Raw genomic sequence first — 57,671 nt, 5'->3', positions numbered from 1 at the left:
CTTTTTCAAATCGGGTCGATCGGTTTATTAAAGTCGGTGGATAAATTCGATTTATCTTATGATGTCAAATTTTCTACGTATGCCGTCCCTATGATCATTGGTGAAATTCAACGTTTTATTCGCGATGATGGAACGGTGAAGGTCAGTCGTTCGTTAAAGGAATTAGGAAATAAAATTCGAAAGGCGAAAGACGAATTATCCAAGAAATTAGGTAGAATCCCGACTGTTAATGAACTGTCTGAGTATATGGAGATTTCTACGGAAGATATCATCATGGCGCAGGAAGCGAGCAGAACGCCTTCCTCTATTCATGAAACCGTATATGAGAATGATGGGGACCCTATCACTCTTCTTGATCAGATTGATGATGGAAATGAAGGGAAATGGTTTGATAAGATAGCCTTGAAAGAAGCCATCTTGGAACTTGATGAACGCGAAAGATTAATTGTCTATCTCAGATATTATAAAGATCAGACACAATCAGAAGTAGCGGCAAGACTAGGCATCTCACAAGTACAAGTATCTCGATTAGAAAAGAAAATATTGCAACAAATGAAAGACCGTATGGATATTTAAATCCATGCGGTCTATTTTTGTTGGAAAAATCAGGGTTGGTTCAATTCATGTGTATTTTGGATCAATTAAAACTTGTCTTGGTTCAATTCAGATCCCTTTTTGGTTCAATATTCCCTAACTTTGGTTCCGTTAATAAATTTTCACGAATTAAAGTATTCCAAATCCAACCCAGATATCCATTTATTGGGGTTCATGTTCATTCTTAAGTAAGAAATACTATGTTGTAAGAGGAAAATGCGATTGTGGGGTGTGAACATGTTGGAAAAAACGGTTTATATTCGTTTACGTCACCGCGTTTTTGTTCAACCAAACGATAAAATTCTAGTAAAAGATATTGCACAGATCATCGCAGAAGAATCTATATATAATCAGATAAAAGAAATCGTCCTTTATCAAGTAAAGCCTGAGGATCGTAATATTGTGATCATCGATATTATGCAGATTGTCGAAAAGATAAAAGAATTGGATCCAGCCATTGAAGTCCAGTTAATCGGGCAATCGCAAACTATTATTGAAGTCGTTTTTAAAAAAAGAAAGGTTTCACCGGTTCTTTTTCTATTAATTTGGTTTTTACTATTCTTTGGTTCGATGTTAACGATTATGAACTTTCATGAAGATGTCAGCATGCAGGATGCCCATCAAAGACTTTACAAAATTATAACGGGAGAAAATGTTGAAAAACCATTGTTGTTTCAAATTCCCTATTCACTTGGATTAGGTTTAGGAATGATTATCTTTTTTAACCATGTTTTTAAGAAAAGACTTAATGAGGAGCCAAGTCCACTCGAAGTAGAAATGTTTAACTATCAACAAGATCTCGATCGCTATGTGGTCATGCATGAAAATAAAGAAAGAATGTCAAAGAAAAAATGATGTTAAAATTTTTATTTGTCATTTTTATTGGTTTAGCAGGTGGTCTTTCAGTGGGGGCTGGGTATGTGGCCTTTTTAACTGTATTGGGGATTATCCCGAGATTAACACAACTATCTAAAACCATGAAAATGATTCAAGCCTATGAATGGGCAGTTGTCATGGGTGCGGTAGTTGGAACATTTGCTTTTTTACAAGAACCACATATGCATCTTCCACGTGTCATCTTGATTGGACTTGGCCTTGCAGGTGGCATCTTTGTTGGAATGATGGCTGCAGCATTAACAGAAGTATTAAATGTATGGCCCATCTTAGCCAAACGGATTGGAATCGAAGACAAAATTGTAATTCTCATGATGGCCTTAGTCATTGGAAAAATAGTGGGTTCACTATTTCAGTGGATGTTTTTTGTGGACCATTAATAAATTCCCGACTCAACTGTGTAGGGTCATAGGAAATTAGGGGACTTTGAGTGTAGTGTCTGAAGCGGAGATTAACAATCAAATGTATTAGAGTCAAATTATAATAAAGAAAGGAAAACGTATATGGATCGTAAAAGAAAAGTGATTCTTGTTACAGATGGAGATGACTATGCACGTAGATCACTCGAAATCGTTGCAAAGGAAATAGGAGGGCGATGTATCTCCATGTCACATGGAAATCCATCTGTTTTAAGCGGTCCAGAAATTGTTAAACACATAAAAAAGGCAAAAGGAGAGCCTGTTTTAGTGATGTTTGATGATAGTGGGATTATGGGGGAAGGAGCAGGTGAAACAGCCCTTAAATATGTCGCAAACCATGAGGAACTAGAAGTTCTTGGAGTCATTGCGGTAGCTTCGAAAACGAGGAAAGAAGAATGGACAAGGATTACAGTAAGTATTGATCGTGAGGGCAATTTGACAGAGAAAGGGGTTGATAAATTTGGGATTCAGGAAATGGAAGATGGGAGATTGTATGGGGATACGGTTTATTGTGTAGACCAATTAACAGTACCAATCGTTGTAGGAATTGGCGATATTGGAAAAATGGCTGGAAAAGACCATTATGAAATCGGATCTCCGATTACCAAACAAGCTGTACAACTTATTTTAGAAAGGAGTGGTTTTTATGACGAACGAAGTGAAGGAGAAAACACCGATTCCTAAATCTCCTAATGAAGTAGAAAAGTTTATGAAAGAAAAAATAGGATTAGGGAAAAGCTTTGATACTGGAGTTAGAAAACTAAAAATTATAAATAAAGATGTTCATTTTTATTATATCAATGGACTCTGTGATGCTGCATTTATAATTGAATTAACTGAGGAATTAGTACAAATAAACGACCACGAAGAGGATTCTAATCGCTTATTTGATATTGTTCATAATCGCCTAGTTCATCAGTCTGTAAAACCCATCAAATCACTAGATGAAATGGTAGATGAGGTTCTTTCTGGTTTAATAGTTGTGGTGGTAGAAGGCGAGCCCCAAGGCTTGGTTGTCGATGTTAGAAGCTACCCAGGTAGAACCCCAATGGAACCTGACACGGAAAAAGTCATTCGTGGTTCAAGAGATGGGTTTGTTGAGAATATTATTATAAATACCGCCGTAACAAGAAGAAGAATTCGGGATGAGAACTTACGCTTTGAGATTATGCGTGTGAGTGAAAGGGGTAAGACGGATATTGCGATCGGATATATTGAGGGGGTCGCCAATCCTGATTTAATTGAAATAGTAAAAAAGGAATTGAATAATATTGCAATTGATGGGATTCCATTAGCAGATAAAACGGTAGAAGAGTTTTTACTAAAACAAGGCTATAATCCATATCCATTAGTCCGCTATACCGAAAGAGCCGATATTGCGGCTAGCCATTTATTAGAGGGTCATGTCCTTATTTATGTCGATACCTCTCCAAGTGTTATTATTACACCAACGACGATTTTTCACCATATGCAGCATGTGGAAGAGTATCGGCAATCACCAGGAGTTGGAACGTTTGTAAGATGGGTCCGTTTTCTTGGAATTTTTGCTTCTCTTTTTTTATTGCCATTATGGTTTTTATTTGTATTAGAACCTCATCACTTACCTGAAAGAATTGCATTTGTTGGTCCAAATGAATTAACCCATATCCCAGTTGTTGTCCAAATATTTTTAGCCGATATAGGAATTGAATTTCTGCGAATGGCTGCCATCCATACCCCCACTGCTTTATCCAATGCGATGGGTCTAGTGGCAGCGGTATTGATCGGGCAAATTGCAATAGATGTCGGTTTATTTGTTCCAGAAGTCATTTTATATAGTTCAATTGCGGCAATAGGGAATTTTGTTACTCCAAGCTATGAACTGGGCATTGCGAATAAACTGGCTCGACTAGGCTTATTAATCATCGTGGCGATTTTCCATACACCGGGATTAATTGTAGGGATTACGATTTACATTATTTTATTAGCAAGAATTCATTCATTTAATACCCCTTATTTATGGCCATTAATCCCATTTCAACCGAAGGCATTAATACAAATCCTAATCCGTAGAGCCGTACCTGGGTCGCAAATTAGACCAAGTATTGTACACACAACGAATCGAATCAGGCAACCGAAACAGTAGATAGCCAAAAGAGCTTGCGAAGTTGATGATGGCAGGCTCTTTTGGAATGTTTTCATATTGCGATATGCATTTTGATGTGATAAAGTAAATTTTAAACAAGTAGTCAGGTGCATGCCGTAAAAAGCCATTTAAAAACAGGCTGTATGAATAGGTAAATATTAATTTTGAACTACTGTTGATGGTAGTGGAAGGCACGAAAACTTCGGAGGTCACCTGTGGTTCGCGAAGTGCTTGAAACGATAATCAACCACTCAATTTTACAGAGCCCATATATAATGGTATTTTGACGGGCAAATTTTTATTTAAGGAACGAGGGAAGATATGTATTATTATGGAACAACCACAGTAAATGATAAGGGTCATTTAGAAGTTGGCGGAGTAGATACGGTAGAATTAGTGAAGGAATATGGAACTCCCCTTTATGTGTATGACGTTGCTTTAATTAGGCAAAGAGCCCAAAGTTTTATCGAAGCATTTAGTAAAAATGGTGTAAAAGCCCAAGTTTCTTTTGCTAGTAAGGCTTTTTCATCTATTGCCATGTTGCAATTAGCAGAAGAGGAAGGACTATCACTTGATGTTGTTTCAGGTGGAGAATTATATACAGCAGTTGCCGCTGACTTTCCAATGGAAAAAGTTCATTTCCATGGCAATAATAAAAGCAGAGAAGAGTTATCCATGGCTTTAGATTATAAAATAGGCTATGTGGTTGTTGATAATTTTTATGAAATAGATTTATTAGAAGAGTTATGTGCTCAGAGAGAACAAAAAATGTCTGTTGTTATTCGTGTTACCCCTGGAATAGAGGCACATACACATGATTATATTATGACAGGGCAAGAAGACTCTAAATTTGGATTTGGTTTAACGAATGGTCAAGCAGAGGAAGCATTGTCAAAAATTATAGAGTCGTCTTGGTTGGTTCCATCTGGATTACACTGTCATATTGGATCGCAAATTTTTGAAACAACAGGCTTTATTTTAGCGGTTCAAAAGATTTTTCAAAAATTATCAGATTGGAAAGCGAAATTTTCATATGAACCAGAGATTCTTAATCTTGGTGGTGGCTTTGGAATTCGTTATACAGATGAAGATGATCCGAAACCAGCTGATCAATATGTGGATGATATTATTAAAGAAGTAAAGAAACAAGCACAAGAACATTCCATGAAAGTCCCTGAATTAGGAATTGAGCCTGGTCGTTCTTTAGTGGGAGATGCAGGGATTACGCTATATAAAATCGGTTCAAGTAAAGAAGTTCCTGATGTACGCAAATACATTGCGATTGATGGGGGAATGACCGATAATATAAGACCAGCACTTTATGGCGCGAAATATGAGGCTGTACTTGCGAATAAACCTTTAGAAAAACCAACAGAAGTTGTTTCCATTGCAGGTAAATGCTGTGAATCAGGAGATATGTTAATCTGGGATTTACCTTTACCAGAACCAGGTCAGGAGGATATTTTAGCTGTATTTTGTACCGGAGCTTACGGTTATTCTATGGCGAATAACTATAACCGAATCCCACGTCCGCCTGTTGTCTTTGTTGAAAATGGGAAAACAACATTGGTCATAAAAAGAGAAACATATGAAGATCTTATTCGACTTGATTTATCGATCAATCAAAAAGCTAAGCATTTATAATGCTTAGCTTTTGTGCGCTTGGCAGCGCATTGGACTAACGGGTGAAAGTCCCGAACACGCCGTGGTGGCGGAAGTGTATAGCTGACAGGTAGTGCATTGCCGTGAGGAAATGTGCGGAGGACTTGAAGGCAAAACCTGGAACAGGCGACAATTTAACCATGTTGGCTGGCGGAGTCGGATAACCCTGCAAAAGAAGGGAATGTCCAAAGCCACAAGAGGGCTCTGTTAGTTAGGAGGACTGGATTCAGGGGAAAGTCCGATGGCGTGACCCAAGGAGGTCTCATCGCCTCCATACATACTATGGTAAACCTTAAACAAGTCAGTGATTGACAAGTAAAGGCTATGGGTGGTGAGAAGTCAGAGCAGGGGATAGTAGTGAATAAACTTACTGGAAAGGTCGCAAAGGTAAGTGACTCAATACCTAGTTATTGAGAGGAGCCATAACCCAAAAGGTATGTACTCTATGCGAAGCCCGTCTGTCCATGGAAGAGAAACTGAGTTATCTTATAATACGTCATGTCCATACAGAAACCGAGAGGATAAATCCATAGAATCGGGGTCGAACAGAAGGGTAGACCGTATGGGGCGTAGTACTTTATGAATCTGTTGATATTGCCGAGGTTGGGCTAGTCAATCATCAGACTGAAAGGAAAGAAACGGAACATGAACGAAAAAGAAGACAAACAAGGTTTTCGTGAGGGAGTAAAGACCCCACAAAAGAGGAAATGGTATAGTCTCATAGATAAAATATGGGCAATGCCTAACATGGAGGAAGCCTTTAAAGAGGTAAAAAGGAATCGTGGAGCTGCAGGGATAGATGGAGTAACAATTAAGGCTTTTGAATTTGGTGTGGAGGATAATGTACAAATCCTTCAACGTGAATTACAAGAAAAGACATACAAGCCGAGACCTGTGAAACGTGTATATATTCCAAAGGCTGATGGTTCAAAAAGGCCTCTAGGTATCCCAACCGTGAGAGACCGAGTAGTGCAGGCTTCTGTGCGTAGAATAATAGAACCAATATTTGAAGCTAAATTTCTTGATTGCAGTTTTGGCTTTCGACCGAACCGAAGTGCACATATGGCGTTGGAGAAAATTCGAAAGGATTTAATGGATGGTTATGTGTATGTAATTGATGCAGACTTAAAATCATACTTTGATACAATTCCACACAACAAACTTATGTCTTTGGTTAGAGAAGAAGTAGTGGATGGAAGTGTCATTCGACTACTTGAAAGTTTTCTCCAAGCAGGAATTATGGAAGGTGGCAGTTTCCATTTAAATGAAAAAGGCACCCCACAGGGTGGAGTCATTAGTCCATTGCTTGCGAACATTTACTTGCATCCGTTGGATGAGCTTATGACAGAGAGAGGACATCGCATTACAAGATATGCGGATGACTTTGTTATTTGTTGTAAGTCACAAAAAGGTGCTGAAAGAGTACTTAAATCAGTTACTCGAATCCTTGAACAAAAACTTGGATTAATCGTACATCCTGAGAAGACTAAGATTGTTAATAATATGAATGAATCATTTGTTTTTCTGGGTTATGAATTTAAACAAGCTTATTGGATTAAACCTTCTGAGAAATCTATAAAGAAGTTTAAAAGTAAGGTCAAGGAAATAACAAAGCGAAATCAAACGGTAAACATTGAAAATCTGATTAAAGAAGGATGGGGAAATTATTTTGGATATTGGCACACGAAGTCACTAATGTCTATGTTTGATAAATGGATTAGGAGAAGATTACGGTCTGTCCAATTAAGAAGTTGGAGGAAAATAAGGAAACTACATAGGGAGTTACGCAGAAGAAAATGGAAAGGGGAACTTCCTCAGCTTCGGATGTATGCATGGAGAAGTTCAAAGTGTAAACCCGTAAATGTAGCCCTCCCAAATAAATGGTTTTATAAAAAGAAAGGTCTTGTTTCTCTTGTGGACATTTACAATGAACATCATCCCCAACGGGGATAATCATGGAGGAGCCGTATGCGATGACCCGCACGTACGGATCTGTGAGAGGCGCATGAATAATTCATGCGCCTACTCTATTTGTCGTATTGCCTAGCCCTAGCGCCTATCCTCTCAATGTCATAAGGTTTTATTAGTCCTCTTTAGACCTAAAGAATTGTTCAATCTCGCTCTGCGTGACAAGCTTGTCTAGCGTTGTCATGCGGACAGTCGCCTATACATTTCTTCCAAGCCGTCAAGATGATTATAGAAATCTTCTTGACGACTCGTCTTGTGCAGACTTTAGGGTGAACAGGAGATTGCGCTTTTCTTCTAGGAGAACATAGCCTTAATGGCGTCGATTAAACTAATGAAAAATTGTTTTAATTTCTCTAAAAAGCCTTGTCCTTCTTCACTTTCAAGGAAATTCGTTATTTTATCTTTGGCAATATTAATTTGCTCTCCTACTTGATTCCAATCTATATTTAAATCCTTTAATTTATTAAAAAGATCAATTAAACTTTGAATTTGTTCTTCTGTTAACGTAATTCCTAATTCCTTTGCAGCTTGCTCAATAAGAGCTCTAATATCAGCCTCTGTTTTCGGTGGATTCTTTGCGATTTCTTCTTTTACTTTTGCAATCAAAGCGGAAGCATTGTCTGCTCCAATGGAATCTCCAAGCTCAGCTGTTTTTACTAATTCTTCATTAGCTGCTTGTTTCACATCCTCTGGAATGGTTTTTTCAGCGGAAACCTCATAGGCCTTGATCAAACCTGTTAAAGCACCTGTTCCAGAAACTTCAAATGGTGCAGTGACATAAATTTCGGCATCTTTTACACCAGCGGTAATGAGGGCATTTAAGTACATCTCATCTGTAACCCAATTGATATTTTTCGTTTCAACTTCAAGTCCTGAATTTTTTTCACTTATGGTAATCGCTGAAGAAGAAATGGCTCTTGTTCCAATAAGTGATTTTGCAATATAATTCCCTAAATATTTATGCTCCTCTTCGTTTGAAACGGTGATAATTTGTGCATCTTGGGGTGCATTCATTTCTGCAAGGACGGCACTCTTTTGTTCCTTAGTTAAGTCTTCTCCTAAAGTAATAATCATGTCACCTACAGCAACATCAGCATAACTATGTATAGGGAGTATAAGCAGCATACAAAGTAATAAGATCACATTTTTTAAGAATTTCATTTAGTCACCTCAAACTATTCTAAAGAATCTTTTCTAACCATATTTCACACTTACAAAAATATCATTATATGGTTATAATATCCGTAAAAGCTACACAAATTCATCATACTAAATTTTTTCTAGAAAGAGAAGTCCATATTATTTCTACCTCCTGAAATATATTTGAGATTGAAAGATGTTCATGAATTATGTATCATGAAAAGTATGATGCTAACGAATGAATAGGTCATAATGTTTAACTTCATTCAGCGGAAGTCCTTTACAACGGTGCAATTGGGTATATACAAAAGGAAAACTGAAAGAGTAGGGTTTAAAACCCTGCTGAATAAAGTTAAGCCTCCGGCAGATGCCTCGGATTTTAAAAAGAAATTAATTAAGCGACGACGATGGACAGGATGTCCTAGTCAGGCGAGTCATGCGGCTGTGGTGTTATGAAGTGTGATAAAATCTGGGTGCAATGTCAGCAGGCGAATTTGATAATATTTTTTAAAAAAGCTAAAACTAGTTTTTTTGGTTTTTAAAAAAGAGGGATTAATGATGCTTATTCGTTATAAAAAAAGTTTTGAAAAAATCGCTATGGGTTTATTATCTTATATGCCAAGTGAAAAAGATTTGAAAAAATTGCAACAAACCATTAAGCAGTATGAGTCTGAAAAGGATTGGCAATTATTTCTATGGAAAGTAGGCGAAGATATTATTGGTCTACTTGGTGGTGTATGGAAGAATGAAGAAACATTTGAGATCTATCATATTTCACTAAATCCATCCCACCGTGGTCAAGGTATTGGTTCAAGTATGGTAAAAGCATTAAAGGATTTGTACCCCGAAAAGCAAATCCTGCCTACTGAGGTAACTAGTGCATTTATTAATAAATGTATACAAGAAGGTAGAGAGTAGTCCTCACTGCCTTCTATTTCTTTTGTTCTTTAGTGCTTGTTGTCTTTCTTCTATAACCGGAGAGCGATCTCTTCTCATATGTCGATGGACGACGTCATGATCTTCCATATTACTGTTACTACCCCAAGCTAGTCCTAGTTCTTTAGAACGTCGGGCACACAGTGAAACTAATTCATGAGAAAGTGGTAATGAATAACTGTTGTAGGGCTTGAGGCTATCGATACGAGCAAGATGATCATCGATTTCTTGAAGTAGTATTGTTGCTTCAATACCAAGTTCTTCAAGTTTTTCTTTATTCTTAGAAAGAATGTAGGCTGATTTTTCTAGTGTTCTTTTAGCGCCAGCAAAATTTCCGCGCCTATGATGATAGTTGGACACCGCTAGTTGAATCAGACCAACCCATATGGACTCTTTATTGCCGCTATCTACCTTTTTCCAATAATCTTCTAATATCTCATGACATTCAAAATAGTCGCGATCCCCATGGAAATGGACTAAAAAATGGATATATTCCTGTGGAAAATTCATTCTTCAAAACTCCTTTTTTCATCTCTTTTAACCTTACTAGGTATTTTATAAAAATATGCTTCTCATTTTTCTGCGTAAAAAAATCCATACTTCTGTACTTCGAAGTTTTCATAAATATTTTATTGGATAAATTGAATCAATCTACTATACTAATTATAGCTTATTTTCAAAAGAAGTAGATATTCAACATAAGACTGAACAACAATTAATGGAAAAGTATTGGTGGAAAAGATGCAATATAAAGTAAAGATTGATGCTTTTGAAGGTCCACTTGATTTGCTCCTTCATTTGATCAATCATTTAGAAATCGATATATATGATATTCCCGTTGCTGAAATAACTGAACAATATATGACATTCATTCATACAATGAAAGAATTGCAGCTTGACGTGGCAAGTGAATATCTTGTTATGGCTGCGACATTATTAGAGATTAAGAGTAAAATGCTTCTGCCTAACCATAATAATCATGGTGATGATGAACTGATGATTGAGATTGAAGAAGACCCCCGTGAAGAATTAGTGGAAAAGTTACTTGAATATCGCAAGTATAAAGAGATTGCTGGTGATTTACGCTCACTTGAGGAGGAAAGAGGGTTAATGTTTACGAAACCTCCTAGTGATTTAACAGAATATGCTGCACAAGTACAGATAGAGAAACAACCAGTCGGAAATGTTTCTCTCTACGACATGCTTGGTGCCCTACAAAAACTACTAAGAAGAAAAAAACTGCAAAGGCCATTATTAACGAAAATTACTCGGCAAGAAATTTCAATTGAAAAAAGGATGCAAGAAATTCTACATGATTTAAAAGGAATAAAAGGACGCACTCATTTCTTTGATCTATTTCCTGCACATGATAAAGAGCATATCGTCGTGACCTTTTTAGCGGTACTGGAACTTATGAAACAAAATGAAATAATGATTGAACAAGAAAAAAACTTTGCTGACATATATGTTTTTGCTATGGAAGGAGCAAGGTAGATGGAGATTATCCACTGGAAAGGAATTGTTGAAAGCTTATTATTTGCTGCTGGTGATGAAGGTCTAACGCAGAAACAAATTTGTGAGGTACTTGAATTGGACGAGACCATCGCCATGCAGGTCATCCAAGAGTTGCAGGCAGAGTATAATGAGAATGCCAATCGAGGGATTACCCTTGTACAATTGGCTGGTGTTTTTCAACTTGTAACGAAGAAGGAATACTCTCCTTATTTAAAAAAATTAGTTGAATCACCCAATACATCTACCCTATCACAAGCTGCACTTGAAACGCTTGCGATTATTGCTTATAAACAGCCGATCACAAGAATTGAAATTGAAGAGATTAGGGGCGTCAAAGTTGAAAGAGCTCTTCACAATTTAACGGCAAAAGCGCTGATTAAAGAGGTTGGTAGAGCGGAAGGACCAGGTAGAGCGTATTTATATGGTACGACTAAGGAATTTCTTGATTATTTTGGATTAAAAAATATTGAAGAGCTCCCTCCGTTACCAGTTAGTGTTGATGAGGAGTATGTGCAAGAAGAAGCAGATCTCTTTTTTGATCGGTTTGAAGAAGAGTAGTCTAATGATGAGTCTCAAATAAAAGGTATTTTTATGGTTTCTATGTTAAAATAAAAAAAGATAGACACAATTCAAACTATTATAAAAATGAAAGTTAGGGTGAAGCGTAATTTTAACTTCCTTCAGCAAATGCTTTTGTACCGAAAGCTTACGACAGGTACAGAAGTCTTTAGTGATTATAAGTGACGAGAAAGCTTTTATCAATTCAGTGGGGGGCAAGCCCAGGCTGAATGGAGTTAAATCCCCCGGCGGATGTCTCGGATTTTTTTAAGGAAATTTCTTGAGCGAGCTCAAGAGAAGTATCCGCACGTAAATGCGACGGGCGAATTTGATTAGGGGTGAAATCATGGGAAATACACTTGTGCAAACTCAAATGAACGAAGTGAAAACTTTTTTAGAGACAACTGTAAATGAATTCGAAACGTTTTTAAACACTACCACTTTAAATGATTTGTTGCAAGAACAAGAAGCTGATCCAGCCTATTATAAAAGCATTCTTTCTAATCTTCGCAGACTGCTTGTCTTTTGTGAGGAAGGATTGGACGCGTGTAATATCATCCTGAAAAATGAACCTTTTTCCAAACAAGCTGCAGAAAAGAGTCTATATCGAATCTACCATCAATGCATTGATGAGTTCTTTTCTCCAAAAAGTGACACATGGTTTGAGGACAGTCGTTCGGCATACACCGGTCATCATTCCATTAAATTTAGGGCTGATATACCCGAAAAGATCAAGAGAGTGTTCCGAGATTTAGAAAGTTCTTTCCAAAAAATTCGTGAAGAACTTGAATATTACGAAACAAACTATAGAACAAAAATGCTTCAAACCAAATAAGAATTCCTACAAAAAAGTGATCGAATTTTCGGTGGCTTTTTTTGTTCCGCCTTTCTTCAGTAGTCAAGCAATTATCGCGTTTTTCATCCATATGATAGTAATGGATGAAAATTTGACAACGGGGGCCTAAACGATGACTGCCAATCAGAAATATCTTAATCATGTAGTGAAATGGAATGAAGAGGTGATTGACTTTTTAAAAGCTGAAAAAGTAGAGGAAGATGAGAATATTTATTTGCGAGTACACGATTTTTCGGAGCAATTATTAAAGGTAACAGATGAAGATGTGACGACTGCGGAGTTATCAGTCATCGAAAAGGAAGCGGTGGAGCTTCATCACGAAATTCAGGAATATTTTAAAAATCGCCAAAGCAATGGAACTATTTTTCTGAATGAAACCTATATTGGAGCTGGAAAACATCAGTTACCCCCATTACCTTATGAATACAACGCTCTAGAGCCTTATATTTCAGAGGAAATTATGAAATTACATCATCAAAAACATCACCAGTCCTATGTTGATGGTTTAAATAAAGCGGAAACCAACCTTGAAATGGCAAGAAAAGCCGGTGATTTTTCCCTAGTAAAACATTGGTCAAGAGAACTGGCTTTCCATGGTTCAGGGCATTATTTGCATACCATTTTTTGGAATAATATGAGACCAAATGGCGGAGGGCAACCGAGTCGGATTTTATTAAGAGAAATGGATAAGTATTTTGGCAGCTTTGAAGCTTTTAAGAAACATTTTTCTGAGGCTGCGAAAGCGGTTGAAGGTGTTGGGTGGGCAATCCTTGTATGGTCCCCACGTTCCCGTCACTTAGAAATTCTTCAATCTGAAAGGCATATGCTTCTAACCCAATGGGACACCATTCCTTTGCTCGCCCTGGATGTTTGGGAACACGCTTACTATTTGCAATACAAAAATAATAGAGCTCAATACGTAGATAATTGGTGGAATCTTGTAAATTGGAAAGATGTAGAGGAGCGCTTTTTAAAGGCTAGACAAATAAAATGGAAACCATTTTAATCCATGGATCGAACTGGATTTCACAAGAAAAAGAACTCAATGTATCTAAAAAGATGATTGAGTTCTTTTTGTCATAATGGGACAAGTGTGGCATAAACTTGTACAAACCGATAAAGGAGAAGAGGGATAATCGAATGAAGCTTTTCAGGTACTTATTGATTTTCTCATTAATCACTTCATCCGTCTTACTGTATGCTCCCTTTAAAGCATTAGGCTCTGCCTCGGTTAGTGCAAGCAGTGCTATTTTAATGGAACAACAGTCAGGCAGGATTTTATACGAAAAAGATGCTCATCAGAAAAAGAGAATCGCAAGCATCACGAAAATTATGACGGCCATTTTGGCAATTGAGTCAGGAAAATTAGATGAAACGGTAAAAGTAAGTAACAATGCGGTCGGCACAGAAGGTTCATCCATATATTTAAAACCTGGTGAGAAGATTAAGCTAGAGGATCTTGTGTATGGTCTCATGCTTCGCTCTGGAAATGATGCTGCTGTGGCGATTGCAGAACATGTCGGTGGAAGTTTGGATGGATTTGTTTTTTTAATGAATCAAAAGGCGGAAGAAATCGGAATGGAAAATACTCATTTTGCAAACCCTCATGGATTAGATGATCATGAAAATCATTACTCAACAGCGTATGATATGGCATTACTTACCCAATATGCGATGGGAAATGATACATATAAGAAAATATCAGGAACTAAAGTTCATCGAGCGCCTGACCCATCTGGGGATTGGGATCGTGTCTGGAAAAATAAAAACCGATTATTAACAGGTTTGTATGAGTATACAACAGGTGGTAAAACAGGATACACAAAACGAGCAAAAAGAACGCTTGTTACAACGGCTTCAAAAGAAAATCTTGATTTAATTGCCGTGACCTTAAATGGTCCTGATGATTGGAATGATCATATTAATATGTATGAGCATGGTTTTAATCACTATACATTAGTAACCATCATGAAAGAAGGAACGCTCAAAAAAATCGATGATCCTTTTTACAAAAACAAAGTATATGTAGATCATGATATTGTTTATCCTGTCACAGATAAAGAACGTGAATTATTTCAAATTAAAATCACCTTACAAAAGCCAAAAGAAGAATGGCGGGATAAAGACAATGAACCAGATCTAGTTGGAAAAGCGGCGATTTATTTGGATGATAAACCGTTAAGAGAAGTTCCTCTCTATTATAAACAGTCTGTACAACAGGAAGAAGAATCGTTTTTCGAGAATGTTAAAAATATGCTATCTCTACATTTAGGTGTTCAAGAATGATTAACATTATTTGGGTATTATTAAGCGTAATTGGAATCGTATTTGCGATGTTTAATGGAACGATGGAGGAAGTAAATGAAGCCGTTTTTAAAGGTGCACAAGAGGCGGTAACCCTTTGTATCGGGCTCATTAGTGTATTAGTTTTTTGGCTTGGAATGATGAAAATCGCTGAACACGCTGGATTACTGGACAAACTTTCTAAGCTTTTCCGTCCACTAGTCAAACGTCTTTTTCCTGAAGTCCCGAATCAACATCCAGCAATGGGCTATATCTTATCGAATATGATGGCAAATTTATTTGGGCTTGGAAATGCAGCTACACCACTTGGAATAAAAGCAATGGAACAACTGAAGGAATTAAATGGTGGCAAAAATGAAGCAAGCCGTTCAATGATTACATTCCTCGTGATTAATACAGCCAGTGTGACTCTCATTCCGACAACTGTTATTGCGATACGAATGAATTATAATGCCACGTCCCCTACAGATATTGTAGGTCCGACATTAATAGCTACCTGTTTATCCGCCTTTGTAGCGGTCGTCATTGATCGCTTATTCTATTATCGAAGATCCCGAAAACGTAAAGGGTGATAGGATTGGGAATTGTTTCGATTATTTCTTTATGGTTTATTCCTGTTCTAATTGGGTTTATCTTACTATATGGAACATTTAAAAGAGTACCGACGTATGAAAGTTTTGTTGAGGGAGGGAAAGAAGGAATCAAAATAGCCATCTCTATTATTCCTTTTCTGATTGGGATGTTAGTGGCTATTTCCATCTTTCGCGCGTCAGGAGCACTTGACTTTTTTATGAATTTAATAAGGCCATTAATGGAAGCCGTCGGAATTCCAACAGAAATTATTCCGCTTTCAATTATTCGCCCCTTATCAGGAACAGCAGCACTCGGGATGACCAGTGATTTAATTGCGACACATGGACCGGATTCTTATATTGGTCGTATAGCTGCTGTATTACAAGGAAGTACAGATACGACTTTTTATATCTTGACTGTCTATTTTGGTGCAGTTGGCATCAAAAAAATGGGGGATGCATTAAAAGTAGGATTACTAGCCGATTTTTTTGGTATTATTATTGCGATTGTGATTGTTTCACTTGTATGGTAAAAAACACGGGAACAAGTACTCTGATTTTTTGAATCGAGCATAGTTCCCGTGTTTTTTTTATTTTGAAAAACGACTAGAATATGGCATAATTCAAGTTGATACAAATAAGGAAGCTAAATTAGAGGTGGCTAAATAGATGGAAAGACTTCAAAAGGTGATTGCGCATGCAGGTATTGCTTCAAGAAGGAAAGCAGAAGCATTGATTCTTGAAGGAAAAGTGAAGGTAAATGGGAAAGTGGTAAAAGAGTTAGGGGTTAAAGTTTCAAACACAGATAGGGTAGAGGTTGAAGGAGTTCCACTTGAAAAAGAACAGCCCGTTTATTTTCTTTTTTATAAACCACGGGGAGTGATCTCCAGTGTAAGTGATGAAAAAGGACGTAAAACCGTAATGGATTTTTTTCCACAGATAAAGGAACGAATTTATCCAGTCGGTCGTCTTGATTATGATACATCAGGTTTACTTTTATTAACGAATGATGGGGAATTTGCCAATTTATTGATGCATCCACGGAATGAAATCGAAAAAGAATATATTGCCAAAGTGAAAGGTATTCCGCTTAGAGAAAATTTAAGATCCCTTGAAAAAGGAATGATGCTTGAAGATGGAAAAACGGCTCCTGCTCGAACAAAAGTGATATCAGTCGATAAAAAGAAAGGCACCGCAATTGTCCAATTAACCATTCATGAAGGTAAAAATCGTCAAGTTAGGAGAATGTTTGAGGCCATTGGACATCCAGTATTAAAACTTCGTAGAGAAAGATATGCCTTTTTAACATTACGAGGATTAAAAGCAGGGGAGACGCGTGAACTTACAGGTCATGAAGTGAAACAACTTCGATTTTTAGCAGAGAGCAATTAGAAATTTTATGATTATTTTAGCAAAAAACTAATACAGAGATGTTAATAATGATATAATATTGGAATAGTAAATATTTTCTAAAAAGTCGTGTGATAGATCATCATGAAATCCTAATGGTGATCTAACATTCGAGTATAAGGTACACGGGGGGAGAGGCCATGATGAAGAAGCGACGATTATGGATTAGAACGATAATTTTAAGTGTGTTGGTTTTAGCCGTTGGTTATTCATTGTACGCTAATTTCACAAAAGATAAAGTACAAAAAGTGGCGATTGGTGAAATGGCACCTGACTTTGTATTAGTCGATTTAAATGGTCAAAAACATCAACTATCAGATTATGAAGGGCAAGGGGTATTTTTAAACTTTTGGGGGACTTTTTGTAAGCCTTGTGAAGAAGAATTTCCTTATATAGACAATCAATACCAGCATTTTAAGGATAAAGGGGTACAAGTATTGGCTGTGGATGTAGGAGAAACAGAATTTGCTGTACGACAATTTGTAGAACGGCATAAGTTAACTTTTCCAGTTGTAATTGATCAAGGAGATGTACAGGCTGCTTATGGAATTAATCCGTTGCCGATTACCTTTTTAATCGATAAAAACGGTACGGTCATTAAGTCGCATACGGGTCAGTTAACAGAGGCAATGGTCCATGATTTTATGAAGCAAATTCAACCATAGCTTAAGGGGAGTTATCAATGAATGAAGTGAAATGCGAATGTGGCCATGTAAACCCACATGGAACGATTCTTTGTGAAGCATGCGGAAATATATTAAATGAGAATGATAAAGATCAAAAATTAGTAGACATGAGATACGAAGGTAGTGCCCGACGTTCTCAAACGTATAACAAGACGCTTGTCGACAAAATTTGGAATTTTTTCTCTTCTGTAAAAATTGGCGTTATTTTGATTGTTATTACATTAATTACATCCGCTTTAGGTACGATTTTGCCGCAAGAAATGTATATTCCGCCGCTAATCCCACCATCAGAATTTTATCGAGAACAATATGGGTGGTTCGGTCAATTATATTATGAACTCGGATTTCATAATTTATACAGTTCATGGTGGTATTTATTAATGATTGCATCAATTGGGGTATCCCTAGTCATTTGTAGCTTGGATCGTGTTATTCCATTACACAGAGCATTGAAAAAACAAAAAGTTACAAGAAATGAAGGTTTTTTGAAAAGACAACGTTATTTTAGTGAGACAAAAGTAGAACTTACTGATGAAAAATATCATAGTTTGAAAGAAAAATTAAAAACAAAGCGGTACCGTATTCGGGAGGAAAATGGAAATATTCTCGCTGAAAAGGGTCGTTTTTCAAGATGGGGTCCCTATGTCAATCATATTGGATTAATCATCTTTTTAATCGGGGCTATGCTTCGATTTGTGCCTGGAATGTATGTTGATAAAGTACTATGGGTTCGTGAAGGAGAAACAAAACTGATCCCAGAAACAAATGGAGAATATTATTTAGAAAATAAACAGTTTATTCTTGAAACTTATGATAGTGAAAAAGATGGAGAGGTTTTTGCAGAAGCCATTGATCGAGCAGGAGCAGTCGCCAAAAATTATCAGTCCAATGTTACGCTTTATAAGAAGGAAGGAAACACCCTTCCAGGTGAGGAGCCGGAGTTAGAAAAGGTAAAGGATGGCGAAATTAAAGTAAACGAACCATTAAAGTTTGAAGACTATGCTCTTTACCAAACGGAATTTAAATTGAATGAACTAAGTAAGATGACGTTTGCTTTAAGTCATAAGGAAAGTGCTGAAGAGTATGGGACTTTAACAATTGATTTAAATAACCCTAAAACAGAATATCGTTTATCAGATGGTTATGAAGTTGAGATGCTAAGTTATTTTCCCGATTTTGAGTTTAATGAGGATGGGGAGCCTTCTACTAAATCAAAGATTCCGAATAATCCGGGTTTTATCTTTAAAATGTTTACGCCAGATAAACCAGAAGGCGAAATTAGTTTTGTTGCAATCAGGCAAACGATTGAACCAAGTGGTGATAATCAATACAAAATGACCTTTAAGGGTGTTGAAACGAAAAATGTTTCAGGTCTTACTGTTCGTAAAGATTTAACTCTATGGATTTTAGCGCTTGGTGGAGCTATTTTTATGATTGGAGTCTGTCAAGGGTCATTCTGGTATCACAGACGTATATGGATTTATCGCAAGAACGATGAAGTATGGATCGCAGCGCATACCAATAAAAATTGGTACGGATTAAATCAGGAAATATCTTTTGTGTTAGAAGGTACGGGAATAAACGAACCAGTCGATCAATTAGATACAGCCAGACAAGGATAGGGGGAGTTAGGTTGGCGAGCCTAAGTAGTAATTTATTATTTACAGCATTTATACTCTATTTAGTTGCTACTCTCTTTTTTGGAGGAGCCATTAAAGATAAAAGATCTACACAAGAATCGAAGAAAATGAATAAATGGTCTAAATTGGCCATCAGTATTACGATTATTGGATTTCTTGCCCAATTAGGTTATTTTATAACGCGCTGGATCGCTGCAGGACATGCACCTGTCAGTAATCTATTTGAGTTTACGACCTTTTTTGGAATGTGTTTAGTTGGGGTCTTTATTGCCATCTTTTTTGTGTACAAAACCTCACTATTAGGTCTGTTTACACTACCGGTTGCCATTTTAATTATTGCTTATGCTAGCATGTTTCCAAGAGACATTTCTCCACTTATTCCAGCATTACAAAGTCATTGGCTGCAGATTCATGTAATCACAGCGGCTTTAGGGGAAGCGATTTTAGCGATTAGTTTCGCAGCAGGACTGATTTACCTAATTAAGTCCATCGATCAGTCGAAAAAAAGCAAAAAAACATTTTGGTTGGAAACGATTATGTTTGGATTAATTTGTGTTGTTGGTTTTATCGTAGCTACTAGCACCTTTTCAGGATTAAATTATGGGACAAGCTTCAACTGGATTGATAAAAATGGAGTAGAATCAGAGTTTGAATATACAATGCCAGCCCTGATTGGTCCGCATGAAGGGGAACAACTAACAACCGACAAACTCTCACCTTTTATTGATGTGCCTGCGATCATCAATGCAAAAAAACTAAACACAGTTATTTGGTCTATGTTCATGGGTACCATTCTCTATTTACTCGTCCGCATACTGGCAAGAAAGAGATTAGGGGAGCTTCTGCAGCCGCTTGTTAAAAATATAAATTTAAATTTAGTAGATGAAATTAGTTATCGAGCTGTGTTAATTGGATTTCCAGTCTTTACTTTAGGGGCCTTAATATTTGCGATGATTTGGGCTCAGATTGCATGGACAAGGTTTTGGGGTTGGGATCCAAAAGAAGTCTGGGCTTTAATTACATGGTTGTTTTATGCAGCCTTCTTACATTTAAGACTATCGAAAGGATGGCATGGAGAAAAATCGGCATGGCTAGCCGTTATTGGCTTTGTGATTATTATGTTTAATTTAGTAGCCGTTAACTTGGTCATTGCTGGGCTTCATTCATATGCTTAATACGTTTTTGCGCAACGATTGCTGGCCTTCCTATCATTGTGAAGGCCTTTTTATGGTAAAATAGTTGGAAAGGGATAGCAAAAATCCGGTCCTTTTTGTACAATAGATGTGCTAGGAGGGTATCTTTTGGATAAAAATATTAAAATATTAGTTGTAGATGATGAAGAAAGAATTCGACGTTTATTAAAAATGTATTTAGAAAGAGAAGAGTATGAAATTGAAGAAGCAGAAGATGGGAACGAAGCACTTACAAAAGCGCTTGCAAATGATTATGATGTCATCTTGCTTGACTTAATGATGCCTGGTAAGGATGGAATTGAAGTATGTAGGGAATTAAGAGAGAAAAAATCGACACCAGTCATCATGTTAACGGCCAAGGGTGAAGAAGTAAATCGAGTCCAAGGCTTTGAAGTGGGTACAGATGATTACATTGTCAAGCCATTTAGTCCGAGAGAAGTTGTATTACGTGTCAAAGCATTGCTTAGACGATCGTCACAAACCACAACATTTGTTCAAGCTGAACCACAATCAAAGGATGTTATTGTGTTCCCTCATTTAACGATTGATAATGATGCGCACCGTGTGTTAGCAGATGGTCAGGAAGTCAGCTTAACTCCAAAAGAATATGAGTTATTATTCTTCTTAGCTAAATCACCTGATAAGGTATATGATCGTGAACAGTTATTAAAAGAAGTATGGCACTATGAATTCTTTGGAGACTTGAGAACAGTCGATACACATGTTAAGCGCTTGCGTGAAAAGTTAAATAAAGTATCAGAACAAGCAGCCAAAATGATTATTACCGTCTGGGGTGTTGGTTACAAATTTGAGGTAATAAATGAATGAAATTTTGGCGTAGTGTAGTTGTTAAGCTTTGGGCAACGATCCTTTTACTTGTTTCGTTTGTACTGTTTTTTGTATCGATTATGACGATGCAGTTTTTACAAAACTATACAGCCTCAGAAAATGAAAAGAACTTAAAAGCACAAGCGGAAAAAATTGCGGAAATCTTTGAAACTCATGAATTAGATAGTGCACTAGAAATCTCTTGGGAATTAATCAATCAGGTCACAGGTCTGACCATTGTACTAAGTCCTACTGAATCTTACACAGCTCCCTATGAGGGGAAAACCCTTAAAATTCCTTTATCTTACTTTTTAGAGGATAAAAGCCTATCGCAAGTTTTGGAAAAGCAAGAACCTACAAGAGTGGTTACTTCATTTTCAGAGCAACATACAGGGGAGAGCCCCTTACAATATATTATTATTGGGGTACCTTTGACTGGAAAAGATGGTCAAAATGGGGCTGTCTATATTTATCAATCGGTTGAAGTAGTAGAGGAAATGGCCCGTGAAACAACAGAATATATTTTGTTAGCTGCGGGTATTGCGATTATTCTTACGACTTTCTTTGCTTTCTTCTTATCTACTCGAATTAATGCTCCGCTTCGAAAAATGAAACAAGCGGCTTTTGAAGTGGCTAGAGGAAAGTTCGATACAAAGGTTCCGATTGTAACAAATGATGAAATCGGTGAACTAGCGACAGCCTTTAATCAAATGGGGCGGCAATTGAAGTTTAATTTGAATGCATTAAGTCAAGAAAAAGAGTTATTGTCTAGTATTTTAAGTGGTATGGCAGATGGTGTTATTACATTTAACCGTGATGGGACGATTTTGATGACCAATCCACCAGCTGAATTATTTTTACAAAATTGGTATTCTGAAAAGAGAAACCAGCAAAATCCTGCTGCAGAGGTTCCAACAAAAGTCATGGAATTATTTCAACAAGCTGTAAATACGGAAAAAGAGCAAATGGGAGAAATCTCTCTAGGGGGACATTACTGGGGCATTATTGTCAGCCCATTGTATAGTCATCAAAGCATCCGTGGAGCGGTTGCAGTTGTCAGAGATATGACTGAGGAACGCAAACTAGATAAAATGAGATCTGACTTTATTGCCAATGTATCACATGAATTACGTACACCTATTGCGATGATGCAGGGGTACAGTGAAGCAATTGTAGATGACATTGCTCAAACAGATGAAGAGAAAAAAGATATGGCAAAAGTAATCTATGATGAATCATTAAGAATGGGTCGGTTAGTTAATGAGTTACTTGATTTAGCAAAAATGGAATCTGGTCATTTTAATTTGACGATCGATGAGGTTGAGCTCGAACCATTTTTAAGTCGAATTCATCGGAAGTTCCAAGGGTTAGCAAAGGAAAAAAATATATCGTTACAGTTTAAACGTGAGAGTAATGAACAGTTCTTTTCATTTGATTCTGATCGAATCGAGCAAGTATTAACGAATTTAGTTGATAATGCAATCCGACATACAGGAGATGGTGGAACTGTATCCATACATGAGCGAAGGGATGATAGAGGTATCTTAATTGAGGTAGAGGATAATGGGGCCGGAATTCCTGATGAGGATCTGCCATTCGTTTTTGAACGGTTTTATAAAGCGGATAAGGCGAGAACACGTGGGAAATCAGGCACAGGTCTTGGACTGGCTATCGCAAAGAATATTATAGAAGCTCATAATGGCTTTATTACTGTTCACAGCAAGCAAGGACAAGGTACGACATTTTCCTTCTTGTTACCAAGAAATATGCAGTAACTTGCCGACATATCTTGATTCACAAGAAACAATGACTTTTAAAAAAAGGAGGGTGAATATCCTTCTTTTTTTTATGAATCAGATTTGTTTTTTACTTTGTTCTAATTTGGGACAGGCATTCATAGTGTGAAATGGGAGATTAAATAAGGAGGATTTGATGGAAGTGAGAGATTACATAAGAAGGTTTTTAATTGCTGGGGCAATGGGCTTTTGTGTAAGTTTATTATTTTTAGGCATTTAACTTCATTTAGCAGGAAGTTGTGGGACTTCTCCTAAATAATAGTTAAGCCCTGATTCTTATTTTTAAAGGTAATTTATCGAGCAGGACCAAAGGACTGATAAGATGTCCGAGTTACCCGAAAGCAACAGGTCATCGGCTTTGAAGCGTGATAATAATCCGCGCGTAAAATCGATAAGCGAGTATGATACTTTTGACATATCTTTGGACAAACTGTTACGAAATTGGTACAGATATTTTATTACTAAATCATTTCGAGTTTTTCTTCTTCACAGAAATAGGACCTTTATGTATAATAGAGATATAAAAACAAATACGATCTATCTTCGGGGCAGGGTGAAATTCCCGACCGACGGTGTTGAAACTTAGGTTTCTAAGCCCGTGAGCCTTTTATAAGGCAGGATTTGGTGAGATTCCAAAGCCGACAGTACAGTCTGGATGGGAGAAGATGGAGGTTTGGCAACATTCAAAAAATAAACATGTTTGAATGTTTATTAAATCTGCCTTCTAACATTCTCCCTCAAGTTAAGATCTTGAGGGTTTTTTATTTAGGATGTTTAAAAGGTTGCCTAGCTAAACCTTCTTTCTACGGAACCGATGGATCCTAGTAAAGGAGAAGAGAAACATGAAAAGAAACAAAATTAGAGTAATGGTGTCGATTGCAATGTTAAGTAGTATTGCGTATGTATTAATGCTTTTAAATTTTCCAATACCACCATTTCCGAGCTTTTTGAAAATTGATTTTAGTGATCTACCTGCTTTAATTGGAGCATTAGTTTTTGGTCCGATGGCGGGGATCATTATCGAGTTATTAAAGAATATTCTTGATTACTTTATGACAGGAAGCGAAACAGGTATTCCAGTAGGACATTTTGCTAACTTTGTATCAGGAATCATCTTTATTTTACCAACTTACTATATTTATAATAAAATTAAAACCAAAAAAGGCATGACCTTTGGCTTAATTATCGGATCATTCCTAATGGCTGTGATCATGAGTGTCCTTAATTATTTTGTCTTGCTTCCAGCCTATACATTTTTCCTTAATATGCCAGCAATGAGTGGTCCGGAAATTCGTTCCTATATTGTTGCAGGGGTATTGCCTTTTAACATAATCAAAGGTATTGTGATGTCACTTGTGTTCCTGTTACTTTTCTCAAAAATGGGAACTTGGATTCAAAAGCAACAATCTTCGTACAAAATGAGTCATTAATATAAAATAAAAAGCACCTGTTAGGTGCTTTTTATTTTATATACTGTATTAAAGGTTTGTTTTTTTTAGATTATTGTTGATTCAAGTGTGAAGTACGATGACTTCTTGGGGAGAAGCGATACAAGCGAAACACCTCAAACGTGAAATGTCAGGGCGGTCAGCCGTAGCTGAGGGGAAATGAAGTGCCTGAAACGGTAAATACCTAAGTGTTACAGAGCCACTAAGATAATATTTTAATTAAAAAGTCAGGCACAATTGTGCCTGACTTTTTAATTTTAAAGTTTCCTAGAAGAAGGACTATTCAAATTTTAAAGCGTCGCCGTCAAATGGTTCTTCAGCGATTTTAATTGAATCTGTAGGACAGCCTTCAAATGCATCCATCATGTCGTCAATTAAAACATCTGGAATTTCAACTGTTCCTTGGTTTTCGTCTAATGTTACGAAAGCGATGCCATCATCATCGTAATCATAAATATCTGGTGCTGCTGCTCCACAAGCACCACAAGCGATGCAAGTTTCTTTGTCTACAATTGTATATTTTGCCATTGAAAAAAACCTCCTGAGTATATATGCTTTATTTTTATCGTTTTTACGATGTTTGAACGATAAACTCATTTCTTAATCTCTATTTTAAAACGGTATCGATAACTTTTCAATAGAAAAAATATTTTGATAAACAATTTTAAGTATTTATAAGCAAAAAAAATAATAAAACAGTTATGAAAACCCTTTCATTTTGGCGTTTCATGATATGATAGAAACAGGTTTTGCTTATTAGAGTTCATTTTTAAAATAGTATTCAAAATGGAATGGTGATAAAGTGGAATTCACATTTTTACAAATGCTCGTTTTATATTGTTTACAAAAATTAAAGGGCGAACGCACCATTTTCTCCATTTTCCATTTATTACATGGAAAACAATCTTCGCAAACAATTCAAGATGCCTATTTGTTTCATCTTACAGCTTTTTTTAATACGTTCCCCGCCCTTAGTAGAAACGATTTAGAAAAGATCATCACGCTTTTTACAGCAAATGGATGGGTGCAAATGATTTCGGACGATTCATATATTCTAACTGAAGAAGGGAATAAGTTTTTGATAGAAAAGGTGAATGAAATGCCTATTCCCAAACATCTGGATGGAATGAATATTCAAAAACAAAGTATTCTTTTTTGGGAAAGGTTAACACTTTTGGTCCAAGTGGTCTCGTATCTTCAAAAACATGATTCTCGATATATACCGATTCAAAAAAGTCCAGAAACCATTTTCTCGATAAAAACTTTTTTAAAACAAAATACATTAGACAGAGATACTTTAAGTGTTAGCTTATATAATGAATTCATCTCCTGTTTAGATGAGGAACCGTCCATTAATCCTGATTTGTTGGTCGTCCGTTTAAGCGGGTATCATTCAGTTGGTTTAACGGTTGAGCAAGCAGCTCAAACCTTTCGTTTAGAAGTTACACATTATTATTACGAATTTATCAATATTCTTCACTATATGGTGAATCGAATTGAACATGACCGTGAACGCTATCCGATTTTGAGCTGTTTGATTGAGCCATCTCAAAGTATAAATCTTACTCAATCCACAGAAAAAACATTAGATTTATTAAGTAAAGGGTATTCGGTTTCAGCAATAATGGAGATTCGGCATTTGAAAAAAGGTACGATTGAAGACCATATCGTTGAATTGGCTTTAAAAAATAAAAACTTTTCTATTGACCCCTTTGTTACGCAAGAAAAACAAAATCAAATTATACAAGTGGCTAATGGGTTGAATACAAAGCAACTCAAAATGATTCGAAATCGAATTGAAGGAGCCACTTATTTTGAAATTAGACTAGTATTAGCAAAATATGGAGATCAATTATGTTAGAAAATGAGTTAAAGCGGTATTTTAACTATGATTCTTTTCGTCCAGGACAAAAAGAAGTTATTTCGTCAGTTCTAGAAGGTCAACATACCATTGCGATGTTACCTACAGGAACAGGTAAATCTCTTTGTTATCAACTTTCAGGATATTTATTAAATGGACCAGTTCTCGTTGTTTCGCCATTGTTATCTTTAATGCAAGATCAAGTCGAACAAATGAGGATGAACGGTGAAAAAAGGGTAGTGGCTATTAATTCTTTCTTATCTGGGGATGAAAGGAAAAGAACTCTTGCTAATTTAAAGCATTATAAATTTATATTTATCTCACCAGAAACATTAACAAATACAAGACTGATGGAGCAGATCCAACGATTAAAGATATCCCTTTTTGTTATAGACGAGGCCCACTGTATTTCTCAATGGGGCTATGATTTTCGTCCAGACTATATGAAACTCGGTGAAGTAAGAAAGAATTTAGGTGATCCCCTAACGTTAGCTTTAACAGCTACAGCAACTAAAGAGGTCCTGCGTGATATCATTCAATCGCTACGTTTAGAACAGTATCAGCAAATTATTTTCTCTGTAGATCGACCAAATATTGCTATATCTGTTACTCATATTGAGAGTTATCGAGAAAAATGGGACTGTTTGTACAGATATGTTCAAACTTTAAAGGGTGCAGGGATTATCTATTTTTCAAGTAAAAAGGTTGCGGAGCAGGCTGCAAAGCTCTTGCAAGAGAAAGGAATAGGGAGAGTAGCTGCTTATCATGGTGGGATGGATCAAGAATCCCGCATTTTGATTCAACAGCAGTTTCTCATGAATCAGCTTGATATTATTTGTGCTACAAGCGCTTTTGGGATGGGAGTGAATAAGGAGAATATAAGATATGTCATTCATTTTCACATGCCCGGGCAAATGGAATCTTATTTACAAGAAATTGGACGTGCTGGTAGGGATGGGAAATCGAGCGTGGCTATTTTATTATATTCACCAGGGGACGAACAACTAGCCTATCAATTATCAGAAGCAGAAATTCCCTCGGAACAGCAATTCGATTGGTTGGCTAAAATGGTTAATGATCGTAGTGAAGGTTGGACGAACGAACCAGAAACACTTCAACAAATGGGAGGATTTACGGACACAAGCTGGAGAATGATAGCTGAAATTCTCTTCAAATCAAGTCTCAATAAATCAATGATTTTAGCGAATCTATTAGAATATAAACAACATTGTGAGTCAAGGCGCAAAGTGAAGCAGGAGAAAATAGCCTTTATGACTCGCTGGGTATTTTCGAAAACATGTAGAAGAAAGCAAATTTTACAATACTTTCAAGAAAAATGGGAACGAGAGGATTCTGATTCTTGTTGTGATCAATGTGGATTTGATCCGTTGACACTACATTATGTTGAAGAAAAAGAAGAGGGAAAAAAAGTCGAAATTAGTTGGAAACAGAGACTCGCTGATATATTATTAAACTAATAGAGTGTTCTTAATCCTTAGAAAAATGGATTATTCATTCGGAACAAGCCGAGAAGAAACTCTAGCGCTATGAAAATAGTTGATTCTTCACTTCGCATTAAAGAATAAATTAGTGAGTGTAAAAATGAGAAAAAATGATCGTGAATTATTAAAAACAATATCTGACAAGGAATTACTTCACTCCTTATATCTAACCCAGTTATTAATTGTCATCATCTCTATCATTCTTGGAATTTTTTTATTTAACGATTTTGATGATTTTGTTGAACTGTTTGTATGGGATTTTAAACAAATCCTGTTATGGGGTGGCATTGCAGGAGTGACTGTATTTCTATTTGATCTAACTTTAATGAAGGTTCTTCCGCCAAATTATTATGATGATGGCGGTTTGAATGAACGAATTTTTCAAGGTCGTTCTATTTTTCAAATTGCATGGATTGCAGCGCTTGTATCGATAGCGGAGGAAATCTTATTCCGAGGAGTTATCCAAACCCATGTTGGACTGGTGATTTCGAGCATGATCTTTGCGGTAGTCCACTTTCGCTATCTATTTAATTGGTATTTATTTTTAAATGTAATAGGACTTAGCTTTCTAATTGGCTTTATTTATGGGCAGACCGAAAATCTCCTCGTGACGATTTTTATGCACTTTTTAATTGATTTTCTACTTGGCTGTGCCATTACATTTAATTTTCCAAAAAAAGAACAAAAGAAGGGATTATAAATGAATAAAGAACGCCCTTACAGAGATCAAGCAGAAAGGCTTAGACAAAAATTAGATAAAAGCAGCTTTGAAAAGGGGCAAATTGTTGAAAGAGAAGAATTACCCCCTAGAAGTCGTGTGCACCAAAAAAATAGGAAAAAAAATAAGTGGAAACTTAAATATCCAATCATTCGATTACTCGTTTTATTTTTTATTTTATTACCTATTACGATTTTTAGTATTTATTCCTCTCTTTTGAAAGAGCCTGTTGGTAACGTTAAAGAAACATTTGGAGAAACCTCAAGTGGTTTTGAAGTGATTGATATTGAATCATCCGAACCCCAAGAAGATATAAGACAGGAAGAACAGGACCCGAATAGAGGAAATCAAGATGATACTTCAGAGATTGAAATAGAGGAGGGTCAAAGTCAATCCAATGACTCTGATCGTTCTTCTATTACAATTGATTCGATTGTGAATGAAACAAAGTCTGAAACGAATGATATTATTCATCATAAAGTCAAACCGGGTGAAACCATCTATCGAATTTCGCTGAAATACTATCATTCTAAAGCTGGGATTGAAACAATTAAAAGGGCAAATCAATTAATGGACAATAGAATCATTTCAGGTCAGGTATTAATTATCCCATTAACAAAGTAAACTCGGCGAATTGCTGAGTTTTTTTATTAGATTGGTTTCTAGCTCCTAGTGGACTTTACGATTATGTCAACATCGATTCGCTCTATCGACTAAAAATTGTAACATACTATGGCGAACGTCGATGTCAGTGCGTCCTGTGCAAGGCAGTCCATACGGAATTAAGCAAGACGCTTGCGCTTTCTTTTTCGTCATACTTTTGAGGACAAGTTCATAAATTGGAGGTAAGGGAGGGATGCGAATGGAGTCTCCGATTATGATGCTTGATGAAAAAACCGACCAAGCTACAAGGAAGATGTTACAAAAGGTTGTAGAGAGAAAACGAAAATTTGACAAATTAACCTTTTGGCATTTAATCATCATGTGGAGTGCGATTTTGGTTTCCTTTGGATATTTTCTATATTTATACTATAATATCTTTCAACCTTATTCCTATTCATTTGCAACGGTTTTTTCAGTATATATTCAGGATTCTAAACATCTGTATATGCTAATGGTGGTCATAGGTTTATTTGGATTAATGAATGTGTATCGGCAAAAACGGGATAAAGCAGAAAAGGAATTTCATTTATTACGATGTGAAATCATTGATAAAAGTAAAGATTTATGGAGTAAAGAGGATGAGTGGAAAAATCGCCATATTGTTTTTGAAATGATGAAAAAAAACTATGATATCAATTTATATCATGAAAACAAATAATAGCTCCCTTACTCTTATTTGTTCTCACATGGTATAATGAAACGAAACTTCCATCAGAGGGAAAAGAATATCCCCTACTGATGGAAGTTTCGCTTTATTATCACGACATAACAAGTAATAGACCCCTACCTCAAGATTAACAGCAAGAATCATTCAGGATACTTAAAACGCCTACAGCAGTGTCTGTGTAACCAGTCGCATGCTTCCTGTTGGTCTAAACTAACCATCAGTGATAAAAAAACACCGATAGAAGTTTCACTTAATCGTTGGAGGAATAAGAATGGAAATAATGATCATATTTTTTACAGTTTGTATTGTGTCTGCTATTGGTTTGCTTTTCTATATGTATAAGTTGGCATTTGAAGATCGGGTCGTCTACCATACACTTGAATTTCCATCCTTTTCACCAAGTTTTGGAACGATCCATCTATTCTTTATTTCAGATATCCATCGTCGAAGGATCTCTGATTCGATTATTGAAGAGGTGAAGGGAAAGGTTGATGTCGTCATCATTGGCGGCGATCTACTTGAAAAAGGAGTACCGCTAGATAGAGTGGAGGAGAATATTCTTAAATTAAAAACGTTAGGGCCTGTGTTGTTTGTGTGGGGAAATAATGACTACGAAATGGACGCACAAGTATTAGATGCCATGCTCCATAATCTTGACGTAAAAGTATTAGCGAATCGATCGATTCTTTTTCAATCAGATGCCGGAGACCCGCTTTACGTAATTGGATTGGATGAATTAAGTTTAGAAAGGGATCATCTTGAAACAGCAATGGAAGGAATCGAACCCAATAGTTTTAAAATATTAGTTTGCCATAATCCAGAAATCAGCAGGAAAATCGAACCTCAGTATGGAATTAATTTATTGCTGTCAGGGCATACACATGGAGGACAAATCCGATTCTTTGGTTTTGGTCCATATGAAAAAGGTCGGATAAAGCGAGAGAAAGAATTAACCATCTTAATAAGTAATGGATATGGTACTACAGGGGTCCCACTTCGATTAGGTGCAAAGTCTGAAATTCACTATATTTCGATCAAGCACCGCTCTAGATGATCGTTTTTGTTACATATACTAGGGTTTTTATGATTCACCAATCTAGCTTTTTTTCATAAACTAAATAAAGAGTTTGTTCACAGTAGGGGGCATCATTATGCGCTTAGAACGATTGAATTATAATAAAATTAAAATATTCCTTACTCTGGATGATTTGTTTGACAGAGGGTTGACGAAAGAGGATATCGAGAAAGATTCATTAAAGTGGCATCAACTTTTTCATGATATGCTTGAAGAAGCGAGTGAAACGTTTAAAGTAGACATAAATGGCTCGGTGGCAGTGGAGATTTTCTCCATGCAAGCACAAGGAATGGTTATGATTGTTACGATGGAAGAACAAGAAGACGATCTGTTTAATGATCAATTTATTGATATGTCGATCACAGTGGAAGGAAATGTGGAGATTTTATTTGAAATTGAGGATTTTGAAGATGTTATTCAACTCTCGAAACGACTTGCTTCTATTGGTTTTTCGGGAGGAACGATTTACGCCATGAATCATGCTTATTATTTTTTGATTGATAATGTCTGTCATGATATCCAAAATCAAATTGCGGCAATCATGGCTGAGTATGGTAATCCATCCTTTATCAGTATCCATGTTTTAGAAGAATATGGAACCACAGTCACAAAGGATAAAGCCGTAAGTGAATTGATGACTTATTTTTGGTAATCCCATCACCTATATTGAAACTTTATTCAAAAACTTCTATCATAAAAGGATAGGAGTTTTTTGCTGTGTTAACTGGTTTGTTGATTTCTGTTTCAGGCACTTAGCTTTCCGCTCAGCTATGCCTGAGTCACCAAGACATTTCGTGTATACGGTGTCATGCCTGTTTTGCTTCTTCTGTCTTGTGACATCCAATACAATCAGCTGTAGTTCCAAAATGAACATGAACACTAAACACGTCTATCTTTTTATTTAAAAATTAAGATATGTCGAATCAACAACAAAGTTTATAAAAAGTATTATTAATCAGGGGGAAATACATATGAAACAAGAAGAAGTCATTATTGTCGGCGGTGGTCCATGCGGACTTGCAGCTGCAATTGCATTACAAGAGGTTGGAATTAATCCACTTGTCATTGAAAAGGGAAATATAGTAAATGCTATCTATCATTATCCAACACATCAAACTTTTTTTAGTTCAAGTGATAAGCTTGAAATTGGCGATGTTGCATTTATAACAGAAACACGAAAAGCCAATCGTAGTCAAGCACTCGCATATTACCGAGAAGTAGTCGTCAGAAAAAATATACGCGTAAATGCATTTGAAAAGGTTCTTGGAGTTCAAAAAGAAGGATCCCAGTTTTTGATTAAAACAGATAAAGAAGAATATATAGCGGGCGATATTGTCCTAGCTACCGGTTATTATGATCAACCAAATTTAATGGATGTTCCAGGAGAAGACTTACCAAAAGTCTTTCATTACTTTAAAGAGGCACATCCTTATTTCGATAAAGATGTAGTCGTAGTCGGCTTAAAGAATTCTGGTGTAGATACAACATTGGAATTGGTTAAAGCAGGAGCTCGTGTAACCGTCTTATATCGCGGCTATGAGTACTCTCCAAAAATAAAACCATGGATCTTGCCTGAATTTGAAGGGCATGTTCGTAATGAGCGCATTAAGATGGAATGGGGAGCTGTCGTTAAGGAAATCACGGAAGACTCTGTTGTTTATGTGAAAGAAGGAGAAGAATTTAAAATTGATAATGATTTTGTTTTTGCGATGACTGGATACCATCCTGATAAAGGATTTTTGGAAAAAATAGGTATAAATATTGATGAATTAACAGGTAGACCTGTTTATGATGAGGAAACAATGGAAACAAATGTGGAAGGAATCTATATTGCAGGCGTATTAGCAGCTGGTAATGAGGCAAATGAGATATTTATTGAAAATGGACGATTTCATGGCGGAAAAATTGCAACATCAATCTCTAATAAGAAATTAAAGGGTGGAACAATTTGAGAAAAAAAGTTGCTCTTATTACGACGGGCGGAACCATCGCAAGTAAAGAAATTTCAAAAGGATTGTTAAATTCAGGGGCCTTGACAGGAAGTGAATTGGCGGATTTATGTCAATTACCTGATGATATAGAAGTAAAAGTTGTAGATGTGATGCAAAAGCCAAGTATGCATATTGATTTTGATTCTATGCTTGAAATACGTGAAGCGATTCTAACGCAATTAAAAGATCCTTCCATCTGTGGTATTGTGTTAACACATGGAACCGATACATTAGAAGAAACAGCTTATTTTTTAGATTTAACGATCAATGACAAAAGACCGATTGTTGTTACTGGTTCACAACGTTCCCCGCAAGACGTAGGAACGGATGTCTACTCAAATATGCGTAACTCAATCTATGTAGCGGTAAATAACATCGTAAATGATATAGGTGTTGTGGTGGTATTTAATGAAAGAATTTATTCGGCGAAGTACGTAAAAAAAGTACATGCTTCTAATGTACAAGGATTCGAATCCTTTGGATATGGTTATTTAGGTATCATTGATAATGATCATGTTAGTATTTATCAAAAGCCCGTTTCTAAGGATTTCTACAATATTAAAAACCAAATTCCACGTGTAGATATTGTGAAGTGTTATAGTAGTGCAGATGGGGTTTTTATTGATGCTGCTGTTAGCGCTGGAGCAAAAGGCATTGTATTAGAAGGTGTAGGTCGGGGACAAGTTTCCCCTTATATGATGGATTCGATCAAAAAAGCCATAGAAAAAGAGATTGTTTTGGTGGTCACGACAAGTGCAGAAGAAGGAAAGGTCTATCCATCTTATGGTTATTATGGCAGCACCTTTGATCTGCAACAAAATGGTGTGCTTTTAGGTGAAGACTATGATAGCAAAAAAGCAAGAATCAAATTGGCAGTATTATTAGCATCTAGTCATGAAGTAAAACAAACTGATTTTTGACAAGGATCAACAGTAACGAAATAGAAAAATTATCCATTTTCATTACATACATAACATGGTAGGATTAAAGTAAATTGTTTGAAAAGAGGACGGCGAATGCTGGGAATTCTGTCAGCCGGAATAGCACCTGGTTTGGCGTTGCTATGTTATTTTTATCTAAAAGATCAATTTGGAGTAGAACCGATCGCTTTAGTGATTAGAACTTTTTTCTTTGGTGCTTTAATTGTGTTTCCAATCATGTTTATTCAATATGTATTAGAAACAGAAAATATCTTTAATTCAAATATGGCAGATGCTTTTTTATCGACTAGTTTACTGGAAGAATTTTTTAAATGGTTTCTAGTTTATTACATAGCATATCTGCATTTTCACTTTGATGAGCCGTATGATGGAATTGTCTATGGAGCTTCTGTTTCTCTTGGATTTGCGACTACAGAAAATATTTTGTATTTGATTGGAAACGGGCTGGAATTTGCTATAGGGCGAGCGCTATTGCCTGTATCAAGCCATGCTATGTTCGGTGTGATTATGGGCTATTATTTAGGAAAGGCTAAATTTTCTTCCACTGTTAAAGGGAAATGGCTTTTTCTCTCTTTATTTATTCCATTTTTATTACATGGAATTTATGATTATATTCTTTATATGCAAACCACTTGGATCTATATCATGCTACCATTTATGATTTTCCTATGGTGGTTGGGCTTACGCAAAGTAAAAAAAGCACATACGTTAAGTGCGCAACACTTAGAAGAAATTAAGACCCTACACTCTTAGAGTGGGGGGTTTTTGTTGTTTCAAACTTATAAATTAAATTTATTTTGCATAATTGAACCAGTTGTGACAAAAAATACGGTTAATGTGAAAATGATTTACAACTGGGGGTAGTAAACCATGAAAGGAAAAATTTTTTTCTCGGCACTAATCATCATTTTCTCTATTTCTTTATGTTTCATTCCAGAAAGAGATCAAGTAGATGCCTTTTCAAATCAAGTCATCCAACAAGGTGCAGTTGGTGAAGATGTGATTGAACTTCAATCTCGTCTTCAATATCTAGGATTTTATAATGGAAATATTGACGGGGTGTTTGGTTGGAGGACGTATTGGGCGTTACGGAATTTTCAGTATGAATTTGGTATGAAAGTAGATGGCTTAGCGGGATCTAAAACAAAAGAAAAACTCGTTAAGGCTTCAAAATACAATGAACAACATGTAAAAGAAAATATTAATAAGGGGAATAAGTTCACCCATTACGGTGGAACAGATTTAGATAAGCAGTCTGCTCCAAAAAAACAAACACCAGCAAAACAACAAACACCAGCAAAACAACCAGCAAAACAACAAACACCTACGGAACAACAAAAGCAGCCACAAGCCTCACCACAGCCAAAGGCAGGAGCGGGGCAAAAACAGGGAAATCAACAAGGGCAGAAAGCACAACAAGGGAATCAGGCTAACCAAACTCAACAAGCACCACAACAAGCGCCTAAAGGTCCGACTGCTACAAATGTTCCAAATGGTTTTTCGCAAAATGATATTCAACTAATGGCTAATGCGGTATATGGTGAAGCAAGAGGTGAACCATATATTGGTCAAGTAGCGGTTGCAGCAGTTATCTTGAATCGCGTTGAAAGTGCTACATTCCCAAATACAGTTTCAGGAGTTATCTTTGAGCCAAGAGCCTTCACAGCTGTTGCTGACGGACAAATTTGGCTGACACCAAATGAAACGGCGAAAAAAGCAGTATTAGATGCCATTAATGGCTGGGATCCAACGGGCGAAGCGGTATATTATTTTAATCCTGATACAGCAACAAGTGGTTGGATTTGGGGTAGACCACAAATTAAACAAATTGGGAAACATATATTCTGTAAATAAAAGAGGTGAGGTACATTGTTTAGAGGAATTTTAATTGGCGTTTTATCATTAGCGGTTGCGGGAACAGCTCTATGGGGCTATCAAGAACATCGAGAAAAAAATGCTGTATTGATTAACGCAGAAAATAACTATCAAAGGGCTTTCCATGAATTAACCTATCAAATTGATTTATTACATGACAAGATCGGTACAACTCTCGCAATGAATTCTCGTCAATCTCTTTCACCAACTTTAGCAGAGGTCTGGAGAATTACCTCTGCTGCACATAATGATGTAGGACAATTGCCATTAACGCTTTTACCATTTAATAAAACCGAAGAGTTTCTTGCTCAAGTTGGGGATTTCAGTTATCGGACGGCTGTACGTGATTTAGACAAAGATCCATTAACCGATAAAGAGTACGCAACGTTAAAAAAATTATATGGACAATCAAAGGAAATCCAAGATGAACTAAGAAATGTGCAACATGTAGCAATGAAAAATAACTTAAGATGGATGGATGTAGAACTGGCCCTGGCTACAGGCAAGGAACAAGCAGACAATACCATTATTGACGGTTTCAAAACTGTGGAAAAAACAGTTGAAGGGTATGCTGCCGACACCGATCTTGGTCCTGCATTTGTAAATATGAAAGTGAACGATAATAGTTATAATCATTTAAAAGGCAAGGAAATTACTAAGGAAGAGGCCATACAAAAAGCTAAAAAGTACATCGGATTAGGAAATGAGGCAAAAGTACAAGTTACCGAGAATGGAAAAGGTTCAGATTTTGGGTTTTATAGCATCTCTTTTGAAGATAAAAAGACGAATCAAATCGCCAATATGGATATGACCAAAAAAGGTGGGCATCCGCTTTGGTATATGGTTTCAAGAGATGTTAAGGATCAAAAAATCAGCCTCAATGATGCTGCAAATAAAGCGGTAAAGTTTTTAACAGAAAATGGATTTAAAGAGCTTGAGGTATTTGAAAGTGCACAATATGATAATTTGGGAGTCTTCACAATTATTAAATCAATGGATGGAGTAAGAATTTATCCTAAATCTATAACAGTTAAAGTAGCGTTAGATAATGGTCAAATTGTTGGTTTCACAAATGAGGATTATTTAAAATCGGTTACATCAGAAACCGAAATTCAAAAACCGTCGATTACAATTGAAGAAGCTAGAAAGAAAATTAATCCGCAAGTGAAAGTGATGGAAGAACGTCAAGCGGTCATTATCAATGATTTAAATGATGCTGTATTATGCTATGAATTCATGGGAATACTTGACAATGATACGTATCGAATTTTTATCAATGCAGAAACAGGTCATGAAGAAAAAGTAGAAAAAATGAAAAATGCAGAGCCTATTTATCAAGATTTAGTGTAAAGAGTAGGCTGTGTTAAAGGTTGAAGGTAGACTCTTGCTTGAGAAAGCAAAACAGGTAAGCCCCGTCATGGTGGTCCAGTCGTAGCCCAACGGAAGGTCAAACAAGCGTTTAACAGATCCAAGAACTAAAATGTCTGTGTGAGTTTAAATCACACAGACATTTTTATTATTTAAAATTAATCCTATTGCTCATTTTATCATTTAGTTGCATAATTTAATTAGTTATCACAAAAGGAAATTAAAGGAATGTGTCATATGTTAACTATTGGAGAAACCTTAATTTTGGAACCAAGAGATAATGAGCAATCGGAAAAGTATAGATGTCGGCTTGTTGAAAAAAGTGAAAATGTTATTTTTATTGATTACCCAATAAACCTGAAAACAAATCGAACGACATTTCTTGTAGATGGAACGCAGTTAAAGGTATCTTTTGTTTCAGGTAATTCGGCATATCTATTTAATACAGAGGTTTTGGGCAGAGTGTTACAGGGAATCCCGATGATCAAGTTAAGCTTTCCTGGAAATCAATATGTCATGAAAGTTCAACGACGTCAATTTGTTCGGATTTCAACTGCTGTTGATGTTGCAATACACTCGCTTCAAAATGAATTTCCTCCTTTTACTACGGTTACAGAAGATATAAGTGCAGGAGGTTCTTTGTTATTTTTGAATCAAGATAATATTAATATGAAACCCGGAATGATTGTGATGGCTTTATTTGTGCTGCCAATGCAGGATGGGGAATATCATTATTTAAAGTTAAAAAGTAAAGTTATTAGAAAGCTTAAGCATGAAGAAATGGGAAAGACATTGTTTTCTTTACAATTTATGAATGTTTCAGCAATTGATAGACAAACGCTCCTTAGATTCACTTTTGATAGAGAATTAGCCCTGAAGAAAAAGGAATTAATTGAATAAATTTCTTTTTACTACCTCATAATAGGAATAAATGATAAATAATGGGGTATTGGAATGAAATTGATTGAAAGAGTGTTAATGAAAATCATATTGATTCAGCTTGTTTTATTACTCATGACACAGCTATTCTTTCATGAGTGGAACTCTTTCCCAGAATTACAACAAATTACACAATATGAAGGTGTATCGGAAAATAGTATAACAGAGATTATTGAAACGTTTAATCGTAAATAAGGCAGAGATTCCTCTGCCTTATTTGTTTTTTGTTGTGTTAGGGGGATATGTTGATTGTTAAATGTATTGGAAGACAAAAAGACTTATTAGGGAGGAACGAAAAGGATAAAACACCGTAGACTTAAAGTGCCTGAAACGGAGATCAACCTCCGTCCTACCAAGCCTATTTTTAAAGGCTGAATCATTTTTTCATCGATCAATAAGTTTAAAAGAAAGGGAATAATAATCTTATTCCTTGAAAGATTGATAAGGGCTTATCCATCTATCTTATGTTAAAATAGAAGTTAGCCTTAAACTATTTAGAATTTTTACCGCACATACAGGAGGAATTATGGAAAAAAAGATATCAATAGCGATTGATGGTCCTGCAGCAGCTGGAAAAAGCACTGTAGCGAAGATAGTAGCTGAAAAACTTTCTTATATTTATATCGACACAGGAGCCATGTATCGAGCATTAACGTATAAAGCTCTCAAGCGAGATATCGACCTCGATCATGAGTCTAGTTTATATATGCTTTTATCGGAAACAAAAATCGAGTTAGTGCCTGAAAATGGGAAACAGTTTGTTTATTTAGACGGTAAAGACGTGACAAATGACATTCGGTCGACAGAAGTTACCAACTCAGTATCCATTGTTTCTCGTCATCCATTAGTGAGAGAGGAAATGGTAAAACGTCAACAACTATTAGCCCAAGGAGGCGGGGTTGTGATGGATGGTCGTGATATTGGTACGTTTGTATTACCAAATGCAGAAGTAAAAGTTTTTTTAATTGCTTCTGTGGAGGAGCGCGCAAATAGAAGGCATGTAGAAAACCTTCAAAAAGGATTTTCATCAGACTTGCAACAGCTCCAAGAAGAAATTGCCAAGCGTGACAAGCTAGATTCAGAGAGAGCAGTTGCTCCATTAAAGAAAGCTAAAGATGCCATCGAAATTGATACCACTTCATTATCCATTAATGAAGTAGCAGAGCGGATATTGGATTTAGCGAGAGAAAGGATTTGATTGCAGTTGAATTTATATCCTTTAGGTAAAGCTCTTTGTGCAGGACTTTTATATCCCTTCTATCAATATCAAGTGATTGGGAAAGAGAACTTCCCAAAGGATGGGGGAGTTCTGCTTTGTTCAAATCATATTAGTAATTTAGATCCCCCAACAGTGGGAGTGGCTGCGCCAAGACAGGTTCATTTTATGGCAAAAGAGGAATTGTTCTCAGCCCCTGTTTTAGGGAAAATCCTTCCTCATATTAATGCATTTCCCGTTAAACGAGGAATGAGTGATCGGGAAGCGTTAAGAAAGGGTCTAAGTATCTTAAAAGAAGAAAAGGTATTAGGACTTTTTCCAGAAGGAACAAGAAGTAAAACAGGTGAATTAGGTAAAGGTCTAGCAGGTGCAGGTTTTTTTGCTTTGCGATCAAAGGCTCATGTGGTTCCGTGTGCAATTATCGGCTCCTATAAGCCTTTTAGAAGAATAAAAGTTGTGTTTGGTCGTCCGATTCCATTCGATGAATATCGTAAAAATAAAATTTCAGCGGAAGAGGCAACCGACATTATTATGAATGAAATAGGCCAATTAATCCGATCTTATAAATAGAACATCTCACTTGACAAAACGAGTCATTTATAAGAAGTTAATAAAAAGGGGTTTCTTTTTTTAAAAAGTATTTTTAATGATTTTTGGTTTCATTTGTGATGAAAATCTCGTTATTTAAAAACTTCATTCAGCAAATACCTTTGTACCGAAAGCTTGTGACAGGTACAGGATTCTCTCGCTTCTAAGGTAGGGGATGAATACCAAAAGCTTTTCTAATTCATGGGTTTTAAACCCAGGCTGAATGTAGTTTTGCTTCCGGCGAGCCTTGTGATTTTTCACGGTTTTTTATCGAGCTCGATAAAAGTCCGGGCGCAAATTCGACGGAGCGAATTTGATTGTAGTAAGCTTGTGGAATTAAGGAGGAGTACATATGTCAGAGGAAATGGACCAAGTAGAGGTTAAAAATTTCGAGGTAGGAGATCATGTTTTAGGTGTCGTATCTAAAGTTGAAGAAAAACAAGTGGTCGTTGAAATTGCAGAAAGTAAGCTTGATGGAATTATCCCAATCAGTGAATTATCAAGTCTTCATATTGAAAAAGCAAGCGATGTAGTAGCTGCTGGTGATGAATTACAACTACAAGTCATAAAAGTTGAAGAAGATGCTTTAGTTCTTTCTAAGCGTAAAGTAGACGCTGAAAAGGCTTGGGATCAACTTGTTGTTAAATTCGAAAACAATGAAACTTTCGAAGCTGAAATTAAAGATGTAGTTAAAGGCGGACTTGTAGTAGATTTAGGAGTTCGTGGATTCGTTCCGGCATCATTAGTTGAGTCTCATTTTGTTGAAGATTTTAGTGATTATAAAGGAAAAACCTTAACGTTTAAAATCGTTGAGCTTGATAAAGAGAAGAACCGTATTATTCTCTCTCATAAGGCTGTTCAAGAAGAAGAGAAGGTAAAACAGAAGCAACAACTATTATCTTCTTTACAACCAGGGCAAGTCATTGAGGGAACTGTACAAAGACTAACCGATTTTGGTGCATTTGTTGATATTGGTGGCATGGATGGACTTGTTCATATTTCACAATTATCACACCAACATATTGAAAAAGCCTCTGACGTAGTAGAAGAAGGACAAAAAGTTCAGGTTAAAGTGCTAAGTGTTGATCTTGATAATGAGAGAATTTCACTTTCCATTAAAGAAACATTACCTGGACCATGGGCAAATATTGCTGAAAAAGCACCAAAGGGTTCTGTTCTAGATGGAACTGTTAAACGAATCGTTTCGTATGGGGCTTTTGTAGAAGTATTTCCTGGTGTTGAAGGGCTTGTTCATATTTCACAAATCTCGCATAAACATATCGGCACACCGCATGAAGTCTTAAGCGAAGGTGACCATATTAAAGTAAAAGTTCTTGATGTAAATGAAGCAGAACAACGTCTATCATTAAGCATTAAAGAATTAGAAGAAAATGTTCCTGAGGATACTGAATATGAATTACCAGAAGAAACAAAAGGTTTCTCGCTTGGGGATGTTATTGGTGAACAACTAAAGAATTTGAAAAAATAATGGTGATATAATTTGTCTAGATCAAAAAGAAAATGGGATCATATCCAATATGCACTTTCGACAGGTCAGGATCGTACAACTGGTTTAGACGATATTATGTTCGTACACCAAAGTTTACCAAATATTGGAGTAAAAGACATTTCATTAGATACAAAGATTGGCGGACTTTCTTTAAGTTCGCCAATTTTTATCAATGCGATGACTGGCGGCGGTGGAGAAAGAACAAAAAGAATAAATCAGGAACTGGCTATTGTAGCTAAGGAATTCGGTATGGCTATGGCTGTTGGTTCACAAATGTCTGCTATCCGAGATTCTGCGGAAGAGGAAACATATCGAATTGTTAGAAGAGAAAACCCTAATGGGATCATCATTGGCAATCTTGGAAGTGAAGCAAGCCTTGAAGATGCCAAAAGAGCGATTGACATGGTGGAGGCAGATTTCCTGCAAATTCATTTAAATGTGATTCAAGAGTTAACCATGCCAGAAGGGGATCGTGATTTTACAGATGCCTTAAAACGGATTGAAACCATTTTAAATGGCATTCAAATCCCAGTCATTGTGAAAGAAGTTGGCTTCGGCATGAATGGAGAAACTGTTAAAAAACTTTCTTCCATTGGTATTAGCATCGTGGATGTCGGTGGTTTTGGTGGGACCAATTTTGCGAAAATTGAAAACAATAGGCGTGAAGGATTACTGGATTTCTTTAACCAATGGGGAATTCCAACTGCAGCGTCGATTGTTGAAGCCAAGAATAGCGGCAACACCGTAGAAATTATGGCCTCAGGTGGAATTCAAAGCAGTTTAGATGTGGCAAAGTCCATAGCTTTAGGGGCTAATGTATCTGGAATATCTGGTTCCTTCTTAAAGGTCCTCGTCAAAGAGGGAATCGAGGGCTTGATGAGGGAGGTAAGCTTCATGCATGAGGAGTTGATCTTTATCATGACCGCACTTGGTGCAGGAACCATCTCAAGCTTACAGCAATCTCCCCTTGTAATCAGTGGCAGCACCCATCATTGGCTAAAAGAACGAAAAATTGACACAATGAAATATAGCTTAAGAAAAGACTCCTAGTTACTGGGAGTCTTTTTTTTCTTCCAAATACTGTAAGGTGCCTGGCACCTGTCACTATTTTCCATCGTTAAGTTTTCTTGCCTCTTCTGGACTTTGTAGCTTGGTTGCTCCAGGGTAGTGTAGAGCTTGGTCTCTGTCGGATTCTACTCGGTTACTTTTCTTTAATTTTCTTTCTTGGCGATCGTTTCCCAATCTTATCACCTCCACTTTTTTAACATGCAACATAGCCAATAGATTATTCATTCTTCAAAAACGATGTATTTGATTTCATGACGATTAATTTACATAAATTATAGCCATACTGGAAAAGATAGGAGGTGAAGACGGAGTGGAAGGACTTACTTTTTATTGGATCTTTTGGATGGGATGGATAATCACAACCTTTTTTTATCCAAGATTTCATCCCGATCGACTCTATGTTTCAGCATGGATTTTGATTTCTATCATGCTATCAACCACTTTTATTCCATTAGGATTAGTTGAAATAAGCGGAACAGGTTTTTTTATGCTGCTGTCAGCGTATTGGTTTATTTCTCGGCTCCATATAAAACAGTTATTATATATCCTATTATCTACCTTTATCTTAATGTTAGTGACGGCCTGCTTTCTTGTATACGAATTATACGACCCTGTTTGGGTTGTGATGAAAAGAGAATGGATGATCGCTATTATTGTCACTTGTATAACGTTACTCCTATTAAAAAATCAAAAGCAACGAATTGTGGCTATGTTTTTAGGAACTATTCAGGGAGAAATATTATATAGTTTGATTTTAACGAAATATTCATTTTCCTATCCTGTTGCCACATTATTTTCACTCGATTCCTATGCTTTGTCTTTATCTTTAGTAGTTGGGTGGAACTTTTTAGAATTGATTGCCGCTTATTTTGATAAACAGTTCCAAATAACAGTAAAGGAGAAACAAAAATTATTATGAATGAATATACTTTACCGGTTACTTTTGGGGTAGCGGTAGGAACTTTGGCTAGAGTGTATATGTTAAAAACTGATTATCGCCAATATCCTACGTATTTACATGGAAAAATTATTCATATTGCTTTAGGGTTTATTGCTGCTGGGCTTGGTACACTGGCCGTTCCTTCCCTAATGGAGGAGGATTTTACAGCGATTACGTTTTTAACTGTTGCAGCATCCCAATTTAGAGAAGTTAGAAACATGGAACGTAATACATTGACTGAATTGGATGGTTTTGAACTAGTACCTCGGGGCAAGACTTATATCGAAGGAATTGCGGTTGTATTTGAGAGCAGAAATTATTTAGTCATGTTCACATCATTAATCACTACCCTTTTCTATTTGTTATTTAATTTTTGGGCGGGTTTAATTGCGGCGATTATTAGTATGTTAATTTCAAAGAAATTGATGACGGGTGGAAAATTAAGAGAAATCGTTGATATTAAGTATGTTGAACCTCATTTTGAGGGGGCTGGTTTACTGGTGGATAATATTTATATCATGAACATTGGGATTCCTGCTCGTCAACAAGAGATTCTTCGATATGGAATGGGCTTTGTTTTAAGTCCGAAAAATTTTGATGCTCGTTCAACGATTGCCAATCTTGGTCAAAGACAAGCGATTCTGCATGATGTTTCGACTGCATTAGGAATTTACCGTGACTCTGGTACACCTGCTCTGGCACCGCTGGCTAAACGGGATCTAGAGGATGGTCGAGTGGCCGTGTTTGTTTTACCTCAAAATCGCGATATACAAAAAGCTATCGAAACGATTGGAGCCGTTCCAACATTGGAAAATGCGATACGTATGCCAAAGGAAAGAAGAGTTGAAACGGAAGGAAGTATTGAAGAATGAATCTAGGTAAATTTATTTTAGCTGCTATAACGACAAATCCAAATCGTGTTCCGAGTGGGACGACAGTGTTTGTCTGTGATAATAAAGAACAAATGGATTTATTTGCTACAAATTTAGAAGCGATATTAGATGGAATTGCTCATGCCATTACTGATGAAGTCTATATCATTGTAAAACATTGATATTATGTCAACCTTTTGATAAACTAATACAGTTAAGCCCTTCTAAAGTATAGAAGGGTTTTCTTATCTTTGTAAAAGTCGCATTTAACAATCTAATATGGTAGATTTTATTTGAGAATAAAGGAAAAGAATACATAACAAACAGCTTGTAATATATAAGGAGGGTGATGATAATGGCAAAACCAGTAATTGCCATTGTGGGTCGGCCTAATGTTGGAAAATCAACGATCTTTAATCGAATTGTTGGAGAAAGAATCTCAATTGTAGAAGACATTCCAGGGGTGACAAGGGATCGTATTTATAGTTCTGCAGAATGGTTGAACCATGATTTTAATATTATCGATACAGGTGGTATTGATATAGGCGATGAGCCGTTTCTAGAACAAATTCGGCAACAAGCAGAAATCGCCATTGATGAAGCAGATGTGATTATTTTTCTAACCAATGGTCGAGAAGGTGTAACTGCAGCAGATGAGGAAGTCGCAAAAATTTTATTTAAAGCGAAAAAACCTGTTGTGTTAGCAGTTAATAAAATTGACAACCCAGAAATGCGCGATCAAATATATGATTTCTACGCATTGGGATTTGGTGAACCCTTCCCGATTTCTGGCTCCCATGGATTAGGGTTAGGAGATTTACTTGATGAAGCAGCGAAACATTTTCCAAAAAGGGACACAAAGGATTATGATGATGATGTTATCTGTTTTTCTTTAATTGGTCGTCCTAATGTGGGGAAATCTTCATTAGTCAATGCTATTTTAGGTGAGGAACGTGTCATCGTTAGTGATATATCAGGTACAACTCGTGATGCGATCGATTCGAGCTTAACCTACAATGGACAAGAATACGTTATCATTGATACGGCAGGGATGCGAAAAAGAGGAAAAGTGTACGAAACGACGGAGAAATACAGTGTTTTAAGAGCTCTTCGGGCTATCGAACGCTCAGATGTGGTGTTAGTCGTTATTAATGGAGAAGAGGGAATCATTGAGCAAGATAAAAAAATTGCAGGCTATGCTCATGAAGCAGGACGAGCTATAGTGATTGTGGTTAATAAATGGGATGCTGTAGAAAAAGATGAAAAGACGATGAAGGAATTTGAAGAGAATATACGTGATAACTTCCAATTTCTTGATTATGCACCGATTGTTTTTCTATCGGCAAAAACGAAAAAAAGAATCCATACTTTAATGCCAATGATTAATACGGCGAGTGAAAACCACGCGCGCCGCGTAGATACAAGTATTTTAAATGATGTCATTATGGATGCAGTGGCCATGAACCCGACGCCAACGGATAAAGGAAGACGATTAAAAATTTATTACACAACGCAAGTTTCTGTGAAACCACCAACATTTGTTGTTTTTGTGAATGAACCTGAATTGCTTCACTTTTCCTATGAGCGATTTTTAGAAAATAGGATTAGAGATGCATTTGGGTTTGAGGGAACTCCTATCAAAATTTTCCCAAGAGCAAGAAAGTAAGAGAAAAAGGGTGTGATGTAATGCACAGTCAGGAGAGTGTTACAGTAATTGGTGCTGGGAGCTGGGGAACAGCTTTATCCATTGTCTTAGCAGATAATGGGCATTATGTACGTTTATGGAGTCATAATCCAGACCAGATTGAGGAGATCAACAAAAAGCATACAAATAAAAAGTATCTGCCAAATATTCATTTATCGGATGGGATTATCGGCTATTCTTCACTTGAAGAAGCGATCTCAGGAGTAGAAACGATCGTTTTAGCTGTACCAACAAAAGCGATTCGGGAAGTGTTGGGGAAAATTAGAACATTCCAAAAAGAACCTTTAACGATTGTCCATGTTAGTAAGGGGATTGAACCAGATACTTTAATGACTATTTCTGAAATGATTGAAGAGGAAATGCCTACAGATTTATATGATAGTATTGTTGTCCTCTCAGGACCTAGCCATGCTGAGGAGGTTAGTTTGCGACAGCCAACAACGGTAACTGTTTCATCAAAAATTATGGCTGCAGCAGAAAAAATACAGGATCTCTTTATCAATCAACATTTTCGTGTTTATACCAATCCTGACATTATTGGTGTCGAAATTGGTGGGGCACTAAAAAATATTATTGCCCTTGCAGCGGGAATTTCAGATGGACTCGGTTATGGAGATAATGCGAAAGCTGCGTTAATGACAAGGGGACTAGCAGAGATATCACGTCTTGGCGTGAAAATGGGTGCCAACCCTCTAACATTTGCAGGATTAACAGGAATCGGGGATTTAATCGTCACTTGTACAAGTGTGCATTCCCGAAATTGGCGAGCTGGGAATTTACTTGGTAAAGGCAAAACATTACAGGAAGTATTAGATAATATGGGAATGGTTGTTGAGGGGGTAAGAACAACGAAAGCCGCTTGGCAGTTAGCTGAAAAACACGATGTTCAAATGCCCATTACCAACGCTCTTTATCAAGTATTATTTAATGGTGGAAATCCAAAAGCTGCAGTAGACAAATTAATGAGCAGGATGAAAACACATGAAATGGAAGATCTAACCATTTAACTTTCTACATCAGAAGTCTCTAACGAATATAAGTGTCGAGATAAATGCGAGCTTTTATCAATTCGGTAGGGGGTCAAACCCCGGCTGAAAGAACTTAAGGAAATTTCTCGATATCAGGGATTATATCCGGACGCAAATTCGATGGGCCATTTTGATTAGGAAGCAAACTGTAAAAAAACTTTTCATTTATAGGCATTTGAGGATGCGATTTCAATAGAGTGTGCATACAATGCATACGAAGGAAACTGGTTTATTAAACTGAGTGTATGGGTTATTTAGTCAATTGGAAGTCAGAATAAAGAGCGGAACCTCGTTCATTATTCTGACCTTTTTTGTTGTTCGTATATAAATGGATGAACAAACTCTAAAATAGTAATAAAATAAATAATCAAAACATTATAAAAATATTTACGATTGTGATATAATACTTCTCAAATAAGGGGAGGAAGAAACATGTCAGAAGCATTAATGAAAATGTGGATATCGCTTGCATCAATGGGCTTTTTGTTTATATCTATGGTGTTAATTTATTTGAGCAGATTCAAAATAAAACAAAAACTGATTAAGTTCATTTCCGCTAGTTTTGCTTATCTGCTTTTATTAATATCTGGAATTATTATATTTTTAGTTGTTTTTAGTGGACCAACCAATTCATAGTAATTTAGTAGATTAAAAGGATTGATTAGTTTGAAAAAATCAATACAAATAATGTTGATAATGATTTTACTATCATTAACAGGATGTAAGTACCCTGAAGATCGTTTAGCACAAAATACAATTCCCTATCAGGATCAATTACAATTGGTACAATCAGCGGTAGAGCAATTTCAACAGGATCAAGGTGGAATTCTACCGATTAAAACATTAGATCAAGATACTCCTATTTACCATAAATATCCGATTGATTTCAAACGATTAGTACCAAAGTATATGGCAGAGCCACCAGGTAATGCCTATGAAAGTGGCGGAGTCTATCAATATGTGATTGTTAACGCTGAAAACAATCCATCCGTAAAAATTTATGACTTGCGTATAGCTGATTTAATTAGTGAGATTAATTTACGGATTAACGTCCAAGGGTATCCTCCCTATAAAGAAAAGCTTGCTGAAAATATTTACAGCATTGATTATGAACTGCTAGGACTCAAGGAAGAACCGTATGTTGTAAGTCCATTTACAAATCAACCGCTCCCTATTGTCATTAATCATAAAGCGGAAATATATGTAGATTACAGCAGTGATTTATATTTAGCCCTACAAAAGGAAAAGGGTGAAATTCAAACTGGAGATGATATTCGCGATATTTTAGTAAAGGATTCACCGTTTGTTCCTGCCTATTCTTTGCCATATACAGTTGATTCGGAAACAAAAGAACCAATCTTTTTAACGAATTAGTCATAACCCTTTTTTTACAAAATATATTGTAAAAGAAGGGTTTTTTATGTGAAAGGGAAATGTCTAGCTTCAGCGCCTCTCCCTTAAGGCAACGACTCCTCTGTCTTCGCCTTCGGCTTGCCAGTTGGAGAGTTATCTTTATCAGGGGTGGGCAAGGCGCTTTCGCATTTCTTCCTCACATGCGATTCTTCCTGCAAGGAGGTTAAAAATATAGAAAACTGTCATAACGATGTAGGACAACATCATAAACATATATTGTATAAAACAATCGATGGGTACTTTCTATACACTACTATAGGGATTTTAGGAGGCGATCACTTGGAAAAGATAGATGTTTTTAAAGATATAGCCGAAAGAACTGGCGGAGATATATATCTAGGTGTAGTAGGTGCAGTCCGAACGGGTAAATCAACTTTTATAAAAAAATTCATGGAATTAGTTGTATTGCCAAACATCAATAATGAAGCAGAGCGAGCGCGTACCCAAGATGAATTGCCTCAGAGTGCTGCTGGAAAAACGATTATGACTACAGAACCTAAGTTTGTGCCAAACCAAGCAGCAAGCATTCATGTGGCTGAGGGATTGGATGTGAATATTCGCTTGGTTGATTGTGTGGGTTATACAGTACCAGGAGCAAAAGGATATGAAGATGAAAATGGTCCTAGAATGATTTCAACCCCTTGGTATGAAGAACCGATTCCATTTCACGAAGCAGCTGAAATTGGAACAAGAAAAGTCATTCAAGAACATTCCACCATTGGTGTAGTTATTACGACTGATGGTACAATTGGGGATATTCCTCGCAGTGATTATATTGAGGCGGAAGAAAGAGTCATAGAAGAATTAAAAGAAGTTGGAAAACCATTTATTATGGTAATCAATAGCGTTCAACCACAACACCCAAATACAGCTGCGCTTCGAGAAGAACTTTCAGAAAAGTACGATATCCCAGTGTTGGCGATGAGTGTTGAAGGAATGCGTGAATCAGATGTTCTAAGTGTGATGAGAGAAGCTTTATATGAGTTCCCAGTATTAGAGGTCAATGTAAATCTTCCTAGCTGGGTAATGGTACTTAAAGAAAATCATTGGTTACGTGAAAGTTACCAAGAGGCTGTAAAAGAAACAGTAAAAGATATTAAAAGGCTTCGTGATGTAGATAGAGTCGTACAACAATTTTCTGAGTTCGAGTTTATTGATCAGGCTGGTTTAGCTGGAATTGAAATGGGGCAAGGAGTAGCGGAAATTGATTTATTCGCACCTGATGATTTATATGATGATATCTTAAAAGAAATTGTCGGTGTGGAAATCCGTGGAAAGGATCACCTTCTTGAGTTGATGCAGGACTTTGCTCATGCAAAAACTGAATATGATCAAGTAGCTGACGCTCTGAAAATGGTAAAACAAACGGGATATGGAATTGCCTCACCAGCTCTTGCTGATATGAGCTTGGAAGAACCCGAAATTATACGGCAAGGCTCTCGTTTTGGAGTACGCTTAAAAGCGGTAGCCCCATCAATTCATATGATAAAAGTAGATGTTGAAAGTGAATTTGCTCCAATTATCGGTACTGAAAAACAAAGTGAAGAGCTTGTACGATATTTAATGCAGGACTTTGAAGATGATCCGTTATCCATTTGGAATTCAGATATTTTTGGAAGAAGCTTAAGTTCGATTGTACGTGAAGGAATTCAAGCGAAACTTTCATTAATGCCAGAAAATGCGCGATATAAATTAAAAGAAACATTAGAAAGAATAATTAATGAAGGCTCAGGTGGACTTATTGCCATTATTTTATAAGAACTCTCTTTTTGAGAGTTCTTTTTTTGTATAGAAACTTTGAGAAAAGTTACCATTGTTGTTAAAATTCTCTTGCGAATCGTATTTGGTTATGATACTCTTTTAAAGGAATTGGTAAGGAAATGAATAAACCCTTGAAAATAGAGGACTTTCTTCAAAAAAATATTGAAATAATTGTTTCTATGTTTTAAGATAATCCTTGTTATCATAAAAAAATGGTAATGATGTATAGAATTTCCTATTTTTGTTTACAAATGTAAATAAGAATCAGTGTTTCCAAGGTTTTTTACTAATCGGGAGGAGGTGACTGTCATGAACAAAACAGAATTAATTAACGCAGTTGCTGAGGCAAGTGAACTTTCTAAAAAGGATGCTACAAAAGCAGTAGACGCTACTTTTGATGCAATCTTAAATGCCTTAAAAGATGGAGATAAAGTACAACTGATTGGCTTCGGAAACTTTGAGGTACGCGAACGTGCTGCACGTAAAGGACGTAATCCTCAAACTGGAGAAGAAATTGAAATTGCTGCAAGTAAAGTTCCTGCATTTAAACCAGGTAAAGCGCTTAAAGATGCAGTAAAATAATTACATAAAAGTGCTAAAAAAACCGCGAGCATTCGCGGTTTTTTATTAATCTTATCCCTACATGTTTTACAGGCAGTAAGACTCCTCTCTAAAGATACTGAGGGAATAGCGAAAGTCGATAAAAAAATCAACTACCAGTATAGTCCATGAAGAACGAAGACTAAATGAAGCCCGTGGCAAGGTCTGTATGACCAGTGAGCTGGTCACAAACGATCAGTAGGGGATGAAGCAGGCTTAAAAAACGGCGTTCTGTTACGCGGATTCCGATTGCTTTTTCTAAGGGCTAATGCCGAAAAAAACTTATCGCGACGCCTGCACTAGTACATCCTGTACGTTGAAATACCTCGCTGATGGAAATTTTATTTTTTAATTTTATGAATACCTTATCCCCGTATTTTCCACCTAATAATTATTCATAAAGTATGCTACTATAAATAGTAAATAATTAATGAATGAATACATTAAATTCTTGAGATTTCTTTTCATATTTAACTCATCTATAGAGAACTTTAGGAGGAAATCAGATGTCAGAGTTCAATCGTACCCAAATTGAAGAAGCGGTACGTTTAATATTAGAAGCGATCGGAGAGGACCCGAATCGAGAGGGTTTAATCGAAACTCCAAAGAGAGTAGCGAAAATGTATGAAGAAGTATTTAGTGGAATGGGTCAGGATCCAAAAGAATACTTTGAAACTATTTTTAGCGAAGATCATGAAGAATTAGTTTTAGTTAAGGATATTCCGTTTTATTCTATGTGCGAGCATCATCTCGTACCTTTTTTTGGAAAGGCACACATTGCTTATTTACCTAAAGATGGAAGAGTAACTGGCTTAAGTAAACTTGCTAGAGCAGTGGAAGCTGTTGCGAGAAGACCTCAATTACAGGAACGTATTACTACTGTACTGGCGGAGAATATATATGAAACACTAAACCCCCATGGCGTGATGGTGTTGATTGAAGCTGAGCATATGTGTATGTCGATGAGAGGTGTGAATAAGCCAGGGACTAAAACGCTTACAACCTCAACAAGAGGTGTATTTGCTGAAGACAGTACATTAAGGTCAGAGGTATTATCACTAATCAAAGATGCATAAAAATTGAACGAAAGAGGGTACGAGTCTTATGTCAACGAAACCTACTCCGAATGAGTATGTAATCATCAAAGCAAAAGAAGATGGTGTAAACGTAATTGGGCTTACGAGAGGATCAGATACAAAGTTTCATCACTCTGAAAAATTGGACAAGGGTGAAGTGTTGATTGCTCAATTTACGGAACATACTTCTGCAATTAAAATCCGTGGCTCAGCGTTAATCAAAACTCAATATGGAGACCTTGAGAGCGAAGGAAAAAAAGAACAATCTCATTGATTATTAGTGAAATAATAGAAATCGGACATTTTAAGATTATAGGTCCCAATATACCTCCTTTTGTGGTATAATTGGGTCTGCTTGTCCGAGATATTATCGGATATTTTTATTAATTTTAATTAGGGGAATAAGGGTGTGATATCATGAGTGATATTGAAATAAGATTAGCACAAATGAAAGAAGTCATCGAAAGATATGTTTTACATCCTTATTTACGTAAATATATCAACTTGCCCAAAATTGATGAAGATAAATTACTGATTCTTATTTCAATCGCAGATCAGTTAGATCTATCCCCAAAGGAAAAAAATTCATTTATTATCGCGATCATGCTAATGAATATTGCCTTAGATACCCATGATCACGTATCGAACACTTTAAATGGTGAAAAAAGTTTAAAAGCTAGACAACTCACGATATTAGCTGGGGATTATTATAGCGGTTTATATTATAAATGTTTGGCAAAAGTAGAAAACATAGAAATGATACAAAAGTTATCCCAAGGTGTTAAAAGGATTAATGAGCATAAGGTAAACATTTACAGTAAAAATCAAAATACTGTAAGTGAGGTTATGGAGAGTGTGAAAATTATTGAATTCGCTTTAGTTGAGGAATTCACGCAATCATCGAACTTTACAAACTGGAATAAAATGACATCCAATTTTCTTTTGTTAAAACGGCTAATTGAAGAAAAGGAACAATTTGAGAATACCGGGGAATCTGTCGTTCTTCGTGCTATGAATCGATCGACCTCTGAAGGTCATCAAAATGCCCGAATCAGTTCTATACAGCAAAAAATAGTTGAGCAGTGTGAGGACTATATTGAACGAACTAGAAGGCGACTTGTGAACGAAATGGAAAATCTATTCCCGCAAATAAATTCTTCCTTAAAACAGCGATTAATTGAAATAACTAGATTACATGATCTAGTAGAAAAAACATATGTGGAAGAAGGGTAAAGAATGCAGGAACAAACAAAAGAAGAAAAAGTCCACCGTGTTTTTGAGAATATATATCAACAGTATGACAAGATGAATTCCGTTATTAGCTTCAAACAGCATGTGAAATGGCGTGCAGACATTATGAAACGCATGAACGTACAGAATGGATCAAGAGCGCTTGATTTATGTTGTGGTACAGGTGACTGGACCATTTCGTTAGCTGAAGCGGTTGGAACAAATGGAGAAGTAACGGGTCTTGACTTTAGTAAAAATATGCTCAAGATTGGTAAGGAAAAATTGAAAAATTATAGAAATGTTACCCTTATACATGGCAATGCGATGGAGCTTCCTTTTCCTGATAACTCTTTTGATTATGTAACAATTGGGTTTGGATTACGAAATGTTCCGGATATTGAGAAAGTATTAAACGAAATGTATCGTGTTGTGAAACCTGGAGGAATGGTCGTTTCATTGGACACTTCTCATCCAACCATGATTGGTTTTAAGCAATTATATTACTTTTATTTTCGATTTATCATGCCGCTTTTTGGAAAATTATTTGCAAAAAGCTATCAGGAATACTCATGGCTAAATGAATCGACCCGTCATTTTCCAGGTATGAAAAAACTAGCAGGGATGTTTGAACAGGTCGGTTTTACAAATGTAACCTATAAACCTTATACGGGTGGCGTTGCAGCAGCACACTTTGGATTTAAACGATAGAAAATAAATGGATGTTCTGTTTGCTTATCTATAGCAAGCAGGGGTTATAGCAAGGTGGATACGGATATGAAATTTAAAATGATGTATTCATTTTTAAATTCAGATATAGATATTGTAGAGAAAGCATTAGAAGAGGCGGTGCATGCAGATTCAGCATTGTTGCGTGAAGCCTCACTACACTTGCTACAAGCAGGAGGCAAGCGGATTCGGCCTCTATTTGTTTTGCTAGCAGCAAAATTTGGTGATTATGATATCCATAAAATCAAGAAGGTTGCTGTTTCTTTGGAATTAATCCATGCCGCTTCACTCATTCATGATGATGTGATTGATGATGCAGAGATAAGGCGTGGAAAGCCAACCGTTAAGGCAAAATGGGACAATCGCTTTGCTACTTATACAGGTGATTATATTTTTGCATGTGCCTTGGAGTTAATGGCTGAAATAGAAAAACCTGAAGCACATACGATCCTTTCAAATACAATGGTAGAGCTTGTTATTGGTGAATTAGAGCAAATGAAGGATAAATATCGATTCGACCAGAATTTGAGAAATTATTTACGGAGAATTAAACGAAAAACAGCTCTATTAATTGAATCCAGCTGTCAGTTGGGCGCTATTAGTGCGAACGCAGATAAAGAGGTTGCTTGGAAACTTGCGAAATATGGATACTATGTCGGCATGTCCTATCAAATTATTGACGATATTCTTGATTTTACAGCAACAGAAAAAGAATTAGGGAAACCGTCTGGTGGAGATTTATTACAAGGAAATATTACACTTCCAGTATTATATGCCATGGAAGATGAAGCAACTGCATTAAAGATTAGTAAGGTTCATGAAGATATGCCTAAAGATGAGATGGATCAAATAATCAAAATGATAGTTCAGTCTGATGCGATTGAAAAAGCCAGAAGGATTAGTAATCTCTACTTAGATAAAGCGCTTCAAATGGTGGAACAATTACCTGATAACCCATCGAAAACGGCCTTAAGGAATATAGCTAAATACATTGGAAGACGTAAGTTTTAGAAAATTTTAACTTGTTTCCGTTCAGAAGATGGAGAAAGTTGTAAAATATTCAAAAAAATGGTATTATTTCCATGGGTAGCCTTCCTATTTTTGGAAGATGTCCACTATACATATTGTAATAGGGGCTGAAGTCATTTATGGAAAAAACATTTCTAATGGTAAAACCAGATGGAGTACAACGCAATTTAATTGGTGAAATCGTTTCGCGTTTTGAGAAAAAAGGTTTTCAACTGGTTGGTGGGAAATTAATGAATATCCCAAAAGAACTAGCTGAAGAACACTACGGTGAGCACAAAGAGCGACCTTTCTTTGGTGAGTTAGTTGACTTTATCACATCTGGACCAGTATTTGCGATGATCTGGGAAGGAGAGAATGTGATTGCGAATGCACGTCAAATGATGGGTGCGACTAATCCAAAAGATGCAGCACCTGGTACCATTCGCGGAGATTTTGGTGTAACAGTCGGGAAAAATGTCATTCATGGTTCTGACTCACCAGAAAGTGCGGTTCGTGAAATCGGTTTATTTTTTAAAGAGGAAGAATTAGTTCAATATAATAAATTGATGAGCCAATGGATTTATTAATATGAAACGGCACTTGATACATTCAAGTGCCGTTTTTATATAAAGTGAAACTTCCATCGGGGGGACTATTTCTCCCAATTGGGTAATTGAGACCTGTGTGTTGTACGCACAGACGTTGCCACAGGGACATTTAGTTTACGGTTATTCCTTTGGTCTATATGGAGTTGATCTCCCACCTGACTTCTATTTCTACATATGTATTATCTAAAGTGAAGTTACTACCCGTTATTGTGGATAATTAGACATTTTAATAAATGGATGGAAAAGAGCATCCCTTTTGTACTATACTAAAGTTATCCTAATAAGGGAGTAGAGAAATGTCTAATGATTATCAACAGTTCATTATGCAAATTAAATCGAAAACAGGAATTGATTTAGCTTTATATAAAGAGGCGCAGATGAAGAGGCGATTAACTTCTTTATATGAAAAAAAGGGGTTTTCCTCCTTTCAAGCTTATTTTCAGGCATTGAATCGAGATTCGGAATTGTTATATGAATTTTTAGATCGAATGACGATTAATGTCTCTGAGTTTTATCGAAATTATAAACGTTGGGAGGTTTTAGAAAAAGAAATATTACCAAGAATGTTGAAGCGCGTCGGAAATCCAAAAATTTGGAGTGCAGCATGTTCCACAGGCGAGGAGCCTTATACAGTTGCGATGGTTTTGTCAAAATACCTACCACTACATAAAATCAATATATTAGCGACTGATATTGATGAAAAGGCGATAGCGCGTGCAAAGTTGGGAATTTATCCAGAGCGTTCTCTCCATGAAACCCCTGAGGAAATGAAGAAAAAATTTTTTATCCGTGATGGTAATCAATACCGGATTTCAGATCAAATTAAAAGTGCCGTCCATTTTAAAAAGCATAACCTATTAGCAGACTCATATGGTTCTTCGTTTGATTTAATTATATGTCGAAATGTCCTTATATATTTTACAGAAGAGGCAAAAGACCACATCTATCATAAGTTTTCAAAATCGTTAAACAAAGATGGGATTCTGTTTGTTGGTAGTACTGAACAAATTTTTAACGTAAACAAATATGGATTGGAAGTGGAAGATACTTTTTTCTATAAAAAGTTATAATGAACAACCATATTTGCTTTTCTAAAAAAATATAGGAATATTTTTAAAAACTTACTATTCTAATTTTGTTGGATATGTTATATTGATACATAATCCTTTAATGATGTGAAGGGGGAAAGAAAAATGAGATATTTGACAGCGGGGGAATCACACGGCCCGAAATTAACAACCATTATAGAGGGACTACCAGCAGGGATGCCTCTATTACAAGAAGATATAAATGAACAATTAGCGAGAAGACAAAAAGGATATGGTCGCGGTCGAAGAATGCAAATTGAAAAGGATACGGCTGAAATTACAAGTGGTGTGAGACATGGCTTGACATTAGGATCACCTGTCGCGTTAGTTGTTGAAAATAATGACTGGAAGCATTGGGTTAAAATTATGGGCGCTGAGCCCTTTGAAGGAAATGAAGAGGATATTAAGCGTAAAGTCACAAGACCACGACCAGGTCATGCTGACTTAAATGGTGCTTTGAAATATGGACACCAAGATATGCGTAATGTACTAGAACGTTCATCTGCTAGAGAAACAACGATTAGAGTAGCTGCTGGTGCAGTTGCTAAGAAACTGCTTTCCCTTCTCGGAATTGAAGTAGCATCACATGTCGTTGAAATTGGTGGAGTAAAGTCAAACGTTTCTTCATATGAATCGATTCAAAGTTTAAGAGAAATCACTGAAGAATCTCCTGTTCGTTGTTTAGATGCAAAAGCTGGAGAAGATATGATGAAAGCGATCGATTCAGCGAAAGAAAATGGCGATTCCATTGGTGGGATTGTTGAGGTAATCGTTGAAGGGATGCCTGCAGGTGTAGGCAGCTACGTTCATTATGACCGAAAAATTGACGCAAAATTAGCATATGCGATTTGTAGTATTAATGCTTTTAAAGGGGTTGAATTTGGCATTGGTTTTGATGCAGCCCATATCCCTGGAAGCCAAGTGCATGATGAAATTATCTGGTCTGAAGAAAGAGGATTCTACCGTAAATCTAACCGCTTAGGTGGATTAGAGGGTGGAATGACAAATGGGATGCCTCTAGTGATAAGAGGGGTTATGAAGCCAATTCCTACATTGTATAAACCTCTTCAAAGTGTTGACATTGAATCAA

61 protein-coding genes and 1 riboswitch (2 of these 62 running past the window's edge) are annotated in these 57,671 nt (G+C 36.4%); of the genes, 57 read left to right on the top strand and 4 right to left on the bottom strand.

The genetic code is table 11. The features are described 5' to 3' along the window. The 7 genes from sigF to ltrA all read left to right on the top strand — a co-directional run. Positions 1 to 576: the 3' portion of an RNA polymerase sporulation sigma factor SigF gene (gene sigF, locus Q5760_RS17975; protein ID WP_428908990.1), read on the top strand. It extends 183 nt beyond the left edge of the window; 576 of the gene's 759 nt are visible here — the last part of the coding sequence; its start codon lies beyond the left edge, outside the window; the stop codon is at positions 574 to 576. A gap of 258 nt (positions 577 to 834) precedes the next feature. Further along, complete coding sequence (locus tag Q5760_RS17970) at positions 835 to 1,449, top strand: stage V sporulation protein AA (protein ID WP_428908989.1); 615 nt, start codon at positions 835 to 837, stop codon at positions 1,447 to 1,449. After that, entirely contained in the window at positions 1,446 to 1,868 is a 423-nt protein-coding gene (locus tag Q5760_RS17965; protein WP_428908988.1) for a stage V sporulation protein AB, read from the top strand. Before Q5760_RS17970 ends, Q5760_RS17965 begins: the two co-directional genes overlap by 4 nt. 123 nt (positions 1,869 to 1,991) lie before the next feature. Next, the gene (locus Q5760_RS17960) at positions 1,992 to 2,591 is read left to right on the top strand and encodes a stage V sporulation protein AE (RefSeq protein ID WP_428908987.1); all 600 of its coding nucleotides are present in this window, start codon (positions 1,992 to 1,994) and stop codon (positions 2,589 to 2,591) included. After that, on the top strand, positions 2,554 to 4,032 hold the full coding sequence (locus Q5760_RS17955) for a spore germination protein (RefSeq protein ID WP_428908986.1): 1,479 nt from the start codon (positions 2,554 to 2,556) through the stop codon (positions 4,030 to 4,032). The genes Q5760_RS17960 and Q5760_RS17955 overlap by 38 nt, the downstream gene beginning before the upstream one ends. Before the next feature lie 321 nt (positions 4,033 to 4,353). Continuing rightward, the gene (gene lysA, locus Q5760_RS17950) at positions 4,354 to 5,676 is read left to right on the top strand and encodes a diaminopimelate decarboxylase (RefSeq protein ID WP_428908985.1); all 1,323 of its coding nucleotides are present in this window, start codon (positions 4,354 to 4,356) and stop codon (positions 5,674 to 5,676) included. Positions 5,677 to 6,339: 663 nt separating this feature from the next. Next, positions 6,340 to 7,647 carry a group II intron reverse transcriptase/maturase gene (ltrA, locus tag Q5760_RS17945; RefSeq protein ID WP_428908984.1) on the top strand — a complete coding sequence of 436 codons (1,308 nt, stop codon included), beginning with the start codon at positions 6,340 to 6,342 and terminating at the stop codon, positions 7,645 to 7,647. A 309-nt stretch (positions 7,648 to 7,956) separates the two neighbouring features. On the opposite strand, the gene Q5760_RS17940 is transcribed toward ltrA, so the two are convergent. Then, positions 7,957 to 8,823: a DUF1002 domain-containing protein gene (locus tag Q5760_RS17940; protein ID WP_428908983.1), complete on the bottom strand. Its 867-nt coding sequence runs from the start codon at positions 8,821 to 8,823 to the stop codon at positions 7,957 to 7,959. A 537-nt stretch (positions 8,824 to 9,360) separates the two neighbouring features. Here Q5760_RS17940 and Q5760_RS17935 point away from each other — a divergent pair. Further along, a complete protein-coding gene (locus Q5760_RS17935) occupies positions 9,361 to 9,720 on the top strand; it encodes a GNAT family N-acetyltransferase (protein ID WP_428908982.1) in 360 nt (119 codons plus the stop codon). A 3-nt stretch (positions 9,721 to 9,723) separates the two neighbouring features. Here the strand turns inward: Q5760_RS17935 and Q5760_RS17930 are convergent, their stop codons facing one another. Beyond that, complete coding sequence (locus Q5760_RS17930) at positions 9,724 to 10,248, bottom strand: DUF309 domain-containing protein (protein ID WP_428908981.1); 525 nt, start codon at positions 10,246 to 10,248, stop codon at positions 9,724 to 9,726. Positions 10,249 to 10,479: 231 nt separating this feature from the next. On the opposite strand from Q5760_RS17930, the gene Q5760_RS17925 reads away from it, so the two are divergent. From Q5760_RS17925 to Q5760_RS17860, 14 genes are all read left to right on the top strand, one after another. Continuing rightward, positions 10,480 to 11,232, top strand: a complete 753-nt coding sequence (locus Q5760_RS17925; RefSeq protein WP_428912623.1) for a segregation/condensation protein A — start codon at positions 10,480 to 10,482, stop codon at positions 11,230 to 11,232. After that, positions 11,233 to 11,811, top strand: coding sequence for an SMC-Scp complex subunit ScpB (gene scpB, locus Q5760_RS17920; RefSeq protein ID WP_428908980.1), 579 nt, complete (start codon positions 11,233 to 11,235; stop codon positions 11,809 to 11,811). Positions 11,812 to 12,157: 346 nt separating this feature from the next. Further along, on the top strand, positions 12,158 to 12,646 hold the full coding sequence (locus Q5760_RS17915) for a YpuI family protein (protein ID WP_428908979.1): 489 nt from the start codon (positions 12,158 to 12,160) through the stop codon (positions 12,644 to 12,646). 133 nt (positions 12,647 to 12,779) lie between these two features. Next, positions 12,780 to 13,673 carry a superoxide dismutase gene (locus Q5760_RS17910; RefSeq protein WP_428908978.1) on the top strand — a complete coding sequence of 298 codons (894 nt, stop codon included), beginning with the start codon at positions 12,780 to 12,782 and terminating at the stop codon, positions 13,671 to 13,673. A 134-nt stretch (positions 13,674 to 13,807) separates the two neighbouring features. Beyond that, positions 13,808 to 14,953: a D-alanyl-D-alanine carboxypeptidase family protein gene (locus tag Q5760_RS17905; RefSeq protein WP_428908977.1), complete on the top strand. Its 1,146-nt coding sequence runs from the start codon at positions 13,808 to 13,810 to the stop codon at positions 14,951 to 14,953. Next, positions 14,950 to 15,543 (top strand): nucleoside recognition domain-containing protein, encoded by a 594-nt coding sequence (locus Q5760_RS17900; RefSeq protein WP_428908976.1) that lies wholly within the window; start codon positions 14,950 to 14,952, stop codon positions 15,541 to 15,543. Before Q5760_RS17905 ends, Q5760_RS17900 begins: the two co-directional genes overlap by 4 nt. 5 nt (positions 15,544 to 15,548) lie before the next feature. After that, on the top strand, positions 15,549 to 16,076 hold the full coding sequence (locus Q5760_RS17895; protein ID WP_428908975.1) for a spore maturation protein: 528 nt from the start codon (positions 15,549 to 15,551) through the stop codon (positions 16,074 to 16,076). A 136-nt stretch (positions 16,077 to 16,212) separates the two neighbouring features. Then, positions 16,213 to 16,935 (top strand): pseudouridine synthase, encoded by a 723-nt coding sequence (locus Q5760_RS17890; protein ID WP_428908974.1) that lies wholly within the window; start codon positions 16,213 to 16,215, stop codon positions 16,933 to 16,935. A 161-nt stretch (positions 16,936 to 17,096) separates the two neighbouring features. Then, positions 17,097 to 17,618, top strand: a complete 522-nt coding sequence (gene resA / locus Q5760_RS17885; RefSeq protein WP_428908973.1) for a thiol-disulfide oxidoreductase ResA — start codon at positions 17,097 to 17,099, stop codon at positions 17,616 to 17,618. A 17-nt stretch (positions 17,619 to 17,635) separates the two neighbouring features. Beyond that, the gene (gene resB, locus Q5760_RS17880) at positions 17,636 to 19,261 is read left to right on the top strand and encodes a cytochrome c biogenesis protein ResB (RefSeq protein ID WP_428908972.1); all 1,626 of its coding nucleotides are present in this window, start codon (positions 17,636 to 17,638) and stop codon (positions 19,259 to 19,261) included. An 11-nt stretch (positions 19,262 to 19,272) separates the two neighbouring features. Next, a complete protein-coding gene (gene ccsB / locus Q5760_RS17875) occupies positions 19,273 to 20,454 on the top strand; it encodes a c-type cytochrome biogenesis protein CcsB (RefSeq protein ID WP_428908971.1) in 1,182 nt (393 codons plus the stop codon). Between the two features lie 126 nt (positions 20,455 to 20,580). Next, entirely contained in the window at positions 20,581 to 21,300 is a 720-nt protein-coding gene (locus tag Q5760_RS17870; protein WP_428908970.1) for a response regulator, read from the top strand. Then, positions 21,297 to 23,075 carry an ATP-binding protein gene (locus Q5760_RS17865; protein ID WP_428908969.1) on the top strand — a complete coding sequence of 593 codons (1,779 nt, stop codon included), beginning with the start codon at positions 21,297 to 21,299 and terminating at the stop codon, positions 23,073 to 23,075. The genes Q5760_RS17870 and Q5760_RS17865 overlap by 4 nt, the downstream gene beginning before the upstream one ends. A 556-nt stretch (positions 23,076 to 23,631) precedes the next feature. Then, positions 23,632 to 23,767, top strand: a riboswitch (FMN riboswitch). Between the two features lie 171 nt (positions 23,768 to 23,938). Beyond that, positions 23,939 to 24,526, top strand: a complete 588-nt coding sequence (locus Q5760_RS17860; RefSeq protein WP_428908968.1) for an ECF transporter S component — start codon at positions 23,939 to 23,941, stop codon at positions 24,524 to 24,526. A gap of 297 nt (positions 24,527 to 24,823) precedes the next feature. On the opposite strand, the gene Q5760_RS17855 is transcribed toward Q5760_RS17860, so the two are convergent. Next, positions 24,824 to 25,072 carry a 4Fe-4S domain-containing protein gene (locus Q5760_RS17855; protein ID WP_428908967.1) on the bottom strand — a complete coding sequence of 83 codons (249 nt, stop codon included), beginning with the start codon at positions 25,070 to 25,072 and terminating at the stop codon, positions 24,824 to 24,826. A gap of 295 nt (positions 25,073 to 25,367) precedes the next feature. Between Q5760_RS17855 and Q5760_RS17850 the strand changes: the two genes are divergently transcribed. From Q5760_RS17850 to fni, 18 genes are all read left to right on the top strand, one after another. Next, a complete protein-coding gene (locus Q5760_RS17850) occupies positions 25,368 to 26,405 on the top strand; it encodes a helix-turn-helix domain-containing protein (protein ID WP_428908966.1) in 1,038 nt (345 codons plus the stop codon). Then, complete coding sequence (locus tag Q5760_RS17845) at positions 26,399 to 27,883, top strand: RecQ family ATP-dependent DNA helicase (RefSeq protein ID WP_428908965.1); 1,485 nt, start codon at positions 26,399 to 26,401, stop codon at positions 27,881 to 27,883. Before Q5760_RS17850 ends, Q5760_RS17845 begins: the two co-directional genes overlap by 7 nt. A gap of 124 nt (positions 27,884 to 28,007) precedes the next feature. After that, the gene (locus tag Q5760_RS17840; protein WP_428908964.1) at positions 28,008 to 28,607 is read left to right on the top strand and encodes a lysostaphin resistance A-like protein; all 600 of its coding nucleotides are present in this window, start codon (positions 28,008 to 28,010) and stop codon (positions 28,605 to 28,607) included. Then, positions 28,608 to 29,249 carry a LysM peptidoglycan-binding domain-containing protein gene (locus tag Q5760_RS17835; RefSeq protein ID WP_428908963.1) on the top strand — a complete coding sequence of 214 codons (642 nt, stop codon included), beginning with the start codon at positions 28,608 to 28,610 and terminating at the stop codon, positions 29,247 to 29,249. Between the two features lie 238 nt (positions 29,250 to 29,487). Next, a complete protein-coding gene (locus tag Q5760_RS17830) occupies positions 29,488 to 29,946 on the top strand; it encodes a YpbF family protein (protein WP_428908962.1) in 459 nt (152 codons plus the stop codon). Between the two features lie 280 nt (positions 29,947 to 30,226). Then, positions 30,227 to 31,009: a metallophosphoesterase gene (locus Q5760_RS17825; RefSeq protein WP_428908961.1), complete on the top strand. Its 783-nt coding sequence runs from the start codon at positions 30,227 to 30,229 to the stop codon at positions 31,007 to 31,009. 97 nt (positions 31,010 to 31,106) lie between these two features. Continuing rightward, positions 31,107 to 31,682, top strand: coding sequence for a genetic competence negative regulator (locus tag Q5760_RS17820; protein ID WP_428908960.1), 576 nt, complete (start codon positions 31,107 to 31,109; stop codon positions 31,680 to 31,682). 319 nt (positions 31,683 to 32,001) lie between these two features. Further along, entirely contained in the window at positions 32,002 to 32,982 is a 981-nt protein-coding gene (locus tag Q5760_RS17815) for a YpdA family putative bacillithiol disulfide reductase (protein ID WP_428908959.1), read from the top strand. Further along, positions 32,979 to 33,941, top strand: a complete 963-nt coding sequence (locus tag Q5760_RS17810) for an asparaginase (protein ID WP_428908958.1) — start codon at positions 32,979 to 32,981, stop codon at positions 33,939 to 33,941. The genes Q5760_RS17815 and Q5760_RS17810 overlap by 4 nt, the downstream gene beginning before the upstream one ends. 96 nt (positions 33,942 to 34,037) lie before the next feature. Next, positions 34,038 to 34,715, top strand: coding sequence for a glutamic-type intramembrane protease PrsW (gene prsW / locus Q5760_RS17805; protein WP_428908957.1), 678 nt, complete (start codon positions 34,038 to 34,040; stop codon positions 34,713 to 34,715). Between the two features lie 117 nt (positions 34,716 to 34,832). Beyond that, positions 34,833 to 35,816 (top strand): spore cortex-lytic enzyme, encoded by a 984-nt coding sequence (gene sleB / locus Q5760_RS17800; protein ID WP_428908956.1) that lies wholly within the window; start codon positions 34,833 to 34,835, stop codon positions 35,814 to 35,816. A gap of 15 nt (positions 35,817 to 35,831) precedes the next feature. Continuing rightward, the gene (ypeB, locus tag Q5760_RS17795; RefSeq protein ID WP_428908955.1) at positions 35,832 to 37,187 is read left to right on the top strand and encodes a germination protein YpeB; all 1,356 of its coding nucleotides are present in this window, start codon (positions 35,832 to 35,834) and stop codon (positions 37,185 to 37,187) included. Positions 37,188 to 37,442: 255 nt separating this feature from the next. Further along, entirely contained in the window at positions 37,443 to 38,105 is a 663-nt protein-coding gene (locus tag Q5760_RS17790) for a flagellar brake protein (RefSeq protein ID WP_428908954.1), read from the top strand. A gap of 54 nt (positions 38,106 to 38,159) precedes the next feature. Then, positions 38,160 to 38,339 carry a DUF5359 family protein gene (locus Q5760_RS17785; RefSeq protein WP_428908953.1) on the top strand — a complete coding sequence of 60 codons (180 nt, stop codon included), beginning with the start codon at positions 38,160 to 38,162 and terminating at the stop codon, positions 38,337 to 38,339. A 331-nt stretch (positions 38,340 to 38,670) separates the two neighbouring features. Then, on the top strand, positions 38,671 to 39,342 hold the full coding sequence (gene cmk / locus Q5760_RS17780) for a (d)CMP kinase (protein ID WP_428908952.1): 672 nt from the start codon (positions 38,671 to 38,673) through the stop codon (positions 39,340 to 39,342). A gap of 6 nt (positions 39,343 to 39,348) precedes the next feature. Then, the gene (locus Q5760_RS17775; protein ID WP_428908951.1) at positions 39,349 to 39,930 is read left to right on the top strand and encodes a lysophospholipid acyltransferase family protein; all 582 of its coding nucleotides are present in this window, start codon (positions 39,349 to 39,351) and stop codon (positions 39,928 to 39,930) included. A 370-nt stretch (positions 39,931 to 40,300) separates the two neighbouring features. Continuing rightward, complete coding sequence (rpsA, locus tag Q5760_RS17770) at positions 40,301 to 41,437, top strand: 30S ribosomal protein S1 (protein ID WP_428908950.1); 1,137 nt, start codon at positions 40,301 to 40,303, stop codon at positions 41,435 to 41,437. Positions 41,438 to 41,449: 12 nt separating this feature from the next. Continuing rightward, the gene (gene fni, locus Q5760_RS17765) at positions 41,450 to 42,508 is read left to right on the top strand and encodes a type 2 isopentenyl-diphosphate Delta-isomerase (protein WP_428908949.1); all 1,059 of its coding nucleotides are present in this window, start codon (positions 41,450 to 41,452) and stop codon (positions 42,506 to 42,508) included. Positions 42,509 to 42,562: 54 nt separating this feature from the next. On the opposite strand, the gene Q5760_RS17760 is transcribed toward fni, so the two are convergent. Then, complete coding sequence (locus Q5760_RS17760; RefSeq protein ID WP_428908948.1) at positions 42,563 to 42,700, bottom strand: YpzI family protein; 138 nt, start codon at positions 42,698 to 42,700, stop codon at positions 42,563 to 42,565. A gap of 136 nt (positions 42,701 to 42,836) precedes the next feature. On the opposite strand from Q5760_RS17760, the gene Q5760_RS17755 reads away from it, so the two are divergent. The 17 genes from Q5760_RS17755 to aroC all read left to right on the top strand — a co-directional run. Continuing rightward, positions 42,837 to 43,445, top strand: coding sequence for a YphA family membrane protein (locus Q5760_RS17755; RefSeq protein WP_428908947.1), 609 nt, complete (start codon positions 42,837 to 42,839; stop codon positions 43,443 to 43,445). Beyond that, a complete protein-coding gene (locus tag Q5760_RS17750) occupies positions 43,442 to 44,338 on the top strand; it encodes a YIEGIA family protein (RefSeq protein WP_428908946.1) in 897 nt (298 codons plus the stop codon). Before Q5760_RS17755 ends, Q5760_RS17750 begins: the two co-directional genes overlap by 4 nt. After that, positions 44,335 to 44,520 (top strand): capping complex subunit for YIEGIA, encoded by a 186-nt coding sequence (locus Q5760_RS17745; RefSeq protein WP_428908945.1) that lies wholly within the window; start codon positions 44,335 to 44,337, stop codon positions 44,518 to 44,520. Before Q5760_RS17750 ends, Q5760_RS17745 begins: the two co-directional genes overlap by 4 nt. A 173-nt stretch (positions 44,521 to 44,693) precedes the next feature. After that, positions 44,694 to 46,004 carry a ribosome biogenesis GTPase Der gene (der, locus tag Q5760_RS17740; protein ID WP_428908944.1) on the top strand — a complete coding sequence of 437 codons (1,311 nt, stop codon included), beginning with the start codon at positions 44,694 to 44,696 and terminating at the stop codon, positions 46,002 to 46,004. 20 nt (positions 46,005 to 46,024) lie between these two features. Then, positions 46,025 to 47,050, top strand: a complete 1,026-nt coding sequence (locus Q5760_RS17735; protein WP_428908943.1) for an NAD(P)H-dependent glycerol-3-phosphate dehydrogenase — start codon at positions 46,025 to 46,027, stop codon at positions 47,048 to 47,050. 453 nt (positions 47,051 to 47,503) lie between these two features. Then, on the top strand, positions 47,504 to 47,707 hold the full coding sequence (locus tag Q5760_RS17730) for a DUF2768 domain-containing protein (protein ID WP_428908942.1): 204 nt from the start codon (positions 47,504 to 47,506) through the stop codon (positions 47,705 to 47,707). A 30-nt stretch (positions 47,708 to 47,737) separates the two neighbouring features. Continuing rightward, on the top strand, positions 47,738 to 48,445 hold the full coding sequence (locus tag Q5760_RS17725; protein WP_428908941.1) for a hypothetical protein: 708 nt from the start codon (positions 47,738 to 47,740) through the stop codon (positions 48,443 to 48,445). Positions 48,446 to 48,763: 318 nt separating this feature from the next. Next, positions 48,764 to 50,242: a stage IV sporulation protein A gene (spoIVA, locus tag Q5760_RS17720; RefSeq protein WP_428908940.1), complete on the top strand. Its 1,479-nt coding sequence runs from the start codon at positions 48,764 to 48,766 to the stop codon at positions 50,240 to 50,242. A 312-nt stretch (positions 50,243 to 50,554) separates the two neighbouring features. Further along, positions 50,555 to 50,827, top strand: coding sequence for an HU family DNA-binding protein (locus tag Q5760_RS17715; RefSeq protein ID WP_428908939.1), 273 nt, complete (start codon positions 50,555 to 50,557; stop codon positions 50,825 to 50,827). A gap of 524 nt (positions 50,828 to 51,351) precedes the next feature. Continuing rightward, positions 51,352 to 51,921: a GTP cyclohydrolase I FolE gene (gene folE, locus Q5760_RS17710; RefSeq protein ID WP_428908938.1), complete on the top strand. Its 570-nt coding sequence runs from the start codon at positions 51,352 to 51,354 to the stop codon at positions 51,919 to 51,921. 28 nt (positions 51,922 to 51,949) lie between these two features. Continuing rightward, complete coding sequence (mtrB, locus tag Q5760_RS17705; RefSeq protein ID WP_428908937.1) at positions 51,950 to 52,195, top strand: trp RNA-binding attenuation protein MtrB; 246 nt, start codon at positions 51,950 to 51,952, stop codon at positions 52,193 to 52,195. Positions 52,196 to 52,338: 143 nt separating this feature from the next. Then, a complete protein-coding gene (locus tag Q5760_RS17700) occupies positions 52,339 to 53,154 on the top strand; it encodes a heptaprenyl diphosphate synthase component 1 (protein WP_428908936.1) in 816 nt (271 codons plus the stop codon). Between the two features lie 3 nt (positions 53,155 to 53,157). Beyond that, positions 53,158 to 53,859, top strand: coding sequence for a demethylmenaquinone methyltransferase (locus tag Q5760_RS17695; RefSeq protein WP_428908935.1), 702 nt, complete (start codon positions 53,158 to 53,160; stop codon positions 53,857 to 53,859). A 66-nt stretch (positions 53,860 to 53,925) separates the two neighbouring features. Continuing rightward, positions 53,926 to 54,888 carry a heptaprenyl diphosphate synthase component II gene (gene hepT, locus Q5760_RS17690; RefSeq protein WP_428908934.1) on the top strand — a complete coding sequence of 321 codons (963 nt, stop codon included), beginning with the start codon at positions 53,926 to 53,928 and terminating at the stop codon, positions 54,886 to 54,888. A gap of 137 nt (positions 54,889 to 55,025) precedes the next feature. Further along, positions 55,026 to 55,472, top strand: coding sequence for a nucleoside-diphosphate kinase (ndk, locus tag Q5760_RS17685; protein ID WP_428908933.1), 447 nt, complete (start codon positions 55,026 to 55,028; stop codon positions 55,470 to 55,472). Between the two features lie 317 nt (positions 55,473 to 55,789). Next, the gene (locus Q5760_RS17680) at positions 55,790 to 56,563 is read left to right on the top strand and encodes a CheR family methyltransferase (protein ID WP_428908932.1); all 774 of its coding nucleotides are present in this window, start codon (positions 55,790 to 55,792) and stop codon (positions 56,561 to 56,563) included. Positions 56,564 to 56,686: 123 nt separating this feature from the next. Next, a protein-coding gene (aroC, locus tag Q5760_RS17675; protein WP_428908931.1) for a chorismate synthase crosses the window boundary here: on the top strand, positions 56,687 to 57,671 show its 5' portion. 185 nt of this gene lie beyond the right edge of the window; only the first 985 of its 1,170 coding nucleotides appear in the window; the start codon lies at positions 56,687 to 56,689; the stop codon falls past the right edge of the window.

The sequence above is a fragment of the Niallia sp. Kr1 genome (assembly GCF_050389805.1).
Classification (GTDB): Bacteria; Bacillota; Bacilli; order Bacillales; family Cytobacillaceae; genus Bacillus_BD.
This window is presented reverse-complemented; position numbering and strand designations above follow the sequence as displayed.

Excerpts from the sequence above, each read along its gene's own strand:
- Q5760_RS17960 (WP_428908987.1), top strand. The coding sequence starts at position 1,992 with ATGGATCGTAAAAGAAAAGTGATTCTTGTTACAGATGGAGATGACTAT.
- Q5760_RS17745 (WP_428908945.1), top strand. The coding sequence starts at position 44,335 with ATGAATCTAGGTAAATTTATTTTAGCTGCTATAACGACAAATCCAAAT.
- Q5760_RS17900 (WP_428908976.1), top strand. The coding sequence starts at position 14,950 with ATGATTAACATTATTTGGGTATTATTAAGCGTAATTGGAATCGTATTT.
- Q5760_RS17925 (WP_428912623.1), top strand. The coding sequence starts at position 10,480 with ATGCAATATAAAGTAAAGATTGATGCTTTTGAAGGTCCACTTGATTTG.
- Q5760_RS17955 (WP_428908986.1), top strand. The coding sequence starts at position 2,554 with ATGACGAACGAAGTGAAGGAGAAAACACCGATTCCTAAATCTCCTAAT.
- Q5760_RS17695 (WP_428908935.1), top strand. The coding sequence starts at position 53,158 with ATGCAGGAACAAACAAAAGAAGAAAAAGTCCACCGTGTTTTTGAGAAT.
- Q5760_RS17825 (WP_428908961.1), top strand. The coding sequence starts at position 30,227 with ATGGAAATAATGATCATATTTTTTACAGTTTGTATTGTGTCTGCTATT.
- Q5760_RS17940 (WP_428908983.1), bottom strand. The coding sequence starts at position 8,823 with ATGAAATTCTTAAAAAATGTGATCTTATTACTTTGTATGCTGCTTATA.
- Q5760_RS17865 (WP_428908969.1), top strand. The coding sequence starts at position 21,297 with ATGAAATTTTGGCGTAGTGTAGTTGTTAAGCTTTGGGCAACGATCCTT.
- Q5760_RS17890 (WP_428908974.1), top strand. The coding sequence starts at position 16,213 with ATGGAAAGACTTCAAAAGGTGATTGCGCATGCAGGTATTGCTTCAAGA.
- resB (WP_428908972.1), top strand. The coding sequence starts at position 17,636 with ATGAATGAAGTGAAATGCGAATGTGGCCATGTAAACCCACATGGAACG.
- Q5760_RS17785 (WP_428908953.1), top strand. The coding sequence starts at position 38,160 with ATGAAATTGATTGAAAGAGTGTTAATGAAAATCATATTGATTCAGCTT.
- hepT (WP_428908934.1), top strand. The coding sequence starts at position 53,926 with ATGAAATTTAAAATGATGTATTCATTTTTAAATTCAGATATAGATATT.
- ltrA (WP_428908984.1), top strand. The coding sequence starts at position 6,340 with ATGAACGAAAAAGAAGACAAACAAGGTTTTCGTGAGGGAGTAAAGACC.
- resA (WP_428908973.1), top strand. The coding sequence starts at position 17,097 with ATGAAGAAGCGACGATTATGGATTAGAACGATAATTTTAAGTGTGTTG.
- Q5760_RS17845 (WP_428908965.1), top strand. The coding sequence starts at position 26,399 with ATGTTAGAAAATGAGTTAAAGCGGTATTTTAACTATGATTCTTTTCGT.
- Q5760_RS17750 (WP_428908946.1), top strand. The coding sequence starts at position 43,442 with ATGAATGAATATACTTTACCGGTTACTTTTGGGGTAGCGGTAGGAACT.
- Q5760_RS17860 (WP_428908968.1), top strand. The coding sequence starts at position 23,939 with ATGAAAAGAAACAAAATTAGAGTAATGGTGTCGATTGCAATGTTAAGT.
- Q5760_RS17730 (WP_428908942.1), top strand. The coding sequence starts at position 47,504 with ATGTCAGAAGCATTAATGAAAATGTGGATATCGCTTGCATCAATGGGC.
- Q5760_RS17715 (WP_428908939.1), top strand. The coding sequence starts at position 50,555 with ATGAACAAAACAGAATTAATTAACGCAGTTGCTGAGGCAAGTGAACTT.
- Q5760_RS17930 (WP_428908981.1), bottom strand. The coding sequence starts at position 10,248 with ATGAATTTTCCACAGGAATATATCCATTTTTTAGTCCATTTCCATGGG.
- Q5760_RS17835 (WP_428908963.1), top strand. The coding sequence starts at position 28,608 with ATGAATAAAGAACGCCCTTACAGAGATCAAGCAGAAAGGCTTAGACAA.
- Q5760_RS17830 (WP_428908962.1), top strand. The coding sequence starts at position 29,488 with ATGGAGTCTCCGATTATGATGCTTGATGAAAAAACCGACCAAGCTACA.
- Q5760_RS17915 (WP_428908979.1), top strand. The coding sequence starts at position 12,158 with ATGGGAAATACACTTGTGCAAACTCAAATGAACGAAGTGAAAACTTTT.
- Q5760_RS17815 (WP_428908959.1), top strand. The coding sequence starts at position 32,002 with ATGAAACAAGAAGAAGTCATTATTGTCGGCGGTGGTCCATGCGGACTT.
- sleB (WP_428908956.1), top strand. The coding sequence starts at position 34,833 with ATGAAAGGAAAAATTTTTTTCTCGGCACTAATCATCATTTTCTCTATT.
- Q5760_RS17700 (WP_428908936.1), top strand. The coding sequence starts at position 52,339 with ATGAGTGATATTGAAATAAGATTAGCACAAATGAAAGAAGTCATCGAA.
- ndk (WP_428908933.1), top strand. The coding sequence starts at position 55,026 with ATGGAAAAAACATTTCTAATGGTAAAACCAGATGGAGTACAACGCAAT.
- Q5760_RS17965 (WP_428908988.1), top strand. The coding sequence starts at position 1,446 with ATGATGTTAAAATTTTTATTTGTCATTTTTATTGGTTTAGCAGGTGGT.
- Q5760_RS17680 (WP_428908932.1), top strand. The coding sequence starts at position 55,790 with ATGTCTAATGATTATCAACAGTTCATTATGCAAATTAAATCGAAAACA.
- mtrB (WP_428908937.1), top strand. The coding sequence starts at position 51,950 with ATGTCAACGAAACCTACTCCGAATGAGTATGTAATCATCAAAGCAAAA.
- prsW (WP_428908957.1), top strand. The coding sequence starts at position 34,038 with ATGCTGGGAATTCTGTCAGCCGGAATAGCACCTGGTTTGGCGTTGCTA.
- Q5760_RS17910 (WP_428908978.1), top strand. The coding sequence starts at position 12,780 with ATGACTGCCAATCAGAAATATCTTAATCATGTAGTGAAATGGAATGAA.
- Q5760_RS17840 (WP_428908964.1), top strand. The coding sequence starts at position 28,008 with ATGAGAAAAAATGATCGTGAATTATTAAAAACAATATCTGACAAGGAA.
- scpB (WP_428908980.1), top strand. The coding sequence starts at position 11,233 with ATGGAGATTATCCACTGGAAAGGAATTGTTGAAAGCTTATTATTTGCT.
- Q5760_RS17935 (WP_428908982.1), top strand. The coding sequence starts at position 9,361 with ATGCTTATTCGTTATAAAAAAAGTTTTGAAAAAATCGCTATGGGTTTA.
- folE (WP_428908938.1), top strand. The coding sequence starts at position 51,352 with ATGTCAGAGTTCAATCGTACCCAAATTGAAGAAGCGGTACGTTTAATA.
- rpsA (WP_428908950.1), top strand. The coding sequence starts at position 40,301 with ATGTCAGAGGAAATGGACCAAGTAGAGGTTAAAAATTTCGAGGTAGGA.
- Q5760_RS17735 (WP_428908943.1), top strand. The coding sequence starts at position 46,025 with ATGCACAGTCAGGAGAGTGTTACAGTAATTGGTGCTGGGAGCTGGGGA.
- Q5760_RS17790 (WP_428908954.1), top strand. The coding sequence starts at position 37,443 with ATGTTAACTATTGGAGAAACCTTAATTTTGGAACCAAGAGATAATGAG.
- lysA (WP_428908985.1), top strand. The coding sequence starts at position 4,354 with ATGTATTATTATGGAACAACCACAGTAAATGATAAGGGTCATTTAGAA.
- cmk (WP_428908952.1), top strand. The coding sequence starts at position 38,671 with ATGGAAAAAAAGATATCAATAGCGATTGATGGTCCTGCAGCAGCTGGA.
- Q5760_RS17905 (WP_428908977.1), top strand. The coding sequence starts at position 13,808 with ATGAAGCTTTTCAGGTACTTATTGATTTTCTCATTAATCACTTCATCC.
- der (WP_428908944.1), top strand. The coding sequence starts at position 44,694 with ATGGCAAAACCAGTAATTGCCATTGTGGGTCGGCCTAATGTTGGAAAA.
- Q5760_RS17820 (WP_428908960.1), top strand. The coding sequence starts at position 31,107 with ATGCGCTTAGAACGATTGAATTATAATAAAATTAAAATATTCCTTACT.
- Q5760_RS17850 (WP_428908966.1), top strand. The coding sequence starts at position 25,368 with ATGCTCGTTTTATATTGTTTACAAAAATTAAAGGGCGAACGCACCATT.
- Q5760_RS17855 (WP_428908967.1), bottom strand. The coding sequence starts at position 25,072 with ATGGCAAAATATACAATTGTAGACAAAGAAACTTGCATCGCTTGTGGT.